Source organism: Spongorhabdus nitratireducens (genome assembly GCA_947387575.1).
Taxonomy (GTDB): Bacteria; Pseudomonadota; Gammaproteobacteria; order Pseudomonadales; family Endozoicomonadaceae; genus CANDOC01.
The window spans coordinates 115,343-173,013 of record CANDOC010000009.1; the positions used below are offsets into that span (position 1 = coordinate 115,343).

Sequence of the window (57,671 nt, forward strand, 5' to 3'; positions counted from 1 at the left end):
GACTCTTGTTGGGTGCGGAAACGATTCTGCAACAGATGTTGGGGAAGCAGCATGACAATGACGAGCAGTCGCCCCTATATTGCCCGGGCGCTGTATGACTGGATTCTGGAGAATAACTGTACACCACATATTCTGGTGGATGCTGTTTATCCGGGAGTTCGGGTTCCAAAGGCTTACGTCAAGGATAATCAAATTGTTCTGAATGTTGCCCCGGCAGCGGTCAGAAATTTTGAAATGGGAAATGAGTGGTTCGGATTCGAAGGCCGTTTTGGTGGTGTTTCTACCCGAATCGAATTTCCTGTGGGTGCCCTGATGGCGATTTATGCGCGAGAAAATGGTCAGGGCATGGTATTCGAAATTGAAACCGGGAATGAGCCACCGCCCGAAGGTGATGGTGAGTCTACGGATATCATGAAGCCGGTTGAGCCTGCGGGTGGTGATGATAAACCGCCTAAAAAACCGGGGCGTCCGAGTTTGCGGGTTGTAAAGTAAGTCGTCAGTTATAAGCAAGTGGTCCGGTCAGGACCACTTGTTGCTGAATGAATGCTAATGAGAGATTGATTCAGCGAATATATTCAAAGACCTTAACCACTTTCTGTACGCCATAGACCTGGCGAACAATATTGGTGGAGATCTGGGCTTCTTTTGGCGTGACGATACCCATCAGGAAAACGGTTCCGTTTTCTGTCAGCACCTTTACCCTTTCACCCGAGCTGTTTTCTGCAGTCAGCAAAGCTGTTTTAACTTTGGTTGTGATGTAAGTATCACTACTGCGGGTTAGCAGGGAGGTTGGTCCCCTTACTTCCAGCTCATTATAAACTTTCCGTGCCTGCTGGGTTTTTATGGCTGTCTGTTCGGCCAGCGTTTTGAGTTTGTCACTGGGAACCTGACCTGCAAGCAGCAGAATGCCATTAAAACTGACAACGACAACATGTGCCTGCTCAAAGGCCGGGTCGGCTTTGAGGATGTTCACCCCGGCTACATTTTCAATAATCTCGTCATCGATTCTGGCTCCCAGGCTTCGGGATCCCTTGTCCTGTTCTATCGGGCCTTCATTTACATTGCTGAGTATTGTGGTGCAGCCATTGAGTAATATTGAGGCTGCCAGTCCCAGCGCCAGTCCTTTCAGATTTCTTGCCATTTCAATCGTCGTGGTTTGTTGGAGTGGTTCGCACTCGCTGGTTTTTATCTTTGCCTGGAATCAACCTGCGCTTCCAAACAGGTGTTCATCGATCAGGTCACAAAAGCAATGAATCAGCAGCATGTGCACTTCGTGCACTCTGGCCGGTACACTGGACGGCACGCGCAGTTCAATATCTTCCGGTTGCATCAGGCGGGCAACATTGCCGCCATCGTTTCCAGTCAGGGCTATAACAATCATTTCCCGGTCATGGGCGGCCTGTATTGCCTGAATAATATTGGGTGATTGTCCGGTCGCTGATATTAAAAGCAAAATGTCGTCCGGTTGCCCCAGAGCCCGTATCTGCTTTGAAAAAATTTCGTTATAGCTGTAGTCGTCAGCAATAGATGTCAGTGTCGATGTATCTGTGGTCAGTGACAGCGCAGGCAGTGACGGCCGCTCCCGTTCAAAGCGGTTAAGCAGTTCGGATGAAAAATGCTGGGCATTACCAGCAGACCCGCCGTTACCGCATGTCAGGATTTTGCCTTCATTCAGCAGAGTCTGGGTCATGATCTCTGCAGTCTGGTCAATCAGCGGCGTTAAGGCTTCCGCAGCCCTGATTTTGGCATCAATGCTGTCAGAAAAATGGCGGGTAATTCTTTCCTGCATGATGACGTTCCTTGGATTGTTGTCTGCAGCAGTACGAGTTTACAGTTAAAAGGAGAATTTGATCATTCGCAAGTTGCGAAGTCCAGAGCCATATGTCTGATTACGACTCAGAATGACTGGAAAGCATCTTTTATCCAGCTAATAGCGGGGCCGGTTGGTGATCCCTCGAGGGCAATTACGTCAAATCGGCAAGACTCGGATGAAGCGTTGTGCTGTTGCAGATAATGTTGAGCTGTCTTGTAAATTCGTTGTTGTTTACGAGCAGTCACTGAATCAAGTGCGCCACCGTATTTTTGATCTTTACGGTAGCGTACCTCGATAAAAACAAGTTGTTGCCGGTCTTTCATAACCAGATCAATTTCGCCTGACCGGCAGGCGTAGTTCCGGGCGATGAGTTTCAGCCCCTTCCGGCAAAGATAGCGTAATGCCAGATCTTCACTGTTTTTCGCCTGATGGGACAGGTTTTTCAGCGTCCAGAACATTATCCCTCTCGACTCTTTTTGGCTACGATTTTTTACTGCGATGTCGATGGAATAAGCCGATCGTCGTTAACCGGCTTTGTTTCTTTTTGAGTCGCTATTGCCAAGGAATCTTGGCTGGCCGGAGCGAAACACATACCAGTCCAGCTTTCTCTGAACTTGCTGATCCTTGATATAGAGCTCTCCGGTGAAGCCTTGTATTTTGGTGCCCTGAAGTTCGGTTAGCTGTGGTATCAGAGTGTGAATAAGCCAGCTGTCGGCGCCCAGGGCGTAAAGGCTGCTGTAACTGCCCCCGGCTTTGTCTGGCCAGGTGTCTTCTATGTCAGCCTTGAGCGGAATACGCAATTTTGATCCGGGAGTAAGCCATGGCATGAGAGGAATTCTAATGCCATTGAGGTCGGCATCTCTTTCGGGGTCAGAAGTGCCTGAAAAAGTGCTGGATGTCGTATAAGTGGGCAGCTTGCCAGCATACTGGTATGCCAGTGCAGGTTTGATCTGGCGAGCATTAAATGGATTGGCTGCGATAAATACCGCGTCAATATCCTGTCGTCGACGTCCGCTGAAGTTCAAGGATTGTCGTACTACTCTTTGCAGCTGGCTGGACCGCTTGTTGCTTTCATCAACGAGAAGCAATTTGCCGGTTGTCTGAGTGATATCATCCTTGCGGTCATATGTGAGGCTGCCTGCTACAGATCCGTCCAGCTGTTCCCAGTAATCCTTGAAGCTGGCTGCAACTCGCTGGCCCCAGTCAGACTCAGGAGTGAGAATCACGACTCTTTCGTGTCCATCCAGTCGAGCCCGGCGAGCAGCCTGAATCGCTTCTTCTTCCGGAGAAAGGCCGAACTCCACAATGGCAGATGAAGGTTGTGTTTTTTGTTGCGGGTAGTTCAGGCTCAAAACCGGCAGTGGCGGTTCAAATGTGTAAAGTGACTCTACCTTGTCTTTCTCCAGGGGGCCAACCACCAGATCAGCTCCCAGATCTTTAGCCTGCATAATCAGGTTTTTGACGGGGCTGCTGTTACTGTCAAAAAAGGTGATTTCGGGACGTTCGGCTTTTGCATTGCTGGCATAAAAAGCTGCCATAAAACCGTCACGCACAGCTTCACCTGCACGTTGCAGGGGACCGCTTAATGGTAAAACCAATGCGATATGACGGGGCTGATGAATTTTGGCTTGTTGCAGCAGGTCAAGAATTTCCCGGGCCTGGGTGGATGCAGGGTGGTTGGTCCAAAGCTGCAGCCACTGTTGCAGACGCGGAATCTGTTCATCAGGTGAAGCTGCACCGTTATAGGCCAGCGCCAGATTGAGCCAGCCACGACGGTCAGTGTTATAGGCAAGGCTGGCCATACGCTGCAGCGTTTCGGGTTGAATCTGAATCAGGCTGCTCCACAATGCCTGATTTTGCTGGCTTGTCTCTTCTGCGGTTGTCGTTAATGCCAGTGCGTCAAACCATTCGTCAGCTGCGGCCCGGTATTCGCCATAAAGCTCGTATGCTTGAGCGCGAAGGTTATGAAGCCGAATTTGTGTCCCGGAGCGACTGTCATTAAGTACTGCCGGCAGATCCAGCCATAAAAAGGCATTGTTCGCTTCCAGCCGGTGAATCGCAATTTGGGCACGCTGCAGCGCATACTCAGGCTTTTCTGCCAGAGGCAGGTTGTCGTAGTAAAGTGTGCTCAGGCGGGCGGTGGCTTCACGATAGCGTTCGGCTTCCAGCAGTTTGTAGGTCTCCTGCAGCAGAGGGCGCAGGCCGGCAGTATGATCTGTTTTGGGTGTTTCCTGCTTTGATGTGCCTTGACTGATAACAGGCGCAGGGAGGCTGCCTGTTTGCTGTGGCGGTGTCGAACAGGCGGCCAGCAAGATAGTTGCTATTGGAAGAGCCAGTCGCTGAAGACGTAATCCTTTTAACATTGGCATTGTTCAGGCTGTATTTGTGTTGGGTAATCGTAAGTGCTTGCCAGTCAGTTTTCCAGACCTGTCCCTGATTGATTGGGTTGTTGTATCAAGCAGGCCCTAAAAAACTCTCGTCATTCAGGCAATACAGGTAAAATGCACGTTGATATTGAATGAGGTGACCTGATTGTGGATACAGCGCTGTATGTGGTGGCAACGCCCATTGGTAATCTGGGAGATATGACGCCACGAGCTCTGGATGTGCTCAATAATGTCGATGTTATTGCCGCTGAAGATACCCGCCATAGCAGTCGTCTGATGCAGCATTTCGGGATTCGAACCCGGCTGCTTTCCTGTCATGAGCATAACGAGTCTCAGGTTTCCGAGCGTATTGTGGGCATGTTGCAACAGGGACAGTCTATTGCTTTGATTTCTGATGCTGGTACGCCGCTGATTTCTGATCCCGGGTATGTGTTGGTTAATGCGGTGCGGGAAGCAGGCTTTAACGTGGTGACTATACCGGGAGCCTGTGCGATTGTTGCGGCTCTTTCTGTTTGTGGTCTGGCCACTGACCGTTTCACTTTCGCCGGTTTCCTGCCAGCCAAAAACAAGCAGCGCCGGGAACGGCTGGAAGAGTTGGCTGTAATGCCTCACACATGGGCTGTTTACGAATCGACTCATAGAATCGTTGCCTCGCTGAATGATATGAAAAGTATCTTTGAAGCCGATCGCAAGGTTGTGCTAGCCAAGGAGCTGACCAAATCATTCGAAACTGTGATTCAGGGTACAGCCGCCGAGCTGATTGAGTGGATAACAGAAGATGAAGCTCGTCAGAAAGGCGAGTTTGTGCTGCTGGTAGAAGGTTGTGCTTCCGAAGATGCAGCAAGTGCAGTGATGGAGCAGGATGCGCTATTGAGAGCGCTGCTGGAAGAAATGCCGGTCAGCAAAGCGGCCAAGGTTGCTGCTAAATTACTGGGTGTTAAAAAGGGCGAGGTGTATAACCGTGCGCTGGAACTGGCAGGTGATTCATAAAATATGCGTTTTGATATGAGTGCGTATTGCTCATAGCGGCAATGCCATTCATAATTGACCGGATTGCGAGCTGGCCGGGCAGTCGCTGCTGTCATTTTCATGACAGGGGAGGAAAGTCCGGGCTCCACAGGACAGAACGCCAGGTAACGCCTGGGGGGCGCAAGCCTACGGAAAGTGCCGCAGAGAGTAGACCGCCTAAGCTGTCAGGTTTCCTGATAGCCGGTAAGGGTGAAAGGGTGCGGTAAGAGCGCACCGCGTGACTGGCAACAGTTCATGGCAGGGTAAACCCCGTTCGGAGCAAGACCAAATAGGAACTCGATGGTGTGGTCCGCACTGAGTTCGGGTAGGTTGCTTGAGGTGTGTGGCGACATGCACCCTAGAGGAATGATTGCCAGCCATCTTTGATGGTATACAGAACCCGGCTTACAGGCCGGCTCGCAACCCCTCTTTTATTTCCTCTGATGTTGTTTCAGTCGTTCGTTGTTTTCATTTTTTTAGCTTTGTTTGAAATACAACGTCAGACTTTATATCTCGACTTATGCTGAGATCTGAAGGGAGTCGCCGCTATATCATTTGTCGGCAGGTTTCCGCAGGTACTTAATTTTATTGATTTTTTCTGTCCTTTCAGACTCGGTCGAAGCATATTTTTTTTATGAAAATCAATAAATTGTGAGTTTTTAGAGAGGCTCCTGACCGCTTGACGCCGGGGTTTGGCATTCCTATAGTGTGTGCTAGTGTGGTGTGAAGTGGGTGAAAGTGGTTTTTTATGGCTTTTCAACAGGGAATAGTGGAGGCCTGAAGCTTGTTTCGCGGAGTCAATGCAATCAATCTTGATGCCAAAGGCCGGTTGGCGATTCCAACCCGCTACAGGCAGTGCCTGCTCGAACAGAGTGAGGGGCAGCTGGTTGCGACTATCGATACCGACGAGCCCTGCCTGCTGATCTATCCGCTCCCTGCCTGGAATGCCATTCAGGAGAAAATTGAAGCGCTTCCGAGTTTTCACCCGATGACTCGACGTATTCAACGATTATTAATCGGCCATGCGACTGATCTCGTGATGGATGCGCAGGGCCGGATTCTGTTACCCCCTTTATTGCGTGAGTATGCAGGTTTAACAAAAAAAACCATGTTACTCGGGCAGGGAAGGAAATTTGAATTATGGGATGAGGCCTGCTGGATGAAGCGCCGGGATGAATACCTGGATGAAGCCAGTAGTGCTGATGAAACCCCTTTGGAGCTGCAAACGCTGTCGCTGTAATGAGCCAGAAACTACATACAACCGTCCTTTTGAATGAAGCTGTTGATGCCCTGATGACGGATGAATCCGGCTTTTATATAGATGGCACATTTGGCCGGGGAGGTCATACCCGCCTGTTGCTGGAACGGCTGGGGCCGGAAGCCAAAGTACTTGGTGTGGATAAGGATCCACGGGCAATAGCTACCGGAGAGCAGCTGTCCGCAGAAGATAACCGGTTCAGCATCGTGCATGACTCTTTTGCTGAAGTCGGAAAACATATTAATCAACCGGTGGACGGTATTTTGCTGGATCTCGGGGTATCCTCACCCCAGCTCGACGAAGGCGAGCGTGGTTTCAGCTTTCTGCGCGATGGCCCGCTGGATATGAGAATGAATACTTCAGCTGGTATGAGCGCAGAAGAGTGGCTGAATACGGCTGAAGAAAAAGAGATCAGCTGGGTGCTGAAAACTTATGGGGAAGAGCGGTTTGCCCGCCGTATGGCGCGTGCAATCATCGAGCGCCGGCAGGAAGCACCGTTGAAGACCACCGGAGAGTTGGCCAAACTTCTGTCTGATGCCAATCCGGCGTGGGAAAAAGGCAAACATCCGGCGACCCGCTCTTTTCAGGCTATCCGGATCCATATTAACCAGGAGTTACAGGATCTGGAAAAAGCACTGGATGAAATGCTGGAGTTGCTGCGTCCCGGCGGGCGGCTGGTTATTATCAGCTTCCACTCACTGGAAGACCGGATGGTGAAACGCTTTATTCGTGATCATGCCCGTGGTGGAGACTTGCCTCCGGGGCTGCCGCTGATGGAAAGCCAGATTGCCAGACGAATGAAGCCGGTAGGCAAGGCGATCAAGGCGACAAAAGAAGAGGTTTCCGATAACCCCCGATCACGTAGTGCTGTGATGCGGATTGCTGAAAAACTGGTTTAAACCGGTATGGATCTGACACCACTCAGAATTTTGGCGCGGCGCACTCAATACACGGTGCTGGCGATGGGAATGCTGGTGATTGTGTCAGCAGTTGCAGTGGTTTACACCGCACATGTAAACAGGGTGTTGCAGAACGCACTGCAAACTGAAGTAGGAAAGAAAAACCGGGCCCAGGTCGAGTGGGGGCAGTTGCTGCTGCAGCATAGCACCCTGACTTCACCGAGTAGAATCGACCGGCTGGCAAGGGAAAGGTTGGGCATGGAGGCCCCGAGCGTGGCTGATACCATAGTGGTTAAACCATGAAAAATAACAAGAACACTGATGTCAGGAAGAAAAAAACAGGTATGGCGCCTTATATGGGGCGGCTGTATCTGATTTTTGCTGTGTTTGCTTTTGCAGTCTCTATTATTGGCTGGAAGTTGTCCGATCTGCAGGTGGTGAATAATGAACGCCTGCAGGGTGAAGGTGACAAACGTCAGGTTCGCTATGAGACGGTTGCGGCTCACAGGGGCATCATTCTTGACCGCAATGGCAGGCCACTGGCAGTCAGTACGCCAATGATGGCTATCTGGGCCAATCCTAAGGAAATGCTTGGTAAGAACCTGAAACCGGATGAAGACGTACCAGTCATTGACTGGCATGGTCTGGGTCGGCAACTGGGTATCAAGCCTGAAGATGTTCGTCAAAAAGTTCATAGTTACTCTTCCAAAGGCTTTATCTATCTCCGCCGGCAAATGACGCCAGCCAAAGCGGCGGCGGTGCTTGATCTGGATGTGCCGGGAGTTTATTCACGAGAAGAATCCAAGCGCTACTACCCTGCCGGGGAAGTGACAACTCACCTTGTTGGCTTTACCAATCTGGACGAAAAGGGTCAGGAAGGGCTTGAGCTGGCTTATGACGAATGGCTCGATGGTAAGGAAGGCGAGCGTAGAATTATAAAGGATCGGCGCAACCGGCTGGTAAAAGAGGCCGAGACAATTTCAGGTGCCGAGCCTGGTAAAGAATTAATGCTCAGTATTGACCTGCGGTTGCAGTATCTGGCTTACCGCGAACTAAAGCAGGCGGTACAACAGCATGGCGCGCGTTCTGGCTCGCTGGTGATGGTCGATGTGAAAACCGGTGAGATTCTGGCTCTGGTGAACTCTCCTTCTTTTAATCCCAATAATCGCAAATCCATCAAGCCGGAAACACTGCGTAATCGGGCAGTCACCGATATATTTGAACCCGGCTCAGTTATCAAGCCTTTCACCATTGCGGCGGCACTGGAGAGTGGTCGATATACGCCAGGTACTGTCATTGAAACATCTCCCGGTGTTATGCGGGTTGGCCGGAACTATGTGCGGGATGTGCGTAATTACGGCCGTATCGACTTAACAACTGTGCTGACCAAGTCGAGTAACGTAGGTGTCAGCAGAATTGCACTGGATCTGGGGCCTGGGTCCCTGCTCGAAATGTTTGAGCGGATTGGACTGGGTGCCACCACAGGATCGGGTATTCCGGGAGAGCAAACCGGAGGTCTGCCGCTGATGCGGGAGCGCTGGAGTAAAATTGAAACGGCAACCCTGGCTTTTGGCTATGGCCTGTCAGTAACACCGTTGCAGCTGGCGCAGGCTTATACCGTGCTGGCTGCTGATGGTATCTACCGTCCCTTGACGCCCCTCAAACGTGATGTGGTGCCTCAGGGAGTAAGAGTGATGTCCAGCTCGGTCGTTGATCAGGTTACCGAGATGACAACCCGTGTTGTGACCCAGGGAACTGGTCGCCGAGCTAAAATTCCCTCCTACTCGGTTGCAGGTAAAACCGGGACAGTTAAAAAAGTCGGACAACAAGGCTATCTTGATAATCGCTATGTAGCGAGCTTTGCAGGGTTTGCACCTGTTAAGGACCCTCGAATTGTGACAGTTGTGATTCTTGATGATGTCGGTGGAAAAAATTATTACGGTGGTGTTGTTGCTGCACCGGTATTTTCCAAAGTGACTGGCGGAGCGTTGCGGATTCTCGGTGTAAAACCGGATGAGGTTGCGCAGGGCAGTCAGCGTAATATCGTCGCAAAGAATATCGTCGCAAAGAATAACGTCACGGTTCCAAATGGTAAGGGTTGATGTATTGGTATGACTGGGTCGCAAACAACTGGATCGAAAACAACAAAATGTACTGTCGATAAGTTATTGCTTGAAGCCGGGTTACAGTCTGCAGGGGATGACCGCCTGCTGACTGATCTGGCAATTGATAGCAGGCAGGTAACACCGGGCAGCTTGTTTCTTGCCATGCCGGGTGAAACTGTTGATGGTCGGCGTTATATCAAGGATGCTATTCAGCGCGGTGCTATCGCTGTATTGGCAGAATCGGGAGAGTTGCCGGCTGACTTGCCTGTTCCGATTTATAATGTCGCTGAGTTGCGTCCACTTGCCGGTAAACTCGCCAACTGTTTTTTCAATGAACCTTCCCGAAGCCTGAAAGTGCTGGGTGTCACTGGCACCAACGGTAAAAGTTCAACCTGTCATTTTCTTGGTCAGTTACTGCAGTTGGCCGGTCAGCCCTGCGCGCTGATGGGAACACTGGGTCAGGGGTTTCCCGGCAGCCTGGTGCCAATGAGCAATACCACAGCTGATGTGATCAGCATTCAACGTTACCTTCATCAATTACAGCAGGCCGGCACCCGCTGGCTGGCGATGGAGGTGTCTTCTCACGGGCTGGAGCAGGGCAGAGTTACGGGTGTTGAGTTCTCGACGGCTGTTTTCACCAATTTAAGTCGTGATCATCTGGACTATCATGGCTCGATGGATGAATACGCCCGAGCCAAGGCGCAGCTGTTTTCTGCCCATAAAGTACACCGAGCTGTCATTAATCAGGATGATGCACGGATAGAAGAGATGCTGAATGCTGCAGCGGCTATTCCGGAAAAATTGACGTTCAGTCTTCAGGGCAATCGTGCTGATCTGGTTGTAACGGATTTGCACTGCTCCTCACAGGGGATGCAGGCTTGCATCGAAACCCCATGGGGTAGAGGGGAAATCAACACGCCTCTGCTGGGGCGGTTTAATCTCAGCAATTTATTGGCAGCGATCGGTACTCTGCTGCTTGAAGGTTTCAAACTGGATGACCTCATTGCTTATGCTGGTCGTCTGGAGACGGTTCCGGGCCGACTGCAAAGTCAGGGCGGGAATGGCAAACCACTGGCCATTGTTGATTATGCCCACACTCCAGATGCGCTGGTGAGTGCACTGTCTGCACTGAGAGACCATTCCGAAGGATCATTAACCTGTGTATTTGGTTGCGGTGGTGACCGTGACCGGGGCAAGCGTCCACTGATGCTTCAGGCTGCTTTGCAGCATGCTGACAAGGTGGTGCTCACCAGTGATAACCCCCGCACAGAAGACCCTGAGCAAATAATCAACGATGCCCTGCAAGGCTTGTCGCTTGCTGATCAGCAGCGGGTCAGGGTTTGTGTTGATCGCCGTGAGGCCATTGCATCTGCCGTAGCAGAAGCTGATGCCAGCGAAATTGTACTGGTTGCCGGAAAAGGTCATGAAGATTATCAGGAAATCAACGGACAGCGTTTTTCGTTTGATGACCGTGATGAAGTAAAAACCGCACTGGAGAGGTACGAGCATGCTGGCTGATGTTACGCTGGAAAAACTCAAGGGAGTGCTGGAGGCGGAGTTTTCAGGTGAAGACGCTACAGTATCCGGCATCTCGACTGACACCCGTACCATTCAGCCGGGTAACCTGTATGTAGCATTGGTTGGTCCCAACTTTGACGGGCACAATTTTGCTGAGCAGGCACAAAAATCCGGCGCAGTTGCTGCTGTTGTCAGCCGTAAACTGGATATTGCGCTGCCGCAACTGGTTGTTGCTGATACCCGTATTGCGTATGGCCGGATTGGTGCCTGGAACCGTGACCGTTTCACTGGTCCGGTTGTGGGTATTACCGGTAGTAGTGGCAAGACTTCGGTCAAGGAGATGGTTGCTGCGATTCTGGCTCAGTCCGGTGCTGTTCTGGCTACCGAAGCCAACCTGAATAATGATATCGGCACACCGCTGACTCTTAGTCGTATAAATGATGAGCACAACTTTGCAGTAGTTGAGCTCGGAACCAATGCGCCGGGTGAAATTGCCTACATCGCCAACCTTGCGCATCCGGATGTGGCCATCATCAATAATGCCTCGGTTGCTCATCTGGAAAAGCTGGGATCTGTGGAAGGTGTCGCCAAAGAAAAGGGTGACCTGCTGGATGGCCTGAAAGATAGTGGTGTGGCAGTACTGAACCGGGATGATCGTTTCTTTGATGAATGGCGAACCCGTGCGCTGTCCAGACCTTCCCGTACGGTCAAGAGTTTTTCATTGAATGATGTCAGGGCTGACGCCCGGGCCAGTGATATTAGTTTCACAGCCGAAGGAATGAAGTTTCGGTTGTGGCTGGAAGAAAAAAATATTGATATAACCCTGCCGCTGCTGGGCAAGCATCAGGTCAGCAATGCGCTTGCTGCTGCTTTGGTTACAGCATCGCTTGGGAGTACACTGGAACAGATTGCTGCCGGTCTGGCTTCGATTCAGCCGGTTCGGCGCCGGGGGCGACGTTACCCGCTGCAGGGTGGTGGTGTACTGATTGATGACAGTTATAACGCTAACCCTGCATCTACCCTGGCAGCTATTGATGTGCTGGCCCAAATGCCGGCTCCGAGAATGCTGATTGTCGGCGATATGCGGGAACTGGCTACCGAATCGGAAAGTGGGCACCGGCAAGTTGGTGCTCATGCGGCTGCAGCCGGAATTGAAAAAATGCTGACGCTGGGTGAATTGACCCGTTTCAGCAGTGATGCATACGGGCGGGGTGCTGAAAGCTTTGCTGACCATGACAGCCTGATAAGCCGTGCCAAAGAATTGCAGGACGGTATGTCGACCGTACTGGTTAAAGGTTCCCTGAGTATGCAGATGAACAAGATTGTCGAGGCCATGGTTGGCCCGGCATATGCGGAGAAAGACTGACTATGCTTTACTGGCTGGCGGATTACCTGACCCAGTATTACAGCGGCTTTGGCCTGTTTAAATATCTGACATTTCGCGCCATCCTCGGCGTGTTGACCTCGCTGGGGCTGTGCCTGTGGGTCGGTCCCTATATGATTCGCAAGCTGAGCTATCACCAGATAGGTCAGGCTGTTCGTGATGATGGCCCGCAGTCACACCTGAGCAAGGCCGGAACACCGACAATGGGTGGCGCTCTGATTCTGGTGGCTCTGGCTGTCAGTACCCTGCTGTGGGCGAATCTATCCAACCGTTATGTCTGGGTTGTACTTTTGGTGACTGCCGTTTTTGGTATCGTCGGCTGGGTTGATGACTACCGCAAGGTGGTTGAGAAAGATTCACGTGGACTTCCTGCTCGCTGGAAGTTTTTCTGGCAGTCTGTAGCGGGTATGGGGGCGGCCATATTCCTCTTTATGACCGCAAAAGGAACGGCAGAGGTTCAATTGATCATGCCGTTCTTCAAGAACTTTTCCATCATTCTCGGACCGATAGCCTTTGTTATTCTGTCGTATCTGATGATTGTGGGTACCAGTAACGCGGTTAACTTGACTGACGGGCTGGATGGGCTGGCAATTATGCCCACTGTGCTGGTTTCCGGTGCTCTGGCAGTGTTTGCCTATCTCAGCGGGCATGTAAATTTTGCCAACTATCTTCATATTCCATATATCGCCGGTGCCGGTGAGCTGGTTGTATTCTGTGGGGCTTTGGCTGGTGCCGGGCTTGGTTTCCTCTGGTTTAACACCTACCCGGCCCAGGTCTTCATGGGTGATGTGGGTGCCCTGGCTCTGGGCGCGGCTCTTGGTGTGATCTCCGTTATTGTGCGTCAGGAAGTTGTGCTGCTGATTATGGGTGGCGTCTTTGTTATGGAGACTGCTTCCGTCATTCTTCAGGTGGCCTCGTTTAAATTGACTGGTCGTCGTATTTTCCGGATGGCGCCGCTACATCACCATTACGAGTTAAAAGGCTGGCCTGAGCCCAGAGTTATTGTGAGATTCTGGATTATTACTCTGGTGCTGGTACTGATTGGTCTGGCAACACTGAAAGTTCGTTAAGGAGAACCACGCGTGCAACTGGTAGGTTCGGATAAGTTACGTGTTGTTGTCGGGCTGGGAAAATCCGGATTATCCAGCGCCCGGTATCTGTATCGTCAGGGCAAGCCATTTATTGTCGTTGACAGCAGGCGTAATCCGCCCGGGCTTGCCGAAATGGCAGCAGAAATGCCGGAAGTGCGGGTCCATACCGGTAAATTTGATGCAGAGTTGTTTGGTAATACATCCGAACTGGTAATGAGCCCAGGTGTTGCATTGTCCGAACCTGCTATTGCCGAAGCCATCAGGCAGGGTTGTACAGTCGCTGGTGATATTGAATTGTTCGCACGAGATTTGCAGCAGCGCAATGTTAAAGCGCCGGTTGTAGCTATTACCGGCTCGAACGGAAAAAGCACAGTCACAACTCTGGTGGGGCAAATGGTTCAGGCCTCGGGCCTGAAACCGGCTGTAGGTGGTAATATTGGTACGCCTGCGCTGGAATTGCTGGACCAGGATGCTGACGTTTATGTACTGGAGCTGTCCAGTTTCCAGCTGGAAACAACAGCATCACTCCAGCCGGCAGTGGCGACGGTGCTTAATGTTTCCGCGGATCATATGGATCGTTACCCGAGCCTGCTGGAGTACCAGCAGGCCAAGCAGCAGGTGTATCGTGGCTGCAGGTATGCAGTTTGTAACGCCGAAGATATGCTGACTTTGCCGCTGGTGCCCGGATCAACAACGGTTACACGCTTTACCCTCAATACACCTGATCTAAATGACTTTGGCCTGATTCACGAAGATGGAACCACCTGGCTTGCTCGTGGGCTGGAAAAGTTACTTGATACCTCAAAACTGAAAGTTCGGGGCAGGCATAACTATGCCAATGCATTGGCTGCACTGGCTATCGGTTCGGCTATCAAGCTGCCGTTGGATAAAATGCTTCAGGTACTTGTGGACTTTACCGGTTTGGAGCATCGCTGCCAGTGGGTGGCGGAAGAAAATGGCATCACCTTCTTTAACGATTCCAAGGCAACCAATCCCGGTGCTGCTATTGCGGCGCTGGAAGGGCTGGGTGCCGAGATTGATGGAAAGGTTGTACTGATTGCGGGTGGAGATGGAAAAGGTGCTGACTTTACTCCACTGACAGAGCCTTTATCTCGATATGCCCGTCAGTTGATATTGCTGGGAAAGGATGCTGAAAAAATCAGTCAGGTCGCTCCCGGGCAGTTATCATGTGACAGGGCTGAAAATATGGAACAGGCAGTGCAATTGGCTCATGCGGTAGCAACTTCCGGTGATGTTGTCCTGCTTGCCCCGGCCTGTGCCAGTCTGGATATGTACACCAACTTTGAGGAGCGTGGCCGAGCTTTTAGCGAAGCAGTAGGGCAGGTTCTTAATGGTTAGTCTGCAAAATATATTTCGTCGCTTTTCTGATTTTCGTCCCACTTGGGGGCAACCGCTTAAAAACGATGCCGAGCTTGATTTCTGGCTGCTGGGTGCCACCCTTGCGGTGCTTTCACTCGGGCTGGTTATGGTTGCGTCAGCCTCCACTGAAATTGGATCGACTCCTCTGTATTACGCTATCCGTCAAGCAATATATGTTGCTGCCGGACTGATTGCCATGATTGTGGTTATGACCATAGAGCTGCAGGAGTGGCAACGGTTCAGCACCGTTTCTCTATTGGTATCAATTGCATTGCTGGTGATCGTTCTGTTTATGGGGCGGGAGATTAACGGCAGTGTACGCTGGATTAATCTGGGCTTTTTTAATCTCCAGGCATCGGAAGTCGCCAAGCTTGGGATGGTCGTATATATAGCGGCTTATCTGGTGCGTCGAAGGGATGAGGTCAGATCCCAGTGGTGGGGTTTTATCAAGCCGATGCTGGTATTGGGAGGAGCCGCAGCACTCTTGTTGGCTGAGCCTGACTTTGGTGCTGTCGTTGTTCTGCTGGTTGCCGTATTGGGTATGATCTTTCTCGCCGGTGTGCCATTGATGCAATATCTGGTGTTGATGGTGGTATGCGTAGTCGGTGTGATCGGGATTTTGTTGACCCAGGCATACCGGATTGAACGGTTGAAAACCTATCTTGATCCATGGGCTGATCAGTTTGGCAGCGGCTATCAGCTTACTCAGTCGCTGATTGCATTTGGTAAGGGCGAATGGCTAGGACAGGGGCTGGGTAACAGTATTCAGAAGCTGTTTTATTTACCGGAAGCGCATACTGATTTTGTGCTCGCAGTACTGGCTGAAGAGTTGGGTCTGGTCGGTAGCCTGGTGCTGTTGGTCATGCTGATGTTTATCTCTCTGCGGGCATTAAGTATTGGCCATCTTGCTGAGCGGGCAGGGCAATTTTTTGCGGCTTATGTGGCTTATGGCATCAGTTTTTTGATTGGTGGCCAGGTGGTTGTCAATATCGGAGTGAATATCGGGCTGTTGCCTACAAAAGGTCTGACTTTGCCCTTTGTCAGCTATGGCGGCAGTAGTATGGTTATGAATTGTCTGGCAATAGGCTTGCTGTTGCGTATTGATTATGAACGTCGCTGTCTGATGAAACAAAAACAGCGCAGGGAGGCTTCAAATGACTGAATCTGCCTCTTCTTCCATTGTTGTTATGGCTGGCGGAACAGGGGGACATATTTTTCCGGCACTGGCGACAGCAGAGGAACTGAAAAGCAGGGGATATGATATCCACTGGATTGGAACACCTGAAAGTATGGAGGCCGAACTGGTGCCAAAGCATGGCTTTGATATCAGCTATGTCTCGGTTACAGGTGTCAGGGGTAAAGGCATTATTGCACGACTACTGTCACCTTTCAGGGTGGCAGCGTCAATTTTGGCTGCGGTAAAGCTGCTACGAAAGCTTAATCCGAAGTGTGTTATCGGCATGGGTGGATACGTCACAGGTCCCGGTGGCGTCGCGGCACGAATATTGCAGATTCCGCTGGTGATACATGAGCAGAACGCTGTTCCGGGAATGACCAACAGGTTGCTGGCGAAAATAGCCAACCGGGTGTTGGAGGCCTTTCCGAACACATTTGCCGGAAAGGTTGCTGCAAGTAAAGTGACATGCACCGGTAACCCTGTACGCAGCGCTATTTCAGCTGCTGGGCTCTCCCCGGACACGGATGGCATGAAACTCCTGATACTTGGAGGTAGCCGGGGAGCACTGGCAATCAATGAGCTGGTACCTGAGGCATTGTCATTTTGTGCTGAAGACAATATTGAAGTCTGGCATCAATGTGGCAAAGGCTGGGATGAGAAAACCAGCGAACGCTATCGAAAGTTTGCTGTCAGTGGCCGGGTAGAAGCATTTATTGATGATATGGCTGCGGCCTATGAATGGGCTGATCTGATTGTTTGCCGGGCGGGTGCATTAACAGTTTCCGAGCTGGCCAATGCAGGCCGACCAGCAATTCTGGTGCCGTTTCCTTATGCGGTTGATGATCATCAAACGCGAAATGGTAACTATCTGGTTCAGAGTGGTGCTGCACGGCTATTTCAGCAGTCGGACCTGACGGCAGAGTTGCTGGCTGAAGAATTGAAAACACTGGCTGCTGATCGTAACCAGTTACAGGATATGAGCAAGGCTGCTTTGGCTTGTGCCCGGCCTGATGCGACTGGGCAGGTTGTAGCCCAGTGTTTGGAGGTAATCAATGGTTGATGTAGCCAGTAGCAGTGTACCGGTTTTTGCGATTCCGGAAATGAGACGAATTCGCCGTATTCACTTTGTAGGCATCGGCGGCTCCGGAATGTGTGGTATCGCGGAAGTGCTGCTTAACCAGGGGTACCAGATTTCCGGCTCTGATTTGCGTCCTTCGGCGGTGACACGTCGGCTGGAGTCACTGGGAGCGGTCGTATTTATCGGTCATCAGGCTGAAAATGTCGATGGCGTCGATGTGGTAGTCACATCGAGTGCGGTGTCTCAGGACAACCCCGAGGTTATTGCCGCACAGGGTGCTCGAGTGCCGATAGTCCCCAGGGCTGAAATGCTGGCCGAGCTGATGCGGTACCGTCACAGTATTGCTGTAGCGGGTACTCATGGCAAAACGACAACAACCAGTCTGATTGCTTCAGTACTGGCTGAAGGTCAATTGGATCCGACCTTTATTATTGGTGGTCGGCTGAACTCTGCAGGCACCAATGCCAAGCTGGGCGGCAGTCGTTATCTGGTTGCAGAAGCCGACGAGAGCGATGCCTCCTTCCTGCACCTGCAGCCAATGGTGTCGGTGGTAACCAATATCGAAGCGGACCATATGGATACTTATGGGGGGGACTTCAATTGTCTGAAGCGGACATTTGTCGAATTCCTGCATAACCTGCCATTTTACGGTGTCGCTGTTGTTTGTATCGATGACCCGGTTATCAGGGAGCTGCTGCCGGAAATCAAACGCCGGGTTATTACTTACGGTGTGTCTGATGATGCAGACTTCAGGGCTTGTGATATCCGGTATGAAGGCACCACAACCCGTTTTTCCCTGCAGCGTGCTGGGCGTGAAGACTCTGTAGAGTTTTCGCTGGGAATGCCGGGGCATCACAATGTCCTGAATGCGCTGGCAACAATCGCTGTAGCTTCGGAAGAAGGAATGGCGGATGATGTGATTATACGTGGTCTGGCCGGATTTACCGGGGTTGGTCGTCGCTTCCAGGTACATGGCGATTTTGATACCAACTTTGGTCGCATCATGCAGGTTGATGACTATGGGCACCATCCAAGTGAAGTGGCCGCTACGATTGAGGCAATCAGGGCTGGCTGGGACGACAAGCGACTGGTTATGGTTTATCAGCCGCATCGTTATACCCGGACCCGGGATTTGTTCGAGGACTTTGTTGATGTCCTTTCGCGGGTCGATGTGCTGATATTGATGGATATTTATGCGGCCGGGGAAGAGACTATTCCCGGAGCCGATGGCCGTAGCCTGTGCCGCAGTATTCGGCAGCGGGGGCGGGTAGAACCGATATTTTTACCCCGTGATGGCAATATCGAGGAAATATTGTCGACGGTGCTACAGGACGGGGACTTGCTGTTGACCCAGGGAGCCGGGGACGTTGGCGGTGTTGCTATCGAATTGTCGAAGTTTTTAAAACATCAGAGCGGCGAGCGCGATATGATAAGCCAAGAAGCATAATGTGTGCCTCGGGTCCGGCTGTTTTGAGATGATAATGCAGCCTTTGAGTATGATCTCTGACGGTTGCAGGTAGGTAAGTGATTAATGAAGGGAATATATCAACGCAAGGCAAGGCGGAGTGCCAGTGAGTATGGCCGGGTTGGTGTACTTTACGGAGGCAACTCCGGCGAACGGGCAGTATCTCTGAAAAGCGGGCAGAGAGTGCATAAGGCGCTGAAGGCTCGTGGCGTTGACAGTGTTCTGATTGATGCAGCCAATGATGTTGTTTCAGCTTTTTCTGATCAGGGTGTAAACCGGGTTTTTAATGCCTTGCACGGCCGTGGTGGTGAAGATGGCCGAATGCAGGGGCTGCTGGATACCATCGGGATGCCTTATACCGGAAGTGGTGTAATGGCGTCGTCAGTTACGATGAACAAAGTACTGACCAAGCAGGTGTGGATTGCGGCAGGTTTGCCGACACCTGAGTTCCGGGTGATCAGGAGTGAAACCGAGCTGTCCGGTATGAAAGAGTTCTGTTATCCCTGCTTTGTAAAGCCGGCACTGGAAGGCTCCAGTCTGGGTATGAGCCGGGTAGAGTCTTTTGAGGAGCTGCCCGCTGCCTGGCGTAAGGCGAAAGAGTTTTGTAGCGAAGTGCTGGTTGAGCAGTTTATTGATGGTGCCGAGTACACCATCGGGGTTCTGGATTCTACACCGCTACCGGTCATTCGTCTGGAAACAGATAATGTCTTTTATGATTACGAAGCCAAGTATCAGTCCAATGATACGCGTTACATTGTTCCCTGCGGGTTAAGCAAGGAAAAAGAACAGGCTCTGCAAGCAATGGCTCTGGAAGCGTTCCGTTTGACGGAATGCGAAGGATGGGGACGTGTTGATCTGATGCTGGATCAGCAGCAGAACCCGTGGTTGCTTGAAATTAATACCATTCCGGGCATGACGGATCATAGTCTGGTGCCTATGGCAGCCAGAGAAGTTGGCCTCGATTTTGATGAGCTGGTAATGGAAATTCTGGAAACATCATATGGTGGCTAAGGCCGATGCCATTCGGGCGATTCAGAGGTAAAAGCAGACGACATTCATCGTCGACTGAGAAGCACCGCAGAGGTGCGATCAGAAAAAAAACAGAGAAAAAACGCCAGCGACAGCAACTGAATTTCAGGCAAGGGTGGCAGAAGCTGAGTAACGTGCTGTCATTAATAGTAATAGCTGCTTTTTTTGTCGGCGTTATTGCTGCTGTTCCTGTTGGCTGGTTTTGGTTAAATCGACCTGTAGCGAGTATCGGAATAGAAGGTGAACTGCAGTGGAATGAGCAGGCCAGTGTGAAGGCCGCTTTATTGCCTCACATTGATCAGCGGATGCTGCAGGTTGACCTGGAAGAGATGAGGCAATCCCTGCTGCGACTTCCGGGCGTTGCTGAAGCATCGGTGAAGCGCTCCTGGCCAGACCGACTGGAAGTATCGGTAACCGATAAGGTAGCGATAGCACGCTGGAGTGGAGGTGGACTGCTGGATAAAGAGGGGCGAATTTTTCGTCCTGCCAAGGCTGGTCATGATGCCACTGCGCAGCAAAAGCTGCCGCAGTTGCAAGGGCCGGATGGTAGTCAGCAGGAGGTTTTGCAACAATATTTGATGCTGAGCCGGCTGTTACGACCGCTGGGGTTATCGCTGGACCGTCTTGAGCTGAATGCGCTCGGGGGCTGGCGACTGTTTTGTGATGATGTGGAAATTGTGCTGGGACGCCAGCGCTTGCAGCAGCGAGTCCACCGTCTGGTGAGCCTGTATAATGGTCAGCTGGAAAGACAGTGGTTGAATGTGAGGCGAATTGACCTGCGTTATTCGTCTGCTGTAGCGGTGGCATGGGTCTCCGGCAAAAACTCCGGCTGATGTCGGAGATAACCTTAATTACGGTGTTTACAGGAAAGTGCAATGGCGGCTGCGACGAACGGGAACATGATCGTCGGTCTGGATATCGGAACGTCAAAAGTGGTGGCGATTGTCGGTGAGCAGTCTGCTGACGGGCATCTGGAAATTGTTGGTATCGGCTCCCACTCCTCCCGAGGTCTTCGGCGTGGTGTGGTGGTCAATATTGAGTCCACTGTCGAGGCCATCCAGCGGGCAGTGGAAGAAGCCGAGTTGATGGCAGGGTGCCAGATTCACTCGGTATATGCGGGGATTGCCGGTAACCATATCAGCAGCCTGAACTCTCACGGTATCGTGGCAATACGTGACCGTGAAGTGACCCGGGCAGATATTGACCGAGTAATCGATGCGGCTCAGGCAGTAGCGATTCCTGCAGATCAGCGCATACTGCACATTCTGCCGCAGGAATATGTGATTGATACCCAGGAGGGTGTCAAAGAGCCTCTGGGTATGTCCGGGGTTCGGCTGGAGGCAAGGGTGCACTTGGTCACCTGTGCGGTTAACGCAGCACAGAATATAGAAAAGTGTATTCGCCGCTGTGGCCTGGAAGTTGATGACATCATTCTGGAGCAGTTGGCTTCCAGTTATTCTGTACTGCAGGATGATGAGCGTGATCTGGGTGTATGTCTGGTGGATATTGGCGGTGGAACTACCGATATTGCAATCTTCACCAATGGCGCTATTCGGCATACAGCGGTCATTCCGATTGCCGGAGATCAGGTGACCAGCGATATTGCTGTCGCTTTCAGGACGCCAACCCAGCATGCTGAGGAAATCAAGATCAAGTATGCCTGTGCCCTGCGCCAGCTGGCAGGGGTAGATGAAACAATCAAAGTGCCCTCGGTCGGTGACCGGGAGCCCAGAGATCTGTCCCGTCAGGCACTGGCTGAAGTGGTGGAGCCTCGTTATGAAGAGCTGTTCACCCTGATTCAGCAGGAATTGCGACGCAGCGGGTTTGAAGATCTGGTTCGGGCCGGCATCGTACTGACCGGTGGTACCTCCAAAATGGAAGGTGTCATTGAGCTGGCAGAAGAAATATTCCACATGCCCGTACGACTGGGCATGCCAAAAGATGTCAGTGGCTTGGGTGATCAGGTCATGAATCCTATTCATGCAACCGGTGTCGGGTTGCTTCAGTATGGTTTAAAAGCCCAGTCGGAAGGGCGTAGTCAGAGCAGTAATAATGGTGGTAGCCAAGAGGCAAACCTGATTTCCAAACTTAAACAGTGGTTTCAGGGGCAGTTTTGATGGTGGCCGGGTTGGCTTTTTTGACCATTATTCAGGCCAGACAGTTACTTTCTGACGGATTTCGAGATTAAAAGGAGAGGCGCGTATGTTTGAACTGGTGGACAACATACCTTCCGAAGCGGTAATTAAGGTAATCGGTGTCGGCGGTGGTGGCGGCAATGCCGTCAACCACATGATCGAAAGTCAGGTAGAAGGCGTAGAGTTTATCTGTGCCAATACCGATGCCCAGGCTTTGAAAGGGCAGGTAACCGGCGGCAGGACCGTACTGCAGCTGGGTGCCGGCATTACCAAAGGGCTGGGAGCGGGCGCTAACCCCCAGATCGGTCGTGAAGCCGCACTGGAAGACCGTGAGCGGCTGGCAGATGTCATGAACGGCGCCGATATGATTTTTATCACTGCCGGCATGGGCGGTGGTACTGGTACCGGTGCGGCGCCTGTTGTGGCCGAGGTTGCCAAGGAGCTTGGTATCCTGACCGTTGCCGTGGTGACCAAACCTTTCAGTTTTGAAGGTCGTCGCCGTATGGCAGTCGCCGAAGCCGGTTTGAAAGAGCTGGCCGAGAATGTTGATTCCCTGATTACCATTCCAAATCAGAAGCTGCTGCCGGTGCTGGGCAAAGATGCCAGCCTGCTGTCTGCTTTCAAGGCGGCCAATGATGTGTTGCAGGGCGCGGTACAGGGCATTGCTGACCTGATTATCCGTCAGGGCCTGATTAACGTCGACTTTGCAGACGTGCGTACGGTTATGTCTGAAATGGGCATGGCGATGATGGGTACTGGCGCTGCAACCGGCTCCAACCGGGCCTCTGAAGCTGCCGAGCAGGCCATCCGCAGCCCGCTGCTGGATGATGTCAACCTCAAGGGCGCACGCGGTATTCTGGTTAATATTACTGCCGGTCTGGATCTGTCCATGGGTGAATTTCATGAAGTTGGTGAGATCATTCACGATATCGCTTCCGAGTCCGCTACAGTCGTTGTGGGAACTGTTATTGATCCAGATATGTCTGATGAAATGCGGGTAACCGTAGTGGCCACCGGTCTGGGAGAGCAGGCTGCAGAGGCAGCACCTCAGCAGCAGCCGAAGGCCAGCACTGTACGTAACCCGGATGGTACGCTGGATCTGGACGAACTGGAGCGCCCGGCAATTTCACGCCAGGGGCGGCAGCAGGAAGAAGAGGCCAAAGCCAGCCGTCCGGCCGGTGGTCGTGATGACCAGCAGCCGAATTATCTGGATATACCTACTTTTTTGCGTCGTCAGGCCGACTAAATAGGTAAAAATCCCGGTTGTTAAGGTTTGGTTAAGAAAGAGATGTTTGCTACAATCGATGATTAGATTTCGCAGCAAGCTTTCCACAGTACGATGATGATCAGACAACGAACCCTGAAAAATATAATACGGGCCACAGGGGTCGGGCTGCACTCTGGGGAAAAGGTGTATCTGACCCTGAAGCCTGCTCCCGTAGATACCGGCATTATATTCTGTCGCACCGACCTCGATCCGGTGCGAGAAATCCCTGCGCGGGCAGAAAATGTAGGTCAGACCACACTTTGCACATCCCTCGAGAAAGACGGGGTTCGTGTTGATACTGTTGAACATCTGCTGTCTGCCATGGCAGGTCTGGGCATTGACAACGCTTATGTTGAAGTCAGTGCCCACGAAGTACCTATTATGGATGGCAGTGCCGGACCTTTTGTATTCCTGATTCAGTCTGCAGGCATTGAAGAACAGAATGCTCCCAAGCAATTTATCCGGATCAAGCGCAAGGTAACGGTTGAGGATGGTGAAAAGTCCGCAACATTTGTGCCTTACGATGGCTTCAAGGTCAGCTTTGAGATCGACTTTGATCACCCGGTATTCAAGGGTGTAACCCAGACTTCAAGCATCGACTTCTCAACAACTTCTTTCGTTAAGGAAGTGAGTCGTGCCCGTACGTTCGGCTTTATGCGTGATATCGAATATCTGCGCTCTCATAATCTGGCGCTTGGCGGCAGTGTTGATAACGCGATTGTGGTTGATGACTACCGCATCCTGAACGAAGACGGCCTGCGTTACGAAGATGAGTTCGTCAAGCACAAGATGCTGGATGCTATCGGTGACCTGTACCTGCTGGGCAAGAGCCTGATTGGTGAGTTTATTGGCCACAAGTCAGGACACGAACTGAACAACATCCTCCTGCGTCAGCTGCTGAAGGAAGAGGATGCATGGGAAGTGGTAACCTTTGAAGATGCCAAGGTTGCTCCTATTTCCTACGGTCGTCCCACGCTGGTTACAGCGTGATACCCGCAGAAAAATCGTATTAGCATAAAACAGGGGTCTTTAAGACCCCTGTTTTGTATCTTGCGGGTAACTGATGCCAATGCTAGAGTTCAGCAGATTCTAAAATTCCACACTCAGGATTTCTATTGTGCATTGTTTTGTTATGCATAGTGGGGTGTTGTTGTCAGAGGCTGGACTTTTATCGGATTTCTCCTCCTCACCCGCGGCAGGCTCTACCAGCCAACTGACAGTTTCATGTCAGGTCGTGTCCTTATACCTTGAGATGCATAACAATCCTGTTGGTTCCGGCTTGAATCCAAAGCTGCTGGCTGGGACGCCATCTGCTGGAGCTCCCTCGTAAAATGAGAATAATTGTTGTTGGTCGCGGGGAGAAACCTGCTCACGCTCGCCATTATTCCTCAGGCCCTGTTATTGCGGCTTTCTGTCTGTTTATGACCCTGTCTGCTGTATTAGGTGGTTTTGCTGTCTGGTTGACGATTGATCCAGGCAGTAATGTGCCGACAGAGGCTGTGGCAGACTGGAAGCGGGAATTAAATATCCAGAATGAGAAAATAGCCGAGCTTCAGGCTGTTTCCTCGAGAGATTTTGATGCACTGGCACTCAGGCTGGCACAACTGCAGGGAAGACTGACCCGTATTGATGCGCTGGGTGAGCGTCTAACCGAGATGGCGAGCCTGGACAAGGGTGAGTTTGATTTCAGTGAACAACCCGCACAAGGTGGGCCGGAAGACAGTGCCCAGCTAGTGTCTGATATAGAGCGGCCGGACTTCATGGAAAGCCTCGACCAGCTCGCCCGTGATATCGAGCAGCGCCATCAGCAACTACAGATTCTCGAATTGTTTCTTTCCAACCGCCAGCTTGAAGATGAACAGTCTCTGGCTGGCTGGCCCGTTGCCAAGGGTTGGTTATCTTCCCGTTTCGGAAAGCGCACCGATCCCTTTACCGGCAAGACGACCTGGCATATGGGCCTGGACTTTGCCGGCAAGGAAGGTACAGATGTACTGGCTATCGCTGCCGGAGTTGTGACTTTCTCCGGTGTACGTGGTGGTTATGGCAATCTGGTTGAAATCAGCCATGCCGGTGGTTACATCACTCGCTATGCTCATAACAAAGAAAATACAGTCAAAGTGGGCGATGCTATCAACAAGGGTCAAGCGGTTGCAAAGCTGGGAAATACCGGCCGCTCTACTGGTCCCCATGTGCACCTTGAAGTGCTGCTGAATAACAAGGCGATTAATCCCATGCGTTTTATCAGACGCAACCAAAAAAAGGGATAAATCAGTTTTGAGGTTTAATTCAGTAGAAGTCGTCCTTATATAGTACTTGTACGGGCAAAATAGTCGCACGTTCGACCTGTGGGGAGCCTTGCTTCGGTTTATCATAGGGGGCATTGGAGTTAAACTCCTAGCCTTTGTCTCCGTGCCGCTGTCTAGTCAGGGCTGTTGCCGGATAGAAGCAGCTGTGAGGGGATTTACCACCCACCCGAATATGAAAGCGGCAGCATTTCCGTGGCACGTGATCACGAGCGGGAAGTGTTATCCTCCTGGCAGTATGAAAATGGTGGCATTTCCATCGTAAATAGTTCGATTGACGGATCTTTATGTTTTCATCCCTGATTACAAAAATCATCGGCAGCCGGAATGACCGGCAGCTGAAACGGATGGGCAAGCTGGTGAAAACCATTGCAGCCCTGGAAGAGTCTTTATCGTCTCTGTCTGATGATGAGCTGCGTGCCCGGACGGATGAATTCCGTCAGCGTCTGGAAAAGGGTGAAACACTTGACGCTCTGCTGCCGGAAGCCTTTGCTGTAGTACGTGAGGCCAGCAAGCGCGTGATGGGAATGCGCCACTTCGACTCCCAGATGGTCGGTGGTATTACATTGCACGAAGGCCGGATTGCCGAAATGCGTACCGGTGAAGGTAAGACACTGGTAGCGACTCTGCCGGCTTACCTGAATGCGTTGTCCGGCCAAGGTGTGCACGTTGTTACTGTCAATGAATACCTGGCTCGCCGTGACTCCAGCTGGATGCGTCCATTGTATGAGTTCCTGGGGCTGAGTGTCGGTGTTGTTGTCCCGCAGCAGGATCCGGTCGAAAAACGTGCTGCTTATGAAGCCGATATCACTTACGGAACCAACAACGAATTCGGTTTTGATTACCTGCGTGACAACATGGCTTTCCGTCTGGAAGACAAGTTCCAGCGTGGATGCAACTTCGCTATTGTCGACGAAGTGGACTCGATCCTGATCGATGAAGCCCGTACCCCGTTGATTATCTCCGGTCCGGCTGATGATTCCTCCGAACTCTACAAGAAAATTAATCAGCTGATTCCCCGTCTGGAAAGAGCTGAAGAGGTCGAAGGTGAAGGTGAGCAGCCTGTTAATGGCCACTACTCTCTGGATGAAAAGACCCGTCAGGTTGAACTGAATGAAACCGGCCACCTGTTTGTTGAAGAACTGCTGCAGGAAATTGGTCTGCTGCCTGAGGGTGAAAGCCTCTATGCATCAAGCAACCTGAATTTGCTGCATCATGTCTACTCAGGTCTGCGTGCCCATGCTCTGTTTACCCGCAATGTAGAATACATTGTGAAGGATGGTGAGGTGCTGCTGGTTGATGAACATACCGGCCGAACCATGCCCGGTCGTCGTCTGTCTGAAGGCCTGCATCAGGCACTGGAAGCCAAGGAAGGTCTGAATATTCAGGCAGAAAGCCAGACTCTGGCTTCCACCACCTTCCAGAACTACTTCCGACTGTATGAAACCCTGTCCGGTATGACCGGTACAGCGGATACCGAAGCTTTCGAATTCCGCCAGATTTACGGTCTGGATGTTGTTGTTATCCCGACCAACAAACCGATGGTTCGTAAGGACTACAACGATCTGATCTACCTCTCCATTGGTGAGAAGTACGACGCCATCATTGCCGATATCAAGGAAACAGTGAAGGCCGAGCGTCCGGTACTGGTTGGTACGGCTTCTATCGACTCTTCCGAGCACCTGTCCAACGCCCTTGAGCAGGCTGGTATTGAGCACCAGGTACTGAACGCCAAATTCCATGAAAAGGAAGCGGAAATTATTGCCCAGGCCGGTCGCCCGGGAGCAATTACCATCGCGACCAACATGGCGGGCCGTGGTACCGATATTATCCTGGGTGGTAACTGGGAAGCTGAATTCAACAAGCTTGAAAATCCGACTAATGCTGACCGTGAACGCCTGAAGCAGGAATGGGAAGTACGTCACAAGGCAGTCATTGATAACGGTGGTCTGCATATTATCGGTACTGAGCGTCATGAATCCCGCCGTATCGATAACCAGCTGCGTGGTCGTGCCGGTCGTCAGGGTGACCCGGGTTCATCCCGTTTCTACCTGTCGCTGGAAGACAACCTGATGCGTATCTTTGCCTCTGACCGGGTCAAGGGCTTCATGAAAGCGCTGGGTATGGAAAAAGGTGAAGCCATTGAGCACCGGATGGTGACCAATGCCATCGAAAAGGCCCAGCGTAAGGTTGAAGGCCGTAACTTCGATATTCGTAAGCAGCTGCTTGAATATGATGACGTTGCCAACGACCAGCGTAAGGTTGTTTATACCCAGCGTGATGAGCTGCTGGCAGAGGCTGACGTATCCGAAAATATCAAGGCAATGCGCGAATCTGTTGTTAACAGCGTTATTGACAACCATATTCCGGCTCAGAGTCTGCCGGAACAGTGGGATGTTTCCGGACTGGAAGAACAGGTTGCCGGCGAGCTGGCAGAACGTCTGCCGGTGCAGCAGTGGCTGGATGAAGACCGGATGCTGGATGAGGAAGGCCTGCGCCAGAAGATCCTCGAGACCGTTATTGCATCCTACGACGCCAAGGAAGAGCAGGTTGGTGCCGAGTCCCTGCGCAACTTCGAGAAGCATATCCTGCTGCGTATTCTGGATGACAAGTGGAAAGAACACCTTGCCACTATGGATCACCTGCGTCAGGGTATTCATCTGCGCGGCTATGCTCAGAAGAACCCGAAGCAGGAATACAAGCGGGAAGCATTTGAGCTGTTCCAGCAAATGCTGGAAGACATCAAGCACGACACTATTCGCATTCTGAGCCATGTTCAGGTCCAGCAGGATGACCGGACTGAAGAGATGGAACGTGCACGTCGTGAGCAGATGGCTCAACAAATGCAGTTCAAGCATGACCAGGCCAATGCCATGCCGGGACAGGAAGAAGATGAAGCTCAGGAAGCAACCGCTGAAGAGCAGCATCAACCGTTTGTTCGTGAAGGTCACAAGGTTGGACGTAACGAGCCTTGCCCTTGTGGTTCCGGCAAAAAATACAAGCAATGCTGCGGTAAAATTGCCTGATAGCCTGTAACCGATACTAAAATCGAAAAAGCCTCTTGACTTGAAACGGTCAAGAGGCTTTTTTATTAGCGGCTAATTATTATTCTGTATTGATGAATAGATATCTGTGTCGTCAGGTTCCCGAATCATCAAGTTCCAGAACATCAATGTCTCTTGATAACAACACCGGCGATACTATTGGTCGCCAAATAAGGGGGATGTATGGCTGTAGGATTACCCGCTCAACCTGAAGTGAAGCCTGTGGCAGGTTTCAGGCTTGGAAGTACGGCTGCAGGAATCAAATATTCCAATCGCAAGGATCTGACTGTAATCAGTTGGTCTGAACAGGCAGCAGTTGCTGGCGTCTTTACCCAAAATCGCTTTTGCGCCGCACCTGTTCAGCTGGCAAAGCAGCGGCTTTTTGAATCAGGAAAAACGCCTCGCTGTTTTGTTATCAACACAGGTTATGCCAATGCTGGCACAGGTCAGCAGGGCATGGATGATGCGATAACCTGCTGTGACCGGGTGGCAGAAATAATGGGGTGTGATCCCGAGCAAGTGCTACCTTTTTCAACAGGCGTGATAGGAGAGCCTCTTCCGGTTGATAGAATCTGTGCCGGGCTGCCCGCTGCAGTTGCAGACCTGAATGAAGGCAGCTGGTGTCGTGCAGCAGAAGCCATTATGACCACAGATACTGTTCCCAAAGGCTATACAGTGCCTTTTATGTATCAGGGGCAGGAGCATCACTTATCGGGTATCTGTAAAGGGGCAGGTATGATACGCCCCAATATGGCGACCATGCTGGCCTATGTAGCGACCGACCTGCGCATTCCACAGAATGTCCTCCAGCAAGCGCTGCAGGTATCTGTTGAAAAGTCGTTCAACCGGGTTACTGTTGATGGCGATACCTCGACTAACGACGCCTGTATGCTGGTTGCAACCGGAGCAGGCGAGTCAGAACCGCTTATGACGCTGGAATCGGCAGATGGGGGCCGCTTTCAGCAAGCCTTAACCACGCTGTTGCAATATTTGGCGCAGGCGCTGATTCGTGATGGAGAAGGTGCCACCAAGTTTGTATCCATCCAGGTTGAGCAGGCTGCAAGCTCATCCGAGGCGCTTGAAGTGGCTTATACCGTGGCACATTCACCGTTGGTTAAAACCGCACTGTATGCCTCTGATCCTAACTGGGGCCGGATTCTTGCTGCAGTAGGGCGGGCTGACGTGGAAAACCTGGATATTAACCGGCTGCGTATCTGGCTGGATGATGTGTGTATCGTCGAGCAAGGTGGATGTGCGCCGGGCTATGAAGAGTCCAGAGGTCAGGCTGTCATGGACCAGCAGGAAATAGTAATCCGGATTGAGCTGGGATCAGGCTCTGTTTCGGAAACAGTCTGGACCAGTGACCTCTCACATGACTATGTAAAAATTAATGCAGAATACCGAACCTGAAAATAAAGTTGTTCATGTTGCCGTAGCTGTCATCCAGAGAAGTGATGGCAGCGTTTTTGTTGCACGTCGTCCGACAGATAAGCATATGGGTGGCATGTGGGAGTTTCCCGGAGGCAAGGTCGAAGCCGGTGAAACTCTGCATGAGGCTATGAAGCGTGAGCTTTTGGAGGAACTGGGTGTAGAAACAGAAACTGTTGCTCCGGTTATCCAGATTCAACATGAATACCCTGAAAAAACCGTATTGCTGGATGTCTGGCAGGTCAGAATCATTGCGGGTGAACCTCACGGTGCAGAAGGACAACCTGTTTGCTGGAGACCTGTAAATGAACTCAGGGATGAAGATTTCCCGCCCGCAAACAGGCCAATAATCTCTGCGCTAAAATTGCCTTCCCGTTATCTGATTACAGGCCGCTTCTCTGATGAGTCTGATCTGAGGGTACGTCTTGAGCATGCATTAAAGGCAGGTACACAATTGATTTGCTTCCGTGCCCCCTGGCTTTCGAATGAGTCCTATCACGATCTTTGTGAGAGGATCGTTGCACCGTTATGTGCAGAGTATGGAGCCCGTTTGCTTGTCAAAGGTGGGCTGAATGCTTTGCATGAGCATGTCACTCAGGATGTTGCCGGTATGCATCTGACATCTGCAGAACTGGAGCAGTTGCTAGTGTCTGATGTACTGGATAAGCAGTATCTCTATGCAGCCTCCTGCCATAACCTGCAACAGCTCCAACTGGCTGCAGAACGAGGTGTGGATTTTGTGACATTGTCTCCGGTAAAGAAAACAACCAGTCACCCCGGATGTGACCTTCTTGGGGAGAGTGAAGCAACAAAACTGACGCTAAAAGCGACAGTGCCTGTTTACTGGCTCGGAGGTATGAGTGAAGGTGACCTTTCAGCAGCCCAGTCAGCAGGGGCACAAGGGGTCGCAGCAATAACTGCATTCTGGGAGGGTTAGGCTGATGCTGAGTGCTGCCGGTTGGATCAAGTATCTTGGGCTCCAGCCTCATCCTGAGGGTGGCTGGTATCGTCGTGTCTATACCGCTGATTTTGCTGTTCCGGAAGGATCGCTGTCAAAAATCGGAATCGAGGATGAACGGCCTGTAACCACAGCAATTTACTACCTGCTTACCGGCGACGGTTTTTCTGCGTTCCACCGTATTCGTCAGGATGAGTTGTGGCATTACTATGGCGGCACTCTGCCGCTCAAGATTCATACCCTGTCTGATAAAGGCTATGAGTTGATCAGGCTGGGCAGTGGCCTGTCAGATGGTGGGTTGCCGATGGGTGTGGTTCCTGCCGGGCGCTGGTTTGCTTCTGAACTGGATGGCAGCTCGGGACCTGAGCCGGGGCCAGAAGATTTTGCTCTGCTTGGCTGTACCGTCTCTCCCGGGTTTGATTTTGATGATTTCGAATTTGGTTGTTGCAGTGAACTACTGCCACAGTTTCCTGATTATGCAGAACTGATTAAACAGTTCTGCATTACAGGTGACGATTGCTCAATCTAGTTTTTATGGGTTAGATCTTCGGACAGCACATCATCAAAAGTAGGGTCACCGGGAATGGAGCGCTCTTCACTGGCCCAGGCTCCAAGATCAATCAAACGACAGCGCTTGCAGCAAAAGGGGCGGTAAGGGCTTTTTTCCGAGTACTCCACCGGCTTCTTGCAAGTGGGACACTGAACGATAACTGTCATCTGGTTTGGCCGTCTTGAAATAAAAAAACGCGCAGAAGCCAAAGCTTGCTGCGCGTGTCATTCTGTCCGCTCAGGTATTAACCTGCTGTCGGAGGCTTGGGGGCATCTGCAGTCTGTTCTTCCTCATCTTCGAAAAAGCTCGGAATCTCCGGCATTTCAGGCATGGAAGGCGCTTCATCCAGCAGACCAAAGGTCATGGTGTTCCAGATAGACGGGTCAACATCACTGAATACCTTGTAGCCAACAAAGTTGCCCTGGGCATCAAGGGTCACGTGGTCAGGGTAGTTCAGGCGCAATACCTGCAGTGCTTCGTCTGCAGGCTCCTGCAGGCTCAGGTGCTGGTAGCCTTCGACCATAATGGCCAGTGCATCCGGTACCGCAGGTGTTTCAGGCATGTTTTCAACCACATAACGGCCCCGGTTAATCGCGGCGACATAGGCCTTGCGCTTCATGTAGTATGTGGCCACATGAATTTCGTACCAGGACAGGCGGTTACGCAGTGCGATCATGCGCTGGCGGGCATCCGGTGCATAACGGCTGTCCGGGTAACGGCGCAGCAGTTCGGAGAATTCATTGAAGGAGTCACGTGCCTGCCCCGGATCACGTTTGGTCAGATCAATCGGAATGTAACGCTCGATCAGACCAAGGTTGGCGGTGTTGGAAGCCAGGCCGCGCATGTAGTAGGCATAATCAACGCTGGGATGCTGTGGATGCAGGCGAATAAAACGCTCTGCTGAAGCCCGTGCGGCTTCCGGCTCAAAGTTCTTGTAATAGGCGTAAATCAGGTTCAGCTGAGCTTGTTCGGCGAACGGTCCAAAGGGATAACGGGACTCGATTTGACGCAGGGCATCAACAGCCTTGCTGTAGGTTTTGTTATCCAGAGCCTTGACTGCCTTGCTGTACAGCTCGGCTTCAGACAGACCATCATATTCGGAAAGATCTTTCTTGCCGGACGAGGAGCAGCCGCTGAGCACCAGGGTCAGCGAAAGGAACACCAGACCCGCAACTGCACGCAGGTTGGTAAGTGAACGAACGCTAATTGCAGATCGCATGAGAAGAAACAATCCCTTTGGCTCATGTTAGACTGAAGGCGTATTTAATCATACAACAGCACTAAACCCCAAGGCGGTTGATGCCAAGGTGAGTTTGAGGCGTGCAGGATGATTACTTCTTGGGGCTATCTTTATTTGAGCTCTCAAGAGCGCCTGATTTATGCCACAACCAGATCGCCATTTGCATATCCGGGATTGTTTCCGGGTAAGGGCGGCACTGCTGCTCATGGCTGTTTTCATCTGAGAGTCATTTATAACTCATTGGCTCTGATATTTCACATATCCTGATGCTTTCGGGGTATAACTTTTTTCTGTGAGTAATCGCGAGGTTTCATGTCAGAACAGATCGTACAGGAAGCAGAAGTTCCTGCAGAGCTTGGCGGCAAGCGGCTGGATCAGGTAGCAGCATCCTGTTTTTCGGATTATTCCCGTGCCCGCCTGCAGGAGTGGATCAAGAGTGGCGCCCTGACAGTCAACGGCAAAACAGCCAAAACCCGCGACAAAGTGCTGGGTGGTGAGCAGCTGGTGCTGCAGGCAGAAGTAGAAAGCGAAGAGCGCTGGGAAGCCGAAGCGATCCCGTTGGATGTGGTGTATGAAGATGATGACATCATTGTCATCAACAAACCTGCCGGTCTGGTGGTTCATCCTGCTGCCGGTAATCGCAGTGGAACGCTGCTGAACGGACTGCTGTATCGCTGGCCGGAAATCGATTCTGTACCCCGGGCGGGCATTGTGCACCGGTTGGATAAGGAAACCACAGGTTTGATGGTAGTTGCCAAAAACCTGAAAGCCCATACCGATCTGGTTGCCCAGCTGCAGGAAAGAACGGTCAGTCGCGAATATGAAGCGGTTTCCATGGGTGTAATGACCGGTGGTGGAACTGTAGATGAGCCTATCGGCCGTCACTCAACCCAGCGTCAGAAAATGGCGGTGACCGGCGGTGGCAAGCATGCTGTGACTCATTATCGAGTACTCCAGCGTTTCCGTGCTCATACGCATATCCGGGTAAAACTGGAAACCGGCCGGACACACCAGATCCGGGTGCATATGAGCCATATTAACTACCCGCTGGTCGGTGATCCGGTCTATGCCGGCCGCCATCGGATTCCCAAGGGCTGCAGTGAGGAAGTTAGTGCCTTTCTAAGAGGTTTTGGCCGTCAGGCGCTGCATGCTCGCAGGCTGGGTCTGGAACATCCCGTGAACGGAGAATACATGGAGTGGGAAGCACCTCTGCCTGAAGATATGGTGCAGCTGCTTGAGATCCTGGAGCAGGACCAGGATACCCATGAGAACCTGTAAGCGATCATAAGAAGATACAGCCTGAGCGGATTTTTCCGCTCAGGCTGAAATAATCGTAAAACAAGAAATATGGCATCGGGGCCCGGACAGAGGCATTTTTATGACAATAAACCCGCACCAGCTTCCCGGCATTCAGCCTGACTGGCCGGCACCGGCCAATGTCAAAGCATTTACTGCAACCCGTGATCTGCATCAGGGGGAGTTCAGCCTGAGTGTCAGAGCTGAAGGTTGTGATCCACAGCAAGGTAGAGACAACAGGTTATGGTTGAAGCAGCAAGTTGGTTGGCAGCATGAACCTCAGTGGCTTAAGCAGGTACATGGAGCTGATGTTGTTGTCGCGAAAGGAGATCACTCTGAACCGGAAGCGGATGCCTGCTGGACAGCAGAAGCGGGTCACCCTTGTACCGCCATGACGGCTGACTGTTTACCTGTACTGTTCTGTGATCAGGCAGGCTCCCGCGTTGCAGCTGCCCATGCCGGATGGCGAGGGCTTGCAGGAGGCGTTCTGGAAAATACTATTCAGTCTATGGGAAGTGAGCCCCGGCAGTTGATGGCCTGGATGGGGCCAGCCATTGCGTCTTGCCACTTTGAAGTGGGTAGTGAAGTCCGTGAGGCATTTATAACTCGCCATGACCAGACAGAGCGGGCTTTTACGCCATCGATCCGGTCAGGGCACTGGATGGCTGATCTGTACCAAATTGCACGTATCAGGCTGGAAGCTGCCGGTGTGACAAAGGTTTATGGGGGTGAATATTGTACTTATTGCGATAAGGAAAAATTTTTCTCCTATCGCCGTGGGCAAGAGTCCGGGCGAATGGCCAGTTTTATCTGGATTGAGAACGCTCCCTAGGTGTGAGAAAGGCCTGAATTTCTGCCAACCGGTCTTCCAGTGAGGTGCTTCCGGTGCGCAGTAGTTGTGCCGGGGAAGCCATCACCTGCAAATGGCTCTGAAGCAATTGGTCAATCGTCTGCTGAAAGGCCGGATCCATACTTCTGACGCCATCGTCCTCCAGAGGGATGGCATTGATTGGCAGGTAGATAAAATAATCAATCAGCTGGCTGCAATACTCGGCCAGCTTGAGAATATAGGGCGGAAGCTGCTGCCCTTCACGTTCCAGCCAGTGCTGCGGATAACACAGCATGGTTGCCGTGCCGGCATCAATAATCCCGTGCAGCCCCTGTTCCCGGATGTGCTCCAGCCATTGCAGCTGGGCCCCGAGTGCCGATGCAACCATGGCAGTAACAGTAAGATTGGTTTCGGGATGTTCAAGAATAATATCCCGTGGTCGCTGATACCCCAGCTCGATGCTGATGACGCGATAATAATCCGGCAGCAGTATCCATTTGTCAGGGCCGTTATCCGCGCTATTCAGCTGCTGCAGCAAGGCGCTGGATGTTGTTGTTTTGCCTGTACTGTGGGCGGCCTCAAAAGCAATAAACATATCGCATCGTTATTGTGGATTTTCTTCTAGGATAGACCTGTTTCATCCCGTTTGACTCGACACCCGGATACCCCTGACTCAACAGGTGCTCTTGAAAACATAAATCCCGTCGCCATATCAGTAGTTAAGAACGTAAATAGTCAAGAGCACGAATAACCAGAGTTCATCCCGTCTGAAGCTGTAGAAGCGGGATGAATGACAGCGTACCTGCCCTCTCGAACTCTCTGCTGCAGGGCAATGTACGAAGGAGGCGCTATGAGAATTGATCGTCTGACCACCAAGCTGCAGGAAGCTTTTTCTGATGCCCAGTCCATTGCCATTGGCAAGGACCACAGCATGATTGAGCCGGTGCATCTGATGATTTCCCTGATGGATCAGCAGGGAGGCTCAGTCCGGCCTCTGTTGATGCAGGTCGGTTTCGATGTCGCGGTAGTGCGACAGGAGCTGGATGATCAGTTACAGCACTTGGCTGTGGTGCAGAACCCCACCGGTGAAATTTCACCTTCCCAGAATACGGCACGTCTGCTCAATCTTGCAGACAAACAAGCGCAGCAAAACGGCGATCAGTACATCTCGAGCGAAACCATGGTGCTTGTCTTTATGGATGACAAGGGCCCGGTCGGACAGTTGCTGAACAGCCAGGGTGTCAGTCGCAAGGCGCTGGAAACGGCAATCAAAAACCTGCGTGGTGGTCAGGATGTAAACGATCCCAATGCAGAAGATCATCGTCAGGCACTGGATAAATACACCATTGATCTAACCGCAAGAGCAGAAGCCAGCAAGCTTGATCCGGTAATCGGCCGGGATGACGAAATTCGTCGCACCATTCAGGTGTTGCAGCGCCGGACCAAAAATAACCCGGTACTGATCGGTGAACCCGGGGTCGGTAAAACAGCCATTGTCGAGGGGCTGGCCCAGCGTATTATCAATGGTGAGGTGCCTGAAGGCATTAAAGGCAAGAAACTACTGTCGCTGGATATGGGCGCTCTGATTGCCGGCGCCAAATTCCGCGGTGAGTTCGAAGAACGGATGAAAGCGGTACTGAATGATCTGGCGAAACAGGAAGGTCAGGTCATTCTGTTTATTGATGAATTGCACACCATGGTGGGTGCCGGCAAGGCTGAAGGCTCAATGGATGCCGGCAATATGCTCAAACCTGCGCTGGCCCGTGGTGAACTGCACTGTGTCGGTGCGACGACACTGGATGAATATCGCCAGTATATCGAGAAAGATGCTGCACTTGAGCGCCGGTTCCAGAAAGTCCAGGTCGATGAGCCTTCCGAGAAGGACACCATCGCTATTCTTCGTGGTCTTAAGCAGCGTTATGAAGTTCACCACCATGTTGATATCACTGACCCGGCTATTGTTGCGGCGGCCCATCTTTCTAACCGCTACATTACGGGCAGACAGCTGCCAGACAAGGCAATCGACCTTGTTGACGAAGCAGCCAGCTGGATTCGAATGGAGATGGATTCCAAACCGGAAGAGATGGACAAGCTGGAGCGGCGCCTGATTCAGCTGAAAATTGAACAGGAAGCGCTGAAGAAAGAAGAAGACAAGGCGTCGAAGGAGCGGCTCAAGCTGCTGAATGAAGAAGTCGAACAGCTGGAAAAAGAATTTGCCGATCTGGAAGAGATCTGGACGGCAGAAAAAGCGGTGGTGCAGGGCTCGCACAAACTGAAGGAAGAGAAAGAAAAGCTGCTGCAGGAGTTGGAAGCTGCCAACCGTAGTGGTGATCTCGGCCGCATGTCAGAAATTCAGTACGGCCAGCTGCCGGCACTGGAGAAACAGATTGAACAGGCGGCTGAAGCCGAAGCTCGCGGTGATATGAAACTGTTGCGGAACAAGGTGACAGATGAAGAAATCGCCGAAGTGGTTTCCAAGTGGACCGGTATTCCGGTATCGAAGATGCTGGAAGGCGAGCGCGAAAAACTGATTCGAATGGAAGATGAGCTGCATAAACGCGTAATCGGCCAGGAAGAGGCTGTCAGTGCGGTATCCCATGCGGTGCGCCGTTCCCGGGCTGGACTGGCCGATCCTAACCGACCCAATGGCTCTTTCATGTTCCTCGGCCCGACCGGCGTCGGTAAAACAGAACTGTGCAAGGCGCTGGCTGTATTCCTGTTTGATACCGAAGATGCCATGGTTCGGATCGACATGTCCGAATTTATGGAAAAGCATTCTGTGGCTCGTCTGTTGGGTGCACCTCCGGGATATGTTGGCTACGAAGAGGGTGGTTACCTGACCGAAGCTGTGCGTCGCAAACCTTATTCTCTGGTATTGCTGGATGAAGTGGAAAAAGCCCACCCCGATGTTTTCAATATCCTGCTGCAGGTGCTCGAAGATGGTCGTCTGACAGATGGTCATGGCCGTACGGTTGATTTCCGTAATACCGTCGTCGTGATGACTTCAAACCTCGGGTCTGATCTGATTCATGATTTGAAAGATGATGACTTTGAAACCATCAAATCAACCTTGATGGATGTAGTGGGTAATCATTTCAGACCTGAATTTGTAAACCGGATTGATGAGCTGGTGGTCTTCCATCCGCTGCGCAAGGAGCAGATTGCCGGTATCGCCAGTATTCAGTTAGCTCGCCTTAAAGCACGGCTGGAAGAAAATGATCTGTCGCTTGAAGTCGATGATGATGCCATGCAACGGCTGGTGGATGTTGGCTTCGACCCGGTTTACGGCGCCCGTCCACTGAAGCGTGCGATTCAGCGCTGGATAGAAAACCCGCTGGCACATGATGTGCTGGCGGGCAAGTTCAAGCCGGAATCCACCATCAGGGCATCGGTGGAGGATGATCAGATCGTATTCAGTTAACTGATATCGGGGCAGTGATCAGTCGATCAGGCTGATCAGCTGTTCTTTTGCAGAAGCTGATATTTCAGAAATATGAAAGCCTGACCAGTGATAACCCTGGGAGCTGCTCTCGCGGCTCCACAGGCATTCAGCAGATATCACCAGATTGTCGTTCAGTGCTTCAGACTCCAGGCGACAACTGAATTGCTTGTCTTTGGGGACTGGACTGTCTCCCAGTAGCATGAACCCCTCCGGTGACAGATCTACAACCTTGCCCAGCCTTTGACCGGAATCCTGATCGAATACGTGAATAGTATGAGTAACGGGGGACCGGTCATCTCTGCGGCGTTCGGGCATGGGGCTGTCCTTTGCGTTTTTATTGCTGGTTTTTATTTTATTGTCTCTTTAATTAAGAGTAATAGCGGGTGGGTTGGCAAGTACCTTATTTGGCAGGCAGTGGTGAAATCGGTGCCAATAACTTTGTACGGTTTACCCTTAATGTGAATTCAGGGTGTTGACAGAAAATCTAAAGCCAGTATCATTCGCCGCCGTTGGTTGATGACGCAGCGCCGCTGCAGAAGCCGACGCGGTAATTCCCCGATAGCTCAGTTGGTAGAGCAAATGACTGTTAATCATTGGGTCGCTGGTTCGAGTCCAGCTCGGGGAGCCATTTTTGTTGATTGGTTGATGCGTTTGACCGGTTGACAGTCTCAAAAATCACGGTAAAGTGTGCGAGACAAAATGTGGGTCGTTAGCTCAGTTGGTAGAGCAGTTGGCTTTTAACCAATTGGTCGTAGGTTCGAATCCTACACGACCCACCACTTTTTGATCCCCGATAGCTCAGTTGGTAGAGCAAATGACTGTTAATCATTGGGTCGCTGGTTCGAGTCCAGCTCGGGGAGCCATTTTTGTTGATTGGTTGATGCGTTTAACCGGTTGACAGTCTCGAAAATCACAGTAAAGTGTGCGAGACAAAATGTGGGTCGTTAGCTCAGTTGGTAGAGCAGTTGGCTTTTAACCAATTGGTCGTAGGTTCGAATCCTACACGACCCACCACTTTTTGATCCCCGATAGCTCAGTTGGTAGAGCAAATGACTGTTAATCATTGGGTCGCTGGTTCGAGTCCAGCTCGGGGAGCCATTTTTGTTGATTGGTTGATGCGTTTGACCGGTTGACAGTCTCAAAAATCACGGTAAAGTGTGCGAGACAAAATGTGGGTCGTTAGCTCAGTTGGTAGAGCAGTTGGCTTTTAACCAATTGGTCGTAGGTTCGAATCCTACACGACCCACCACATTTAAAAGCGCTGATTCGAAAGAGTCAGCGCTTTTTTCGTTTTATCATCTTGTTACTTCTTCTTGTCTGGTTCTGTGTGGTTTTCAGTTGACCACCAGATAACCAATAAAACGGCTAAGTGCGCCTAATATCACAATAATAACAATCAGCCAGAGCAGCAGTTTGCCCGGCCTGAATGGTTTGCGCTCTGTCTCATTGATTCCCTGTTGCAGAAACTTGTCGACTTTTTGTTGATCCTTTTCACTGAGTCGGGAATGTGTTGTCACTGTCTTTAATCTCGCGGTTGATAATCGGGCCGGTGAGAAAGCCTGACCGGAGAAATCCTGTCTTCCGGTCAGGTAAGGCAGTTAATCTGCTGTTTAATCGATCAGTTCGACTGCCACAGCAGTTGCTTCACCACCACCAATACACAGCGATGCAACGCCGCGCTTTTTACCCTGGTTCTTCAGGGCATGAATCAGTGTCACAATAACCCGGGATCCGGTAGATCCAATCGGATGGCCCTGGGCACATGCTCCACCATAGACATTGACCTTGTCGTGCGGCAGGTTGTGGGCCTTCATCGCCAGCATGGTGACCATCGCAAAGGCTTCGTTGATTTCAAACAGATCAACATCCTCAGCCTTCCAGCCGGTTTTATTGAACAGGTTTTCCATCGCACCAACCGGAGCAAGGGTAAACTCGGACGGATGCTGGGATTGGGTAGCATGGCCGACGATACGGGCCAGAGGCTGCAGGCCACGCTTCTGTGCTTCGCTTTCAGTCATCATTACCAGCGCAGAAGAGCCATCGGAAATCGAGCTGGCGTTTGCTGCAGTGACGGTACCGTCCTTTTTGAAAGCCGGGCGCAGGGACGGGATCTTTTCAATGTTGGCATTGAAAGGCTGCTCATCGTCTTCAACCACCGTTTCCCCCTTACGGGTGCGAACGGTAACCGGAGCCGTTTCAGCCTTCAGGGCTCCAGCTTCAACCGCAGCCTGGGCTCGACGCAGGGACTCAATCGCAAATGCATCCATATCTTCCCGGGTGATATTGTTATCATCTGCAGTGTCCTGGGCAAAAGAACCCATGAGGCGACCGGTTTCGGCATCTTCCAGACCGTCCATAAACATATGGTCCTTGACCTCGCCATGTCCCATACGCAGACCGGCACGGGCTTTGCCCAGCAGGTAAGGCGCATTGGACATGCTTTCCATACCACCGGCTACCATCACCTTGTTGGTTCCGGCTTTCAACAGGTCGTGAGCCAGCATTACGGCTTTCATGCCGGAACCGCAGAGCTTGTTGATGGTGGTACATCCGGTAGCAGTAGGAAGGCCGGCTTTCAGTGCAGCCTGGCGGGCAGGACCCTGCTTGAGTCCGGCAGGGAGTACGCAGCCCATGATCACTTCTTCTACATCAGCTGCAGTAATTCCGGCGCGCTCAACCGCCGCTTTGATCGATACTGCACCCAGCTCCGGAGCAGTCAGACTGGCAAGTGAGCCCTGGAAACCGCCCATCGGGGTGCGGGCACCGGCTACGATCACAATGCTGTCAGTCATTTTATTATCCTTATTTGATTGTGAATGCAGGCCTATTGTAATCATGCAGGCAATAATATGCTCAGTTTTATTTTGTCATGGGCTTTGATCCTTTGTGCTTTTGTCACTGTGCTAATCTCTGGAAGGTTTTATACTTCGCCTTCTGGCTGTATGAATAAGCTTTCCTGTTCTCGGGTGAAACAGGAGAGTCTTGATATTCTGTATTCAGAATTCAGTGTTCGAATGGTATGGCCGGATCAATGTTTTAATGGGGCCCAATCGTAATGAAAAAAGAATTAACAAAGTTTATGGCTGGCGTTTGCCTGGTGGGCATGATGAGCCCAATGGCTTTTGCGGCACCGGCACAGGCACCTTCTTCACCGGTGATGTTTGAAAAAGAGAGTGATGAGGTTGAATATCGCGAGCATTTAATGGATCTGATTGGCAACTACACCGGTGCGATTGGTGCGGTAGTCAAGAAAAAGTTTCCCTATGAAACTGATGAGCAGAAGAAAAAGGTAGAAGAAGTTACTGCTGCTATTGCTGCTCTGGCATCACAGGCGTCAATCGGATTTGAGCGTGAGCTCTCTGCCGGTACTAAAGCCAGCCCTGATATCTGGAAGAAAAAGCCGGAATTCATGCAGAAAATGAATGATATGGTGACTCAGGCCAGAAATCTTCATACTGCTGCCGGCACAGGAAACTATGACAAGCTGAAAGCGGCTTTCGGTGACTATGCGGCAACCTGCAAAGCCTGTCACAAGGCTTTCAAAGAGTAACTGTCATACTCTATGGCGTATCACATAAGGGGTACGCCATATCCAATCCCGGCTGCAACCAGTGCAGCGGTAACGATACAACTCAGAGCCTGCTTCCAGGATGCCTTGTGAAATGGCTGCATTGGCTCAGGTACCGAGCGTTTGCCTGACACCATGGCATGTAGAATATCCTGCCGTTTGATCACAACATAATAAGCTACAGCTGCAACATGCAGGCCGATAAAACCGAGCAGAATATCAAACGATGCGCGGTGAATATCCGTTATCCAGTCGACCAGCCCCGAATCGATAAAACGCGACAATGGTCCTTCATATAAATAGCCATCGCCGGCGAACAAGCCGCTGACCACCTGAACCATAAGCAGAGACAGCAGAGCTACTACACTCCAGCTTCCCATGGGGTTGTGTCCGGTATGGAAGGTTTTGGTGGTGAGATATTGTTTGAGGCTACGGGGGTGTAGTGGAAAATTGACAAACCGGGCATGGTGACTGCCAGTGATTCCCCATAACAGTCGGAAGATCAGCAAGCCCAGCATCACAAACCCCAGTGGAATGTGCCAGTCCATTTCCAGTTCTTTTCCGGTAAACCAGAGCCCGGCAAAAGTGGCTACCAGTAACCAGTGAAAAAGACGCAGAGGCAAGTCCCAGACATGGAGTTTGTGTTGCTTGTTCATAATAACTGCTGAAGCTTTATTGTTTTCAGTGATTATACAATTTCATCGAGCTGCTTGCGCAGACTGGGTGGCAATTCATTGATAACCAGCTGACCGGAATCAGGATCATAGCTCAAAGTATCATCATCCAGCAGAGCGGCATCAAATGACAGGCTGATACCCTTACCCCTGCCGCTGACTCGTACCATTTTCTGCAACTGTCGCTTTTCCGGTTGCATGGTTGTGGGCATATCATAGTCCCGCAGGTTAACGAAGCGGGAGAAGTTATCGGGTTCTTCTTCACTTAAATGCGCCGAAAGGGATTCAATATCCACTTGTGCGCCGGCATCGGATTTTTCAAGGCAGTAGTCGTAAGCTTTCTGTTTGATAGCACTGGGCGCATCGCCGGTTTCACCTTCCTCGCAAAAAGCATCCAGCGCCTTCACCAGCTTTTGGCTGTCGTTGCGGGTGTCGCCGGTTTCCTCTGAACCAAGCAGTTCGCAGAAAACATCAGCAAGACGCTGACCCCGTCCGGGCTTGATCCAGGAAATATAACGGCTGCCCTGCACATTGCCTTGCCATTCGGTCAAATTGATCCGTGTAGCCAGCAGGATTTTGCTCAGATCCATATATTCTGAATCCGTGATTTCCAGTTGGTCATTGACGGTAATGCTGGTCGTACCCGGCAGCATGGCAATCAACAGATAGTGGGTCAGACCTGCCTTGTAATCAGCAAACAGCAGGTAGCCAGATTGCAGCGCTCCGGCTTTGTTAAAGCCTTCACATAACCCGCTGGCCAGTGCTGTTGAAAGTGCCAGCAGTGTTTGCTCGCCTTGCAGCATCAGATTCAGCGAGGCGGCAAAGCCGGATTCCGATTCAGGATTAAAGCGTCCGTGAGCTTTCGGAGTGCGGGAATTGTAGCGCTCCGTCAAGTCAGACAGCATGCTTTCAAGAGAAGGCGTGACGCTTAGCGGAGTATCACGCAGACGTAATTTAAGTGTGCCTGCGTTAGCGTCAATATTCAGTTCGTGCAGAATAATCGATTGAATGGCCATGGCTTGGGAATTCCGTATCAGCAGCGCAATGAACAAGAAAATGGATCACCTAATAGTAACAGAGCCTGTGATCCATTTTCACAAAGATCATTCTTAAAACAGTTTTGACTGAACAGGCGACAGCCGTCCGTAAATACGGCGCCATAGTGTGGGCCAGATCCAGAACATCCACAGGGATGCTATGAGCCCCCTGATATAAAGTCCGCTGTAGTAGGGAATAACTTCTGTTGATGAAGGAATGAAATCAGCTCCGCCGTACCAGATAAGGGAAAGCCCTCCGAGCCCGATCAATGACATGCATAACTTGGGCATAATGCCTTCAACCGGATGAAACAGGCGCTGCTCCCAGAGCAGACTGGCGCCGGCGCAGAATCCGAACAGCATGGCCGCATCATTAACCGCAATATGAAGCCGGAAAGGGGCAATCGGAATGCCTCCCGGGTGGACGCTGCGGGCATTTTCGGCCCAGCCAGGATCCGGCAGGCTCCATTGATGAAACCACTGAACAGCAAGTGTTGTTGCTGGAATAATAAGGGATAACAGCCAGAACCAGGCAATTCTGCGTCCCTGGGGGCAGGACATAAACCAGCGAACGACGGGCTTTTCGAGGCATATCAGCAGTACCAGTATCGTCAACCCGATCGTCCAGCCTGACAATACCTGGTAGGGATAGTGCACCCCAAGATAGATTCGGGATAACCCGATCAGAAAAATGGCTATGCCCAGCAATACCCAGAGCCAGGGGCAGCGCAAAAGGGTCATAACCCGCCCCCAGACTACAACAGCCTGTTGGGAGTGGCCTGAAGGCATACCAAATCCCTTTTCAACCGCTACCGCCCCGAAATCAGAAGATAAACTGAGATCAGGGTGAACCCAGTAGGGACGTGGCCCCTGAAAAACCTGTCGCAAGGTTTCACAGATACCGCCACTGATAAACAGACCACAGGCAATGCGTAACCCGTGTGCGGGGTGAAAGCACCAATAGGTCAGCGCTATCAGCATGAAGTAACACTCGTCCGAACCAAGCAGGGTAATGTGATGCATCAGATCACCCCAGTCCGGGCGGCGTACCAGCTCAATCAGCTGCAAATTCCAGTCTTGCACCGGGCGCTCCTCCACTCATGCCTGAGAAAAATTGAATCATCAAGGATAGTCAAGATTTGTACTCTTTGACCGCTACAAATAGAGGCGGGTAAAGGGATTCCAAGGAGCGGGCTCGGATGGCAAAGCAGGGCGATGATAACAAGCGCTGGCGGATTACCAGGGTGGTTCAGAATGAGCCTGCCCGGCACTCAGTACGTGAAGGAAACCAGACATCCGGTCGCAAGGGTTTTTCCCGTCGCTCTGATTCCTGGCTGCAGCAGTTATGGCGCAAACTGACTGGGCAGCAAAGCGAAGAAAATCCAAGACAGGTAACGGTATTAAAAGAAACCCCGGTACGCTATCTGCGGGGACATATCCAGTCAGTAGAGCTGGGTATGGAGAAGCTGGCCGATGGTGAAAAGGTCTTGCAGCAGGGACTGGAGGCTGAAGCCAGAGAACTGTTTGCTGAAGCAATAAGAATGGATCGTGATACCCGGGTTCAGGCTCATCTGCTGGGCCTTGGCTGTCAATATCAGAATACCCCCTCACAACAGGCATTAGCTGCCGCTATCTTTGAAACGCTGGCTACGCTTCATCTTCCGGGCTGCCTGGAGCGCTTTTCCGGACCAAGCGATTCATTGGCAGCTGATGGTGAAAGAATGTTGGTCAGCCCCAAAGTGGCCGCTGAAGCCCGTTTCAGGCTGGGAGTGATGTATTTCAACAAAGGAGCCGAGAGCTATCCCAGAGCTCTGGGGCTGCTGGAAGCGGCAAAACCCCATGATGAACAGCTACGTGCCGAGCGTGATTATCTGCTGGCGATGATTAACCTGCATCGGGCCGGTACTGAGCAGGACAAAGACAGCTTTATCAGTCGTGCCAGAAAGCTGCTCGACAGTGCTGCCCTTCATGGTTATACCCCGGCGCTGACCCAGCTGGAGTCCATGAGCTGAATCCCGCTATCGCATCAGGGATGCTATGCTGGTGCGATACTGTTTTATTAACTTCATTTATAAGAACGATTTCAAAGGCTTCACTTCCACAGGTATATAATCTGCAATGGCGGTTCTTGAGATTGTAATGGATCCCGCCCCGGTACTACGCCAGGGCACACAGCCAGTCACTGAATTTGATGATGCGCTGCAACAGCTGATCGATGACATGCTGGAAACCATGTATGCAGTCAATGGTGTGGGCCTGGCAGCGCCCCAGATTGGCAATACCCTTCGCTTGGCAGTCATGGATGTATCCATGGAGCGGAATGAGCCTGTGGTGCTGGTTAATCCCGAAGTTGTTGAAAGCAGGGGACGGCAGCTCATGGCCGCAGGCTGTCTGTCGGTACCGGGTGCTTATGACAAGGTCGAGCGTGCTGAATGGGTAAAGGTGAAAGCTCAGGATCGTCATGGCAACTGGTTTGAGATCGAGGGTGAGGGGTTAAGATCGGAGTGCCTGCAGCATGAAATAGATCACCTGGATGGCACTTTGTTTCTTGATCATCTGTCTCCCCTAAAGCAGCGCCGCCTGCGCGAAAAAATGAAAAAGACATTGAAAGCACGCAAGCGCAGGAAGAGTTAAGACATCAGCTTTTAACCTCCTGTGTCCAGCTGAAACACCTGCTTTGCATTCTTACTGGTTGCTGTAGCAATCTCTTCCGCTGTCTCTTTTCTTAATTCTGTAAGTGCTTCCAGTATCAAGGGAAGTCTTTCCGGCGTGTTGCGCAGCCCCTGAAAGCCACTCAAAGGCATATCCGGTGCATCGGTTTCCAGTACGATACTGTCCAGTGGCAAAGAGGCTGCAAGTTGTCGTGTTTTTTTGGCGCGACTGTAGGTAATACCACCGCCAAACCCCAGTCTGAACCCCAACTCAATATATTGCCTTGCCTGTTGTTCACTGCCTGAAAAGGCATGAATAATGCCGCCCGCACCAGGCTTTTTTGTACGCAGTACTTTAAGAATCTGGTCGTGTGATTTGCGGGAATGGAGGATCAGGGGCAACTTATGCTTGATGGCAAGCTCTACCTGTGCTTCAAACAATATCTGTTGTTGTGAAGAGCAGGGCATATCGTGCCAGAAATCAAGTCCAGCTTCCCCTACAGCAACAATAAAGGGCTTTCGCCGGGTCAGTAGTTGATCAAGGTGTTCAATGTCTATTGCCGAATGATCGGCAACAAACCAGGGATGAATACCCAGTGCACCATACAAGGCCGGAGTTGTGGCTGAACTCTGACTGGCATGTCTCTGCAGCAACTGATCCAGGTCGTCCCAGGAACCCCGGGAGACGGCCGGAATAACAATCGATTTAACACCGACGAGTTGGCAGTTCTCCAATACTTGCTGGCGATCATTATCAAAAGCATCAAAATCAAGGTGGCAATGTGTATCACATAAATCAAATAGTGATTTCATGAATTTATTTTTAATAGGCATATAGGGTCAGACATATAGCCATTAATGCCTTATTTTATAAAAAAGTACAATTTTTACAGAACAGTTATTTTTGCTGCATTTGTCATATTATCAGTAAAATATTTTCATGTTATTGCTTGGGTGTGCTGCTGTTATAGATATGAATTTTAAAAGCGCAGGATAAATAAATGTTTATTTTTTAAATAAATTTTAATAAGTGTCACTTAATTAAAATTTAATCAAATTGATTTAATAAGTAGTCTTCGCAGGAAATTGATTGCAGGCAATATTTTAAATTCTTTAATTAATTAAGCGCTCAATTTAGATTCGAAAATTGTTTTAGATCAATACTCGCCGCACAGTTCAGGCGCACTATTGCCGCCGAGCTAAACGACAAGGTCAACAACATTGTTGGCAATAGAGTCAAGTGGGTGAACGCGCAGATCACCGGGTGTGTTACGGGTTATTGCGCGATCTGGTAATAGCTGAGTAGCAAATCGGTAAGTAATAATGTCAGAGGTTTATGACGTCATCATCGTCGGTGGCGGAGCAGGTGGATTATCTGCTGGTGTTTATTGTGCTCGCGGCAAGATGAAAACACTGTTGCTGGAAGCCAGCAGTAATACCGGTGGCCAGTGCGCTAAAACATCTGAACTGGAAAACTATCCTGGCATTATTGAATCAACCGGCCCGGCACTGATGGATCGTTTCCGTGCCCACTGTGAAAAGTTTGGCGTTGAATTCAAGCGTGATATGGTAACCGGCCTTTCAACTGAAGAAGGCGGATTTATCAAGCGAATTGAAACCCGCAGCGGAGAAACACTGCTGGCTAAAAGCGTGATTATCGGAACCGGTGCAAATCCACGTGTTCTGGGAATCAAGGGTGAAAAAGAATTCACTGCCAAAGGTGTTTCTTATTGCGCAACCTGCGATGCCGATTTTTATGAAGATCTGGACATTGTTGTTGTTGGCAGCGGTAACACTGCAGTTGAAGAATCTGTGTTCCTGACCAAATTTGTAAACAGCGTCAAGATGATCGTACTGCACGACGAAGGCGTTCTGGATGCGGATCGCACGGCTCAGGAACAGGCTTTCGCCAACGACAAGATATCCTTTATCTGGAACTCCTGTGTTGACGAAATCTGCGGCGAAGAACTGGTAAACGGGGTCAAGGTCAAGAACCTGAAGACCGGTGAAATTACCGATGTTGAGTGCGACGGTGTATTCATGTTCGTCGGCACTGTACCCAACACCGGTTTCCTGGAAGGCACCATTGAGTTGGCTAAAGGCGGCTACATCAAGGTGGATGAGAAACAGGAAACCTCCATGCCGGGCGTCTTCGGTGCCGGCGATGTTTGCGACAAGTTCCTGCGTCAGGTGGTCACCGCAGCTGGTGACGGTGCAGTAGCCGCAGTCGCAGCCGAGCGCTACATCCAGGAAGAAGAGCACTGGGCCGAGTCTGTACTGGAAGCTGAAAACGACACTCTGGTCGCTTTCTGGAGCCCGGTAGACCAGAAGAGTCTCGAGCTGATGCCGAGCCTTGAAAAAGTAGCGGCTGACAAGGGCGTCAAGCTGGTCACTGTAGATACCTACAAGAGCCAGAACATCGCTGGCCGCTACGAAGTAAAAGAGATTCCGACAGTCGTACGCTTCAGCAACGGCGAGCCGGCCAAACGGCTGGATACTCCGGAAGCGGATCAACTGGAAAGCCTGTTCTGAGAACAGCAACAAAGTCATGAGTCATTCGGGATGAGGGTGATAACTCATCCTGAAGCGAGGGAAGAGCAATGATCGAAGTAGGCAAAGCCAATTTTGATGAAGAAGTGAAGCAGCACGAAGGTGTCGTGATGGTTGACTTCTGGGGCGAGAGCTGCGGCCGCTGCATGGAACTGATGCCAGACGTGGTTGCACTTTCTGAAAAGTACAGCGAACAGATGAAGTTCACCAAGCTGAACATCGCCGGTAACCGCCGTGTTGCCATGGGCCAGGGTGTTATGGGCCTGCCTTCCATGGTCTTCTACAAGAACGGCGAAAAGCTGGAGCACTTGTCCGGTGAAGAGCTGGATGCCCAGCAGATTGAAGAAGCTATTCAAAAGTACATCTAAGTACTATTGAAAGCTAAGTGCTAGCTACATAAAAGCTAAACGAATTTTTAAAAATTTCTTGTGTGAAGTTTTTAAAAGGGAATAACGGATTTTGAATAAACAGGTTTGTAGTCGTTTATTAAATGAATCTGTTGTTTCAGCCCTGGATTCAAAAGGTTGAATAAACCTGAAGATGAAGGTGCAAACGGTGATTTCCGAATTGATTGTGAATTAAATCACCCAGGTGATAATCAATTTTCAGACTAAACGGAAATCGTATTTTGTGTTCGCTTTATTGCGATTCTTTCAAGGTCAGATAACCATGCTGAATGCCAAGAAAGTCGTAATACTCGGCGATCGCGACGGTGTACCGGGTCCTGCCATTGAAGAATGTGTAAAGACCGCTGGTGCTGAAGTCGTGTTCAGTACAACCGAGTGTTTCGTCTGAACTAGCGCAGGCGCAATGGACCTGGAAAATCAAAAGCGGGTCAAGGAATTGTCCGAAAAGCACGGTGCCGAGAACGTAGTAGTCGTTCTGGGTGGCGCAGAAGCCGAGGCCTCTGGCCTGGCTGCCGAAACCGTAACTAGCGGCGACCCTACTTTTGCCGGTCCGTTGGCCGGAGTCCCGTTGGGACTTCGTGTACACCATATCGTAGAGTCAGAGATCAAGGATGAAGTTGATGCTGACGTATACGAAGAACAGGTTGGAATGATGGAAATGGTTATGCCGGTTGACGAGATTGTCGCCGAAGTCAAGGAATACCGCGACAAGTTCTGCAAATTCCTGTGATAGCCATTAACCCGGAAGTTGCACTGCTACCGTAAAGCAAGTGCCCTGTTATCAGCCTTTCCAACCTGTAAGTCGATTCGGACTGATAACAGCAGCTTGCCCGGTTTCCGTCCGGAAATCAGGAGCAGTACAACCGATGGGGTAGATGTATTCAGGCAGTATCGCTTTTATGCCGGCTGGCATTAAAAACGGCACCGCCTGAATATCAAACGGTAATTATATCGGCACAGCTGAATACAACTGGTTAATTAAAAGTCTGGCAGCAATAAACCAGGCAAAACCAGTGCAATCCATTAGTTCACGTTTGCCGAATAATTAATTGAAAATCGGGAATGATATTAATTCCCCGGCGGCTGCCCTGTTGGAGTTTAGTGCCGTGAACTACCCCGTAATCAAGGGCACCAGCTATGTGCTGGCCCACACACCTGATTTCATTCCGTTCGGATCTACCCAGGTCTTTGCCAAAAAGGGTGGTGATACAGAATATCTGTCCGAACTGAAAAAGCACCAGCGCACATTTGAAGACGTTGTTGCTTATCCTGCAAACCAATGTTTCATTGGTAATATCACGCCTGAAAATCTCGCCGGTATAACCGCGCCCTGGTATGAAAACCAGATGAGCAATGCGGAACGTACAGGCCGGTTCGGCGAAATCATGCCGCAGATCGAATTCTTCGGCTTGCTGAAGCACTCTGATGTGTTTGACCTGGTCAAACTGACTCCGGAATTTATCGAGCAGGCCAATGAAGCCCTGGCCTCCCATCCGCTGTTAAGTCATATCAAGCTGGATGCTGAAAAAGACAGCATGCAGGCTGTCGATATGCATGCACTGCTGGAAGAGCATGTTGCCGAGCCGCTGACCATGAATGGTGAGCTGGTAGGCTGCGTTAAACGTGCGCACGATGAAGATGAAAACCTCAGCTCCCACATTATTCTGGAAAACCTGAGCGTAAAAGCCTCCGGTGTTCTGGCAGCTCTGCACCTCAAGAATCAAGGCATCGACCTGTCCCAGGTTGATTACATTATTGAATGTTCCGAAGAAGCCTGCGGTGATATCAACCAGCGTGGCGGTGGCAACTTTGCCAAGGCGATTGGTGAACTGGTGGGTTGCGACAGCGCTACCGGCAGTGACCTGCGCGGTTTCTGTGCGGCTCCGGCTCACGCCCTGATTCATGCCGCCGCACTGGTTAAAGGCGGTGTATTCAAGAATGTCATGGTGGTTGCCGGCGGAGCGGTTGGCAAGCTGGCCCTGAACGGCCGTGACCACATCAAAAAGGGTGTTCCGGTACTGGAAGACTCTCTGGCCGGTTTCGCGACTGTTATCAGCGAAAACGACGGTGTCAGCCCGATCATTAACACTGACATCGTTGGTCGTCACACTATTGGCACCGGCTCCTCCCCTCAGGCGGTTATGACCAGCCTGATCTCTGCACCGCTGAAGCGGGTTGGCCGTACCATTCCGGATGTAGACAAGTTCTCTACCGAAATGCAGAACGCTGAAATCACCAAGCCTGCCGGCGCCGGTGATGTGCCTGAAGCCAACTACAAGATGATTGCGGCACTGGCTGTTAAAGAAGGTCAGCTGGAACGCAAAGAGCTGATGAACTTCGTCAAGAAGCACGGCATGCCGGGTTACGCCCTGACTCAGGGTCACATTCCTTCCGGTGTTCCGTTCCTGGGCCACGGTCGCGATGCCATCATGGGCGGCGATATCAACAGCTTTATGGTTGTGGGTAAGGGCAGTCTGTTCCTGGGTCGTATGACCAACCAGTTCGACGGTATCTCCACTCTGGTTGAAAAGAACCAGGGTATCCAGCAGGAAGCCGGTTTTGACGGCGACGAAGCCCGCAAACTGGTGGCTGAAGCCATGAAAGACGTCGCTACCCGTATGCTCCAGAAAGCTGGCGGTCAGGAGTAAGCGACATGGCTCATCAACAGCTTAATGAAGCTCTGGCCAGCGCTTTTAATGATATGGCCGATGGTCTGGTCAGTGGCAGCTTCGGACGCAAAAAGCGTATCGGTCTGACTCTGGTCGGCAGCGAACACGGCTCAGCCGAGCTGGTTCGCGCGGCTGAGCTGGCTGCACGTCAGTTTGCCGATATTGAACCGGTACTGATCGGGGATCTTTCTGACGCGCCCTTTGAACTGCACCCGGCTTCCGATCTGCATGAATGTCATCAGGTCATGGAAGCGCTGCTGGACGAAGGCAAGATCGATTCCTGTGTCACCCTGCACTACAGCTTCCCGCTGGGTGTCAGCACTGTGGGCAAGGTTATCACTCCGGCTGTTGGCCGCGAGATGATCATTGCCACAACAACCGGCACCAGCGACACCGTTCGCAATATTGCCATGGTTAAAAACACTATTGCCGGTATTGCCCTGGCCAAAGCCACCGGTATCGCCGAACCGACCGTCGGCATTCTGAATGTAGACGGCGCTGCTCAGGTAGAACGTGCGCTGCGTCAGTTGATCGACAATGGTTACCCGATTCGTTTCACCGAGTCTGCCCGTGCAGATGGCGGAGCCCTGATGCGCGGCAACGATATGCTGCAGGGTGTACCCGATGTCATGGTCACTGACAGCCTGACCGGCAACCTGATGATGAAGGTGTTCTCTTCCTTCAATACCGGTGGCAGCTACGAAGCACTGGGTTATGGCTATGGCCCGGGCCTGGGTGAAGGCGCTGACCGTCAGATCGGTATTATTTCCCGCGCTTCCGGTGCGCCGGTTATCGCCGGAGCCATGCGGCTGATGGCCGACGGTGTACAGGGTGATCTGATGAACCTGTACAAACAGGAAGTGAAGAACGCAGAAGAGTGTGGTCTGACTGATGTGCTGGACGGCCTGAAGCCGAAAGCTGCAGCGGCACAGGCTGAAGCCGTAACTGCCCCGCCAGAAAAAATCACTGACGGTGATATTAACGGCATCGATATTCTCGATATCGAAACTGCCCGCGATGCGCTCTGGGGTAAACAGATTTTTGCTCGCACCGGCATGGGATGCACCGGTCCGGTTGTCATGGTGGCAACTGAAGACCTGGAAGCAGCTCGACAGGTGCTGAAAGCGTCCGGATTTATTGCTTGATAAGCCGGGAACGGTCTCCTTAATCAGACACCGTTCCCGACCCAAGCTTTTCAGGAGAAAGTAATGAAGCTAGAGATTGGAAATATCCATGTGAAGGAGCTGGCGTTCGGCGAGAACACTGCTCTTTCCTCCGGTCGGGTCGAGATTAACCGTGAAGAACTGGTTGGTTTCATCCGTGAACTGGATCACCGTATCACCGAAGTGAAGCTGGACATCGCCCTGCCTGGCGAAAAGACCCGCATCATGCCGGTTAAAGACGTTATCGAGCCGCGTGTTAAAGCCGAAGGCAAGGGTTCTATGTTCCCGGGCCGTAATGGTGGCGACGAAGCGATGGTTGGCGAAGGCCGCACCCACGTCCTGAAGGGCATGGCTGTTGTAACCACCGGTAAGGTTGTTGGCTTCCAGGAAGGCATCATCGACATGAGCGGTGCCGGTGCGGAGTACACTCCGTTCTCCAAGACCAAGAACCTGGTTATCACCTGCGAAGTTGACGAAACCTGCAACCAGTACGACCACGAAGCGATCCTGCGTCGCGTTGGTATCGAAACTGCCAACAAGATGGGTGAGCTCGCCAAGACAGTTGCCGCTGACGACAGCCGCACTTACGAAACCAAGCCGCTGCTGGAACAGGCTGCACAGTATCCTGATCTGCCGAAGATCGGTTACGTTTACATGCTGCAAAGCCAGGGCCTGCTGCACGACACCTACCTGTACGGTGTTGATGTGAAGAGCATCGTTCCGACCATCCTGTACCCGACTGAGGTTATGGACGGCGCGATCATGAGCGGTAACTGTGTATCTGCCTGTGACAAGAACCCAAGCATCGTGCACCAGAACAGCCCGGTTATCCACGAGCTGTATGAGCACCACGGCACCAAGTACAACTTCATGGGCGTTATCGTAACCAACGAAAACGTAACCCTGGCTGACAAGGAGCGTTCCTCCAACTACGTCACCAAGCTGGCTGTACAGATGGGTCTGGACGCAGTCATCGTTTCCGAAGAAGGCTTCGGCAACCCTGACGCTGACCTGGTCATGAACTGCCGCAAGCTGGAAGACGCTGGCATCAAGACCGTGCTGATGACTGACGAATACGCTGGTCAGATGGGTGAGTCCCAGTCTCTGGCTGACTCCACTCCTAAGGGTGATGCTGTTGTCTCCAACGGTAACGCCAACATGGTTATCACTCTGCCGGCGATGGATCGAGTAATCGGTCACGACGTTTACGCCGACATGATTGCCGGTGGTGCTGAAGGCAGCCTGCACGCTGACGGTTCTATCACCGCTGAAATCCAGGTGATCACCGGTGCAACCAACGAGCTGGGTTACCACAACCTGACTGCGATGGCTGGTTAATAAACGGGCTGGCTAATATCCGGTTCTCGTTCCGAGCGAGCGGGATCAGGTTGGGAAAAGTTTCGGTTTACACGCTCAGTGAGCGGGTAACGCGTTTTTAGAAGAGAACTGAAAATGATCAAGATTGTTCATTACATCAACCAGTTCTTCGGTCAGAAGGGTGGCGAAGAAGCTGCCGACCTGCCGATCGAGTTGGTCGAAGGTCCGGTTGGACCAGGTACTGCACTAGCTGCAGCGCTGCAAGGCAAGGCCGAGATCGTTAAGACAATTATCTGCGGTGACTCCTACTTCAACGAAAATGAAGAAGTAGCTTGCATGGGTATTCGGGAAATCCTGGACGAAGTTCAGCCAGACCTGATCGTTGCCGGTCCTGCGTTTAACGCCGGCCGTTACGGCATGGCTTGCGGCAAAGTAGGCGAAGTTGCTCACAGTATGGGCATCGCTGCTATCTCCGGTATGTACGTTGAAAACCCGGGTTATGAACTGTACCGCAACTTCTCCTTCATGGTTGAAACCTCCAACAGTGCTGCCGGCATGCGTAAAGCAATGCCTGCAATGGCTCAGCTGGTTTCCTCATGGATCGAGAAGGAAGGCAAACTGGGTACTCCTGAAGAAGAAGGCTACATGCCTCGCGGTCTGCGCGTTAACTTCTTCGCTGAAGAGCGTGGCGCCAAGCGTGCGGTTAACATGCTGATCAACAAGCTGGAAGGTAAAGAGTTCAAGACTGAATACCCAATGCCGGTATTCGACCGTGTTGAACCTCAGCCTCCTGTGATTGACCTGAGCAAGGCAACTATCGCTCTGGTAACTTCCGGTGGTGTGGTACCCAAGGGTAACCCAGATCACATCGAATCTTCTTCTGCTTCCAAGTACGGCGAATACAGCATTGAAGGCCTGGACTTCCTGACTGAAGCGTCTCACGAAACTGCTCACGGTGGGTATGACCCGGTTGCCTGTAACCAGGCACCTGACCGCGTTCTGCCCGTTGACGTTCTCCGTGAAATGGAAAAAAAAGGCAAGATTGGCAAGCTGCACAATCTGTTCTACACCACCGTTGGTAACGGTACTTCTGTATCCAATTCCAAGGCGTTTGGTGCTGAAATCGCGATGCACTTGAAGAATGCCGGGGTTTCCGCCGCCATTCTGACCTCCACCTGAGGCACCTGCACGCGTTGCGGTGCAACGCTCGTCAAAGAAATTGAAAAAGTTATGCCTGTAGTTCACATCGCCACTGTTGTGCCGATCTCCCAGACTGTAGGTGCTAACCGTATCGTACCGGCCATCGCCATCCCTCACCCACTGGGTGATCCGAAGATGGATCCGGCAGAAGAGAAAGTCGCTCGTCGTGAAATGGTAGAAAAGGCACTGACCGCCCTGACTACCGACATCGAAGACCAGACAGTCTTCTGATGAAAAAGCCCCCTGGTACTTAGTATCAGGGGGCTTTTTTCTTTATATATACAGTCAGAGATGCAGTTTTCAATTCAATATAGTGATAACTACCGGCTCAGGTAAATATAACGGCGAATGCACTGTGTTGAATCGAAAATGTATTTTGTAACTTCAATTGCTGGATATATCACGGGTTTAAAACCCACTGCCTGATAACCATAAGAAGGCCGGTATTTCCAGATTCAATATATCTAACCACTGATCTGACAGCCAAGCCTGTCTTCCCGCAATAAAGGATGCTTTGCGCCGGCTTCTCATCCGCCTGCGTAAAACGGTAATCAACAACAAGGACTCAGAGTGACTGGCAGTTCATCGTCAGTCGGGTAGACGCTTGCCAAACCAGGTCATTAATACTGGTCCACAAGGGGGGACTCGCCGTGGATGCGATAATGTCGCTTGTTCATTCTGCCAATAGTGTGTTGTGGGGATATTTATTGATATTCCTGCTCTGTGGTACAGGCATTTACTTTACTATCAGGCTGCGCTTCGTTCAGGTTCGTCATTTCAGTCGCTCAATAAAATATGCCGTTTTCGGCACCAAAAAAGGTCAGCAGGCTGATGAGAAAGGAATGAGTTCTTTCCAGTCTCTGACCACTGCGGTTGCTGCCCAGGTGGGTACGGGTAACCTGGCCGGTGCTGCGACTGCCATTGCTGCAGGTGGTCCCGGCGCTATTTTCTGGATGTGGCTGACAGCTTTCTTCGGTATGGGCACCATCTTTGCCGAATCTGTTCTGTCCCAAGTCTATAAAGAAGACGTCAATGGTCAAACCCGGGGTGGTCCGGCGTATTACCTGAGTAAAGGTGTTGGCAGTAAGGCGCTGGGTGCCTTTTTTGCAGTGACCATTATTCTGGCACTGGGCTTTATCGGCAATATGGTACAGGCCAACTCCATCGGTGCTGCCTTTGAAAATGCCTTTAACCTGCCACCACTGTGGGTAGGTATTGTTGTTGCCATTCTGGCCGGACTTATTTTTAACGGCGGAGTAAAGGCGATAGCGTCGTTTACCTCCAAAGCTGTACCGCTGATGGCCATTATGTACATCGTTGGTAGTCTGTTTATTCTGCTAACTAACCTTGAAGCTGTTGCTGCGGGCTTCAAGATGATCTTTGTCGGTGCCTTTGATCCGGCTGCTGCAACCGGTGGTGTGCTGGGTGCCACTATCAAGGAAGCAGTTCGTTATGGTGTCGCCCGTGGCCTGTTTTCCAATGAAGCCGGTATGGGTTCCACCCCTCATGCTCATGCTGTAGCCAAGGTTGATCATCCGGTGCAGCAGGGCAACGTAGCCATGTTCGGGGTGTTCTTTGATACTTTTGTCATTCTGACGATTACTGCATTGGTCATTCTGACTGTACCGATTGATGGTTCCGTTACCGGTATCGAGCTGACACAGGCCGCCTTTACTGCAGGCATGGGCTCCTTTGGTGGCGTATTTATCGCTATTGCCCTGCTGTTCTTTGCCTTTTCTACGATCGTTGGCTGGTATTTCTTTGGTGAAGCCAATATCCGCTATCTGTTCCGCAAGGATGGCGACAAGGCCGTTAAGATCTACAGTCTGGTTGTCATGCTGTTTATTGTGCTGGGTTGTACCCTGAAAGTTGAATTTGTCTGGGAACTTGCAGATTTCTTCAATGGCATGATGGTATTCCCTAACCTGATCGGTCTGCTGATTCTGGCCAGGGTTGTAAATACCAAGCTGAAGGACTTTGAAACCAGTTTCCTGCCGCAGGAAGAGCAGGAGAAACAGGCGCCGGTAGAACAACACTCATAAAAAACACGCCCGAGAGAAGCAAAACAGGGGCATTTTAAGCCCCTGTTTTGCTTCAACTGTCTGAATCTCTAAGATGCACAAACCAGTTACTTAGCCCGACCATGACACCACCGCCAATAATATTACCAATGGTTACCGGTATCAGGTTCATCACAATAATGTTGTACATGTTGATTTTGGAGAAGTCTGCAGAGGTGTAGCCAATAGCCTGCCACATTTCCGGGGTGGCCAGATCCTTGACCATATAGCCCATGGGTAACAGATACATATTGGCAACCGAGTGTTCAAAACCAGCGGCAACAAAAGCGG

52 protein-coding genes, 6 tRNA genes and 1 other RNA gene (1 of these 59 cut by a window edge) are annotated in these 57,671 nt (G+C 51.3%); 44 read left to right on the forward strand and 15 right to left on the reverse strand.

Annotated features, from left to right (window positions below; translation table 11 throughout):
- The first annotated feature begins 57 nt into the window (after positions 1-57).
- Entirely contained in the window at positions 58-492 is a 435-nt protein-coding gene (locus tag ACYZZ0_RS16645; protein WP_461537780.1) for a ClpXP protease specificity-enhancing factor, read from the forward strand.
- Between the two features lie 70 nt (positions 493-562).
- Here the strand turns inward: ACYZZ0_RS16645 and ACYZZ0_RS16650 are convergent, their stop codons facing one another.
- From ACYZZ0_RS16650 to ACYZZ0_RS16665, 4 genes are all read right to left on the reverse strand, one after another.
- On the reverse strand, positions 563-1,141 hold the full coding sequence (locus ACYZZ0_RS16650; RefSeq protein WP_461537781.1) for a BON domain-containing protein: 579 nt from the start codon (positions 1,139-1,141) through the stop codon (positions 563-565).
- Positions 1,142-1,201: 60 nt separating this feature from the next.
- Complete coding sequence (locus tag ACYZZ0_RS16655) at positions 1,202-1,789, reverse strand: phosphoheptose isomerase (protein ID WP_461537782.1); 588 nt, start codon at positions 1,787-1,789, stop codon at positions 1,202-1,204.
- Positions 1,790-1,896: 107 nt separating this feature from the next.
- Positions 1,897-2,271: a YraN family protein gene (locus ACYZZ0_RS16660; protein WP_461537783.1), complete on the reverse strand. Its 375-nt coding sequence runs from the start codon at positions 2,269-2,271 to the stop codon at positions 1,897-1,899.
- Between the two features lie 66 nt (positions 2,272-2,337).
- On the reverse strand, positions 2,338-4,176 hold the full coding sequence (locus tag ACYZZ0_RS16665) for a penicillin-binding protein activator (RefSeq protein WP_461537784.1): 1,839 nt from the start codon (positions 4,174-4,176) through the stop codon (positions 2,338-2,340).
- Positions 4,177-4,347: 171 nt separating this feature from the next.
- On the opposite strand from ACYZZ0_RS16665, the gene rsmI reads away from it, so the two are divergent.
- From rsmI to ACYZZ0_RS16780, 23 genes are all read left to right on the forward strand, one after another.
- A complete protein-coding gene (gene rsmI / locus ACYZZ0_RS16670) occupies positions 4,348-5,190 on the forward strand; it encodes a 16S rRNA (cytidine(1402)-2'-O)-methyltransferase (RefSeq protein WP_461537785.1) in 843 nt (280 codons plus the stop codon).
- A gap of 66 nt (positions 5,191-5,256) precedes the next feature.
- Positions 5,257-5,632: RNase P RNA component class A (rnpB, locus tag ACYZZ0_RS16675), an RNA gene on the forward strand.
- Between the two features lie 360 nt (positions 5,633-5,992).
- The gene (gene mraZ / locus ACYZZ0_RS16680; protein WP_461537786.1) at positions 5,993-6,448 is read left to right on the forward strand and encodes a division/cell wall cluster transcriptional repressor MraZ; all 456 of its coding nucleotides are present in this window, start codon (positions 5,993-5,995) and stop codon (positions 6,446-6,448) included.
- Positions 6,448-7,365 carry a 16S rRNA (cytosine(1402)-N(4))-methyltransferase RsmH gene (rsmH, locus tag ACYZZ0_RS16685; protein WP_461537787.1) on the forward strand — a complete coding sequence of 306 codons (918 nt, stop codon included), beginning with the start codon at positions 6,448-6,450 and terminating at the stop codon, positions 7,363-7,365. The genes mraZ and rsmH overlap by 1 nt, the downstream gene beginning before the upstream one ends.
- A 6-nt stretch (positions 7,366-7,371) precedes the next feature.
- Entirely contained in the window at positions 7,372-7,668 is a 297-nt protein-coding gene (gene ftsL, locus ACYZZ0_RS16690; protein WP_461537788.1) for a cell division protein FtsL, read from the forward strand.
- Positions 7,665-9,467, forward strand: a complete 1,803-nt coding sequence (locus ACYZZ0_RS16695; RefSeq protein ID WP_461537789.1) for a peptidoglycan D,D-transpeptidase FtsI family protein — start codon at positions 7,665-7,667, stop codon at positions 9,465-9,467. Before ftsL ends, ACYZZ0_RS16695 begins: the two co-directional genes overlap by 4 nt.
- Positions 9,468-9,476: 9 nt before the next feature.
- Positions 9,477-10,988, forward strand: coding sequence for a UDP-N-acetylmuramoyl-L-alanyl-D-glutamate--2,6-diaminopimelate ligase (locus ACYZZ0_RS16700; RefSeq protein ID WP_461537790.1), 1,512 nt, complete (start codon positions 9,477-9,479; stop codon positions 10,986-10,988).
- A complete protein-coding gene (locus ACYZZ0_RS16705) occupies positions 10,978-12,354 on the forward strand; it encodes a UDP-N-acetylmuramoyl-tripeptide--D-alanyl-D-alanine ligase (RefSeq protein ID WP_461537791.1) in 1,377 nt (458 codons plus the stop codon). Before ACYZZ0_RS16700 ends, ACYZZ0_RS16705 begins: the two co-directional genes overlap by 11 nt.
- A gap of 2 nt (positions 12,355-12,356) precedes the next feature.
- The gene (gene mraY, locus ACYZZ0_RS16710) at positions 12,357-13,442 is read left to right on the forward strand and encodes a phospho-N-acetylmuramoyl-pentapeptide-transferase (RefSeq protein ID WP_461537792.1); all 1,086 of its coding nucleotides are present in this window, start codon (positions 12,357-12,359) and stop codon (positions 13,440-13,442) included.
- 12 nt (positions 13,443-13,454) lie between these two features.
- Positions 13,455-14,822 carry a UDP-N-acetylmuramoyl-L-alanine--D-glutamate ligase gene (gene murD, locus ACYZZ0_RS16715; RefSeq protein ID WP_461537793.1) on the forward strand — a complete coding sequence of 456 codons (1,368 nt, stop codon included), beginning with the start codon at positions 13,455-13,457 and terminating at the stop codon, positions 14,820-14,822.
- Positions 14,815-16,005 (forward strand): putative lipid II flippase FtsW, encoded by a 1,191-nt coding sequence (gene ftsW / locus ACYZZ0_RS16720; protein WP_461537794.1) that lies wholly within the window; start codon positions 14,815-14,817, stop codon positions 16,003-16,005. Before murD ends, ftsW begins: the two co-directional genes overlap by 8 nt.
- Positions 15,998-17,080 (forward strand): undecaprenyldiphospho-muramoylpentapeptide beta-N-acetylglucosaminyltransferase, encoded by a 1,083-nt coding sequence (gene murG / locus ACYZZ0_RS16725; RefSeq protein ID WP_461537795.1) that lies wholly within the window; start codon positions 15,998-16,000, stop codon positions 17,078-17,080. The genes ftsW and murG overlap by 8 nt, the downstream gene beginning before the upstream one ends.
- Positions 17,073-18,545, forward strand: coding sequence for a UDP-N-acetylmuramate--L-alanine ligase (murC, locus tag ACYZZ0_RS16730; RefSeq protein WP_461537796.1), 1,473 nt, complete (start codon positions 17,073-17,075; stop codon positions 18,543-18,545). Before murG ends, murC begins: the two co-directional genes overlap by 8 nt.
- Before the next feature lie 93 nt (positions 18,546-18,638).
- Positions 18,639-19,574: a D-alanine--D-alanine ligase gene (locus tag ACYZZ0_RS16735; protein ID WP_461537945.1), complete on the forward strand. Its 936-nt coding sequence runs from the start codon at positions 18,639-18,641 to the stop codon at positions 19,572-19,574.
- A gap of 152 nt (positions 19,575-19,726) precedes the next feature.
- The gene (locus ACYZZ0_RS16740; protein WP_461537797.1) at positions 19,727-20,425 is read left to right on the forward strand and encodes a cell division protein FtsQ/DivIB; all 699 of its coding nucleotides are present in this window, start codon (positions 19,727-19,729) and stop codon (positions 20,423-20,425) included.
- A gap of 42 nt (positions 20,426-20,467) precedes the next feature.
- Positions 20,468-21,709 (forward strand): cell division protein FtsA, encoded by a 1,242-nt coding sequence (gene ftsA / locus ACYZZ0_RS16745; protein WP_461537798.1) that lies wholly within the window; start codon positions 20,468-20,470, stop codon positions 21,707-21,709.
- Between the two features lie 85 nt (positions 21,710-21,794).
- Positions 21,795-22,973, forward strand: a complete 1,179-nt coding sequence (ftsZ, locus tag ACYZZ0_RS16750) for a cell division protein FtsZ (RefSeq protein WP_461537799.1) — start codon at positions 21,795-21,797, stop codon at positions 22,971-22,973.
- A gap of 96 nt (positions 22,974-23,069) precedes the next feature.
- A complete protein-coding gene (gene lpxC, locus ACYZZ0_RS16755) occupies positions 23,070-23,984 on the forward strand; it encodes a UDP-3-O-acyl-N-acetylglucosamine deacetylase (RefSeq protein ID WP_461537946.1) in 915 nt (304 codons plus the stop codon).
- Between the two features lie 341 nt (positions 23,985-24,325).
- Positions 24,326-25,261 (forward strand): M23 family metallopeptidase, encoded by a 936-nt coding sequence (locus ACYZZ0_RS16760; RefSeq protein WP_461537800.1) that lies wholly within the window; start codon positions 24,326-24,328, stop codon positions 25,259-25,261.
- A 323-nt stretch (positions 25,262-25,584) separates the two neighbouring features.
- Positions 25,585-28,323 carry a preprotein translocase subunit SecA gene (secA, locus tag ACYZZ0_RS16765; protein ID WP_461537801.1) on the forward strand — a complete coding sequence of 913 codons (2,739 nt, stop codon included), beginning with the start codon at positions 25,585-25,587 and terminating at the stop codon, positions 28,321-28,323.
- Positions 28,324-28,524: 201 nt separating this feature from the next.
- Entirely contained in the window at positions 28,525-29,751 is a 1,227-nt protein-coding gene (gene argJ, locus ACYZZ0_RS16770) for a bifunctional glutamate N-acetyltransferase/amino-acid acetyltransferase ArgJ (RefSeq protein ID WP_461537802.1), read from the forward strand.
- Positions 29,732-30,706 (forward strand): Nudix family hydrolase, encoded by a 975-nt coding sequence (locus tag ACYZZ0_RS16775; RefSeq protein WP_461537803.1) that lies wholly within the window; start codon positions 29,732-29,734, stop codon positions 30,704-30,706. Before argJ ends, ACYZZ0_RS16775 begins: the two co-directional genes overlap by 20 nt.
- A 4-nt stretch (positions 30,707-30,710) precedes the next feature.
- Positions 30,711-31,256, forward strand: a complete 546-nt coding sequence (locus ACYZZ0_RS16780; protein WP_461537804.1) for a cupin domain-containing protein — start codon at positions 30,711-30,713, stop codon at positions 31,254-31,256.
- Here ACYZZ0_RS16780 and yacG read toward each other — a convergent pair.
- Positions 31,253-31,444, reverse strand: a complete 192-nt coding sequence (gene yacG / locus ACYZZ0_RS16785; protein WP_461537805.1) for a DNA gyrase inhibitor YacG — start codon at positions 31,442-31,444, stop codon at positions 31,253-31,255. The genes ACYZZ0_RS16780 and yacG overlap by 4 nt on opposite strands.
- Positions 31,445-31,521: 77 nt before the next feature.
- Positions 31,522-32,496 carry an outer membrane protein assembly factor BamD gene (locus tag ACYZZ0_RS16790; protein ID WP_461537806.1) on the reverse strand — a complete coding sequence of 325 codons (975 nt, stop codon included), beginning with the start codon at positions 32,494-32,496 and terminating at the stop codon, positions 31,522-31,524.
- Between the two features lie 333 nt (positions 32,497-32,829).
- Between ACYZZ0_RS16790 and rluD the strand changes: the two genes are divergently transcribed.
- Positions 32,830-33,795 carry a 23S rRNA pseudouridine(1911/1915/1917) synthase RluD gene (rluD, locus tag ACYZZ0_RS16795; RefSeq protein WP_461537807.1) on the forward strand — a complete coding sequence of 322 codons (966 nt, stop codon included), beginning with the start codon at positions 32,830-32,832 and terminating at the stop codon, positions 33,793-33,795.
- 100 nt (positions 33,796-33,895) lie between these two features.
- Positions 33,896-34,645 carry a peptidoglycan editing factor PgeF gene (gene pgeF / locus ACYZZ0_RS16800; protein ID WP_461537808.1) on the forward strand — a complete coding sequence of 250 codons (750 nt, stop codon included), beginning with the start codon at positions 33,896-33,898 and terminating at the stop codon, positions 34,643-34,645.
- Here pgeF and ACYZZ0_RS16805 read toward each other — a convergent pair.
- A complete protein-coding gene (locus tag ACYZZ0_RS16805; RefSeq protein WP_461537809.1) occupies positions 34,620-35,237 on the reverse strand; it encodes an AAA family ATPase in 618 nt (205 codons plus the stop codon). The genes pgeF and ACYZZ0_RS16805 overlap by 26 nt on opposite strands.
- 255 nt (positions 35,238-35,492) lie before the next feature.
- Between ACYZZ0_RS16805 and clpB the strand changes: the two genes are divergently transcribed.
- On the forward strand, positions 35,493-38,063 hold the full coding sequence (gene clpB / locus ACYZZ0_RS16810; RefSeq protein WP_461537810.1) for an ATP-dependent chaperone ClpB: 2,571 nt from the start codon (positions 35,493-35,495) through the stop codon (positions 38,061-38,063).
- Between the two features lie 18 nt (positions 38,064-38,081).
- Here the strand turns inward: clpB and ACYZZ0_RS16815 are convergent, their stop codons facing one another.
- On the reverse strand, positions 38,082-38,399 hold the full coding sequence (locus tag ACYZZ0_RS16815) for a PilZ domain-containing protein (protein WP_461537811.1): 318 nt from the start codon (positions 38,397-38,399) through the stop codon (positions 38,082-38,084).
- Positions 38,400-38,636: 237 nt separating this feature from the next.
- On the opposite strand from ACYZZ0_RS16815, the gene ACYZZ0_RS16820 reads away from it, so the two are divergent.
- The 6 genes from ACYZZ0_RS16820 (at position 38,637) to ACYZZ0_RS16845 (ending at position 39,333) form a co-directional block, all read left to right on the forward strand.
- Positions 38,637-38,712, forward strand: a tRNA-Asn gene (locus tag ACYZZ0_RS16820).
- 75 nt (positions 38,713-38,787) lie between these two features.
- A tRNA-Lys gene (locus ACYZZ0_RS16825) sits at positions 38,788-38,863 on the forward strand.
- Between the two features lie 8 nt (positions 38,864-38,871).
- Positions 38,872-38,947 (forward strand) — tRNA-Asn (locus ACYZZ0_RS16830).
- Between the two features lie 75 nt (positions 38,948-39,022).
- Positions 39,023-39,098: transfer RNA gene (locus ACYZZ0_RS16835), tRNA-Lys, on the forward strand.
- Between the two features lie 8 nt (positions 39,099-39,106).
- Positions 39,107-39,182: transfer RNA gene (locus ACYZZ0_RS16840), tRNA-Asn, on the forward strand.
- 75 nt (positions 39,183-39,257) lie between these two features.
- A tRNA-Lys gene (locus tag ACYZZ0_RS16845) sits at positions 39,258-39,333 on the forward strand.
- Between the two features lie 85 nt (positions 39,334-39,418).
- Here the strand turns inward: ACYZZ0_RS16845 and ACYZZ0_RS16850 are convergent.
- Positions 39,419-39,601: a DUF3094 family protein gene (locus tag ACYZZ0_RS16850; protein ID WP_461537812.1), complete on the reverse strand. Its 183-nt coding sequence runs from the start codon at positions 39,599-39,601 to the stop codon at positions 39,419-39,421.
- Positions 39,602-39,694: 93 nt separating this feature from the next.
- A complete protein-coding gene (locus ACYZZ0_RS16855) occupies positions 39,695-40,876 on the reverse strand; it encodes an acetyl-CoA C-acyltransferase (protein ID WP_461537813.1) in 1,182 nt (393 codons plus the stop codon).
- Positions 40,877-41,139: 263 nt separating this feature from the next.
- Between ACYZZ0_RS16855 and ACYZZ0_RS16860 the strand changes: the two genes are divergently transcribed.
- Positions 41,140-41,634: a c-type cytochrome gene (locus tag ACYZZ0_RS16860; protein WP_461537814.1), complete on the forward strand. Its 495-nt coding sequence runs from the start codon at positions 41,140-41,142 to the stop codon at positions 41,632-41,634.
- 20 nt (positions 41,635-41,654) lie between these two features.
- Here the strand turns inward: ACYZZ0_RS16860 and ACYZZ0_RS16865 are convergent, their stop codons facing one another.
- The 3 genes from ACYZZ0_RS16865 to ACYZZ0_RS16875 all read right to left on the reverse strand — a co-directional run bounded on the left by ACYZZ0_RS16865 (position 41,655) and on the right by ACYZZ0_RS16875 (position 44,446).
- A complete protein-coding gene (locus ACYZZ0_RS16865; RefSeq protein ID WP_461537815.1) occupies positions 41,655-42,308 on the reverse strand; it encodes a cytochrome b/b6 domain-containing protein in 654 nt (217 codons plus the stop codon).
- A gap of 32 nt (positions 42,309-42,340) precedes the next feature.
- Positions 42,341-43,342, reverse strand: a complete 1,002-nt coding sequence (locus ACYZZ0_RS16870; RefSeq protein WP_461537816.1) for a nucleoid-associated protein — start codon at positions 43,340-43,342, stop codon at positions 42,341-42,343.
- A gap of 93 nt (positions 43,343-43,435) precedes the next feature.
- Positions 43,436-44,446, reverse strand: a complete 1,011-nt coding sequence (locus ACYZZ0_RS16875; RefSeq protein ID WP_461537817.1) for a phosphatase PAP2 family protein — start codon at positions 44,444-44,446, stop codon at positions 43,436-43,438.
- Positions 44,447-44,562: 116 nt separating this feature from the next.
- Here ACYZZ0_RS16875 and ACYZZ0_RS16880 point away from each other — a divergent pair, with 116 nt between their 5' ends.
- A complete protein-coding gene (locus ACYZZ0_RS16880; protein WP_461537818.1) occupies positions 44,563-45,375 on the forward strand; it encodes a hypothetical protein in 813 nt (270 codons plus the stop codon).
- Between the two features lie 106 nt (positions 45,376-45,481).
- Positions 45,482-45,997, forward strand: a complete 516-nt coding sequence (gene def, locus ACYZZ0_RS16885) for a peptide deformylase (protein ID WP_461537819.1) — start codon at positions 45,482-45,484, stop codon at positions 45,995-45,997.
- 11 nt (positions 45,998-46,008) lie between these two features.
- Here def and ACYZZ0_RS16890 read toward each other — a convergent pair whose 3' ends face one another.
- Complete coding sequence (locus ACYZZ0_RS16890) at positions 46,009-46,827, reverse strand: TatD family hydrolase (RefSeq protein ID WP_461537820.1); 819 nt, start codon at positions 46,825-46,827, stop codon at positions 46,009-46,011.
- A gap of 510 nt (positions 46,828-47,337) precedes the next feature.
- Here ACYZZ0_RS16890 and ACYZZ0_RS16895 point away from each other — a divergent pair.
- The 8 genes from ACYZZ0_RS16895 (at position 47,338) to ACYZZ0_RS16930 (ending at position 57,362) form a co-directional block, all read left to right on the forward strand.
- Positions 47,338-48,546, forward strand: a complete 1,209-nt coding sequence (locus tag ACYZZ0_RS16895; RefSeq protein ID WP_461537821.1) for an FAD-dependent oxidoreductase — start codon at positions 47,338-47,340, stop codon at positions 48,544-48,546.
- 68 nt (positions 48,547-48,614) lie between these two features.
- Complete coding sequence (gene trxA, locus ACYZZ0_RS16900) at positions 48,615-48,932, forward strand: thioredoxin TrxA (RefSeq protein ID WP_461537822.1); 318 nt, start codon at positions 48,615-48,617, stop codon at positions 48,930-48,932.
- Between the two features lie 301 nt (positions 48,933-49,233).
- Complete coding sequence (grdA, locus tag ACYZZ0_RS16905; protein WP_461537823.1) at positions 49,234-49,701, forward strand: glycine/sarcosine/betaine reductase complex selenoprotein A; 468 nt, start codon at positions 49,234-49,236, stop codon at positions 49,699-49,701.
- A gap of 376 nt (positions 49,702-50,077) precedes the next feature.
- On the forward strand, positions 50,078-51,619 hold the full coding sequence (grdC, locus tag ACYZZ0_RS16910; protein ID WP_461537824.1) for a glycine/sarcosine/betaine reductase complex component C subunit beta: 1,542 nt from the start codon (positions 50,078-50,080) through the stop codon (positions 51,617-51,619).
- 5 nt (positions 51,620-51,624) lie between these two features.
- The gene (gene grdD / locus ACYZZ0_RS16915) at positions 51,625-52,785 is read left to right on the forward strand and encodes a glycine/sarcosine/betaine reductase complex component C subunit alpha (RefSeq protein WP_461537825.1); all 1,161 of its coding nucleotides are present in this window, start codon (positions 51,625-51,627) and stop codon (positions 52,783-52,785) included.
- 63 nt (positions 52,786-52,848) lie between these two features.
- Positions 52,849-54,141 (forward strand): glycine/sarcosine/betaine reductase component B subunit, encoded by a 1,293-nt coding sequence (locus ACYZZ0_RS16920; RefSeq protein WP_461537826.1) that lies wholly within the window; start codon positions 52,849-52,851, stop codon positions 54,139-54,141.
- A 114-nt stretch (positions 54,142-54,255) separates the two neighbouring features.
- Complete coding sequence (grdB, locus tag ACYZZ0_RS16925) at positions 54,256-55,551, forward strand: glycine reductase complex selenoprotein B (RefSeq protein WP_461537827.1); 1,296 nt, start codon at positions 54,256-54,258, stop codon at positions 55,549-55,551.
- Between the two features lie 431 nt (positions 55,552-55,982).
- Complete coding sequence (locus tag ACYZZ0_RS16930; RefSeq protein ID WP_461537828.1) at positions 55,983-57,362, forward strand: alanine/glycine:cation symporter family protein; 1,380 nt, start codon at positions 55,983-55,985, stop codon at positions 57,360-57,362.
- A gap of 52 nt (positions 57,363-57,414) precedes the next feature.
- On the opposite strand, the gene focA is transcribed toward ACYZZ0_RS16930, so the two are convergent.
- Positions 57,415-57,671 carry the 3' portion of a formate transporter FocA gene (gene focA, locus ACYZZ0_RS16935; RefSeq protein ID WP_461537829.1) on the reverse strand. Its footprint extends 616 nt past the window's final position, so only the last 257 of its 873 coding nucleotides appear in the window; the start codon falls outside the window, past its right edge — the gene reads right to left on this strand; the stop codon is at positions 57,415-57,417.

Bases quoted from the DNA above. Each gene is read 5' to 3' on its own strand.
- ACYZZ0_RS16645 (WP_461537780.1), top strand. From the start codon at position 58: ATGACGAGCAGTCGCCCCTATATTGCCCGGGCGCTGTATGACTGGATT.
- ACYZZ0_RS16650 (WP_461537781.1), bottom strand. From the start codon at position 1,141: ATGGCAAGAAATCTGAAAGGACTGGCGCTGGGACTGGCAGCCTCAATA.
- ACYZZ0_RS16655 (WP_461537782.1), bottom strand. From the start codon at position 1,789: ATGCAGGAAAGAATTACCCGCCATTTTTCTGACAGCATTGATGCCAAA.
- ACYZZ0_RS16660 (WP_461537783.1), bottom strand. From the start codon at position 2,271: ATGTTCTGGACGCTGAAAAACCTGTCCCATCAGGCGAAAAACAGTGAA.
- ACYZZ0_RS16665 (WP_461537784.1), bottom strand. From the start codon at position 4,176: ATGTTAAAAGGATTACGTCTTCAGCGACTGGCTCTTCCAATAGCAACT.
- rsmH (WP_461537787.1), top strand. From the start codon at position 6,448: ATGAGCCAGAAACTACATACAACCGTCCTTTTGAATGAAGCTGTTGAT.
- ftsL (WP_461537788.1), top strand. From the start codon at position 7,372: ATGGATCTGACACCACTCAGAATTTTGGCGCGGCGCACTCAATACACG.
- ACYZZ0_RS16695 (WP_461537789.1), top strand. From the start codon at position 7,665: ATGAAAAATAACAAGAACACTGATGTCAGGAAGAAAAAAACAGGTATG.
- ACYZZ0_RS16700 (WP_461537790.1), top strand. From the start codon at position 9,477: ATGACTGGGTCGCAAACAACTGGATCGAAAACAACAAAATGTACTGTC.
- ACYZZ0_RS16705 (WP_461537791.1), top strand. From the start codon at position 10,978: ATGCTGGCTGATGTTACGCTGGAAAAACTCAAGGGAGTGCTGGAGGCG.
- mraY (WP_461537792.1), top strand. From the start codon at position 12,357: ATGCTTTACTGGCTGGCGGATTACCTGACCCAGTATTACAGCGGCTTT.
- ftsW (WP_461537794.1), top strand. From the start codon at position 14,815: ATGGTTAGTCTGCAAAATATATTTCGTCGCTTTTCTGATTTTCGTCCC.
- murG (WP_461537795.1), top strand. From the start codon at position 15,998: ATGACTGAATCTGCCTCTTCTTCCATTGTTGTTATGGCTGGCGGAACA.
- murC (WP_461537796.1), top strand. From the start codon at position 17,073: ATGGTTGATGTAGCCAGTAGCAGTGTACCGGTTTTTGCGATTCCGGAA.
- ftsA (WP_461537798.1), top strand. From the start codon at position 20,468: ATGGCGGCTGCGACGAACGGGAACATGATCGTCGGTCTGGATATCGGA.
- ftsZ (WP_461537799.1), top strand. From the start codon at position 21,795: ATGTTTGAACTGGTGGACAACATACCTTCCGAAGCGGTAATTAAGGTA.
- lpxC (WP_461537946.1), top strand. From the start codon at position 23,070: ATGATCAGACAACGAACCCTGAAAAATATAATACGGGCCACAGGGGTC.
- ACYZZ0_RS16760 (WP_461537800.1), top strand. From the start codon at position 24,326: ATGAGAATAATTGTTGTTGGTCGCGGGGAGAAACCTGCTCACGCTCGC.
- secA (WP_461537801.1), top strand. From the start codon at position 25,585: ATGTTTTCATCCCTGATTACAAAAATCATCGGCAGCCGGAATGACCGG.
- argJ (WP_461537802.1), top strand. From the start codon at position 28,525: ATGGCTGTAGGATTACCCGCTCAACCTGAAGTGAAGCCTGTGGCAGGT.
- ACYZZ0_RS16775 (WP_461537803.1), top strand. From the start codon at position 29,732: ATGCAGAATACCGAACCTGAAAATAAAGTTGTTCATGTTGCCGTAGCT.
- ACYZZ0_RS16780 (WP_461537804.1), top strand. From the start codon at position 30,711: ATGCTGAGTGCTGCCGGTTGGATCAAGTATCTTGGGCTCCAGCCTCAT.
- yacG (WP_461537805.1), bottom strand. From the start codon at position 31,444: ATGACAGTTATCGTTCAGTGTCCCACTTGCAAGAAGCCGGTGGAGTAC.
- ACYZZ0_RS16790 (WP_461537806.1), bottom strand. From the start codon at position 32,496: ATGCGATCTGCAATTAGCGTTCGTTCACTTACCAACCTGCGTGCAGTT.
- rluD (WP_461537807.1), top strand. From the start codon at position 32,830: ATGTCAGAACAGATCGTACAGGAAGCAGAAGTTCCTGCAGAGCTTGGC.
- pgeF (WP_461537808.1), top strand. From the start codon at position 33,896: ATGACAATAAACCCGCACCAGCTTCCCGGCATTCAGCCTGACTGGCCG.
- ACYZZ0_RS16805 (WP_461537809.1), bottom strand. From the start codon at position 35,237: ATGTTTATTGCTTTTGAGGCCGCCCACAGTACAGGCAAAACAACAACA.
- clpB (WP_461537810.1), top strand. From the start codon at position 35,493: ATGAGAATTGATCGTCTGACCACCAAGCTGCAGGAAGCTTTTTCTGAT.
- ACYZZ0_RS16815 (WP_461537811.1), bottom strand. From the start codon at position 38,399: ATGCCCGAACGCCGCAGAGATGACCGGTCCCCCGTTACTCATACTATT.
- ACYZZ0_RS16855 (WP_461537813.1), bottom strand. From the start codon at position 40,876: ATGACTGACAGCATTGTGATCGTAGCCGGTGCCCGCACCCCGATGGGC.
- ACYZZ0_RS16860 (WP_461537814.1), top strand. From the start codon at position 41,140: ATGAAAAAAGAATTAACAAAGTTTATGGCTGGCGTTTGCCTGGTGGGC.
- ACYZZ0_RS16865 (WP_461537815.1), bottom strand. From the start codon at position 42,308: ATGAACAAGCAACACAAACTCCATGTCTGGGACTTGCCTCTGCGTCTT.
- ACYZZ0_RS16870 (WP_461537816.1), bottom strand. From the start codon at position 43,342: ATGGCCATTCAATCGATTATTCTGCACGAACTGAATATTGACGCTAAC.
- ACYZZ0_RS16880 (WP_461537818.1), top strand. From the start codon at position 44,563: ATGGCAAAGCAGGGCGATGATAACAAGCGCTGGCGGATTACCAGGGTG.
- def (WP_461537819.1), top strand. From the start codon at position 45,482: ATGGCGGTTCTTGAGATTGTAATGGATCCCGCCCCGGTACTACGCCAG.
- ACYZZ0_RS16890 (WP_461537820.1), bottom strand. From the start codon at position 46,827: ATGAAATCACTATTTGATTTATGTGATACACATTGCCACCTTGATTTT.
- ACYZZ0_RS16895 (WP_461537821.1), top strand. From the start codon at position 47,338: ATGTCAGAGGTTTATGACGTCATCATCGTCGGTGGCGGAGCAGGTGGA.
- trxA (WP_461537822.1), top strand. From the start codon at position 48,615: ATGATCGAAGTAGGCAAAGCCAATTTTGATGAAGAAGTGAAGCAGCAC.
- grdD (WP_461537825.1), top strand. From the start codon at position 51,625: ATGGCTCATCAACAGCTTAATGAAGCTCTGGCCAGCGCTTTTAATGAT.
- ACYZZ0_RS16920 (WP_461537826.1), top strand. From the start codon at position 52,849: ATGAAGCTAGAGATTGGAAATATCCATGTGAAGGAGCTGGCGTTCGGC.
- ACYZZ0_RS16930 (WP_461537828.1), top strand. From the start codon at position 55,983: ATGTCGCTTGTTCATTCTGCCAATAGTGTGTTGTGGGGATATTTATTG.